The following is a 49,394-nucleotide window of genomic DNA, read 5'->3' as shown; positions in this document are numbered from 1 at the left end:
CCGTCTTGGGCCGGATCCAAACGCCCTCCCCCGCGACGGGGACGCATTGAGTATCGCGGCGGATTCAACGCCGATGACGCAGGGGCCCGTAAAATCGACAAGCTCTTGATTTCTTGGGATTTTAAATCGCGAACGCCGGGGATAGAGCGCGCTCAATCCCCTCTCTCGGTGAGAGAGGGGTTTTGGTGGACGCTCCGCCTAACCCCTACTCCGCCCCTTCGCGCTCCAACAGGGCCTTGGCCGCGGCCTTCTCGGCTTCCTGGCGCGACTTGCCCTTGGCGATGGCGGGGTCGACGCCCTTGACCGTCACCTCGACCGTGAACACCGGCGCGTGGTCCGGACCCGTACGGTCCAGCACGCGGTAGGTCGGCAGCGGACGGCCCTTGCCCTGGGCCCATTCCTGCAGCGCGGTCTTGGGATCGCGCGGACGCCCCTCGCCAGCCCTGTCGAACTCGTCGGCCCACAGGTCGAGGAACACCTTGCGGGCCGCGTCCAGGCCGCCGTCCTGGTAGAGGGCGGCCATCAGGGCTTCGGCGCCGCCGGCCAGGATCGAGTCGGTCTCGCGGCCGCCGATCTTGCTGGACGAGGCCGACAAGCGCAGGGCCGGCCCCAGTTCGGCCTTGCGGGCGACGCGGGCGCAGGTCTCGCGGCTGACAATGGCGTTCAGGCGCGGCGCGAGCTCGCCTTCCTTGGCCCTCGGATAACGATCGGCCAAGGCCTCGGCGGCCAGCAGGCCCAGCACCCGGTCGCCGATGAACTCCAGCACTTCGTTGTCGCGGACCTTCTTGGCCCCATCCCCGACGCTGGCGTGCGTCAGGGCGCGTTCGAGCAGTTCGCGGTCGTTGAACCGATGGCCGATCCGGCGCTCGAGGTCGCCGACGGCGGCGACCCGTCTATCCATGGTTCTGCATCACTTCAGCACGTGGAAGAAGCGGCTGGGACGGGCGTTCAGGAACCACGTCCACGGCTTGAACAGGCTGGCCTCGGCGTTCCACGACAGCAGGATGATCTGCGCGCGGCCGACCAGGTTCTCGGCGGGCACGAAGCCGACGCCGATCTCGTCACCGATATACTGGTCCAGCTCGTAGTCCCACTTGCAGGCGCTCTCCGCGTAAGGCGAGACGCCCGGGTCGAAACGGCTGTCGGCCGAGTTGTCGCGGTTGTCGCCCATGAAGAAGTAGCAGCCGGCCGGCACGGTATAGACGCCGGTGTTGTCGCCGCGGCTGTCGGGACCGAAGTCCTGGGTGTTGTACTGGCGGCCTTCCGGGTTGGTCTCCTGGAAGCGCTGGACCTGCTGGGTGAAGCCGTAGCCGGTGTCGACCAGGGCCGGGGCCTGCTCCTTGCGCGGCAGGGCCTTGCCGTTGATGAACACCTGGCCGCCGCGGATCTGGACCTTGTCGCCCGGCAGGCCGATCAGGCGCTTGATGTAGTCGGTGCGATTGTCGCGCGGCAGCTTGAAGACGATGATGTCGCCGCGCGTCGGCGCGCGCCCCAGGATGCGGCCCTTGATGATCGGCGGGCTGAACGGGATCGAGTGCTTGCTCCAGCCGTAGCTGAACTTCGACACGATGATGTAGTCGCCCTGATAGAGGTTGGGCTCCATCGAGGCCGACGGAATGGTGAACGGCTGGAACAGCAGGACCCGCAGCACCAGGGCGATGCCCAGGGCGTAGGCGACGGTCTTGATGATTTCGATGAACTCGGCGACGACGCCCTTCTCTTCGGGCGGCGTGAGGTCGTCGGCGGCGTCGGTCATGCGGGCGCGGAGCTCTTCGAAGATGATTGGCCGGCGAACCGGTTCGGCTTTGCTAGACGGGCTTGCCCCCATGAGCAAGAGTTGGAGGGGCAAGTGGCCGGGCCGTTAGTCGCACTTCATGGCGACGGTTGGGCCGTCTCGTCAAACGCTCTCGGGCAGGAGGCGAGTGCGTCAGGCCTTGGGGAGGGCCTCGATGATCACGAAGGCCTGGGCGTAGGGATGATCGTCGGTCAGGGAGAGGTGGATCACCGCCTCCATGCCCTCTGGAGTCAGTTCCTTCAGCCTTTCCAGCGCGCCGCCGGTCAGGGCCATGGTCGGCTTGCCCGACGGCAGGTTGACCACGCCCATGCCGGCGAGGTGCACGCCGCGCTTCAGGCCCGTGCCCAGGGCCTTGGAGCAGGCCTCCTTGGCCGCGAACCGCTTGGCGTAGCTGGAGGCCCGGTCAGGCTTACGCTCGGACCGCTTGCGCTCGATCTCGGTGAAGACCTTGTTGGTGAAGCGCTCGCCGAAGCGCTCCAGCGACTTTTCGATGCGGCGGATGTCGCAGAGGTCCGAGCCGATGCCGATGATCACGCGGCCTGCTCCGCTTCCACCGAGCGGGTTTCGCGCTCGGCATCTTCTAGTTGTCGAGCATCCTTACGCAAAACCGGCCTCCACTTTCACGGGATGCTCGACCCGGGCGGCGTCCATCAGCAGGCGCATCCGCTGGATCGCCTGCGGCAGGCCGACGAAGATCGCCTCGCCGATCAGGAAGTGGCCGATGTTCAGCTCGGCGATCTCCGGGATCGCGGCGATCGGCTTGACGGTGGCGTAGTCGATGCCATGGCCGGCGTGGACTTCGAGGCCAAGGCTCGCGGCCAGGGCCGCGCCGGCCTTCAGCCGCTCGAGAATGGCTTCGGCGCGTTCAAGGTGGCCCTCGCGATAGGCGTCGCAATAGGCGCCGGTGTGCAGCTCGATGACCTGGGCGCCGGCGGCGGCCGAGGCGCGGATCTGCTCGGGGTCGGCTTCGATGAACAGCGACACACGCGCCCCGGCCGTGCGCAGGCGGGCGGTGGCGTCGGTAATGCGGTTCTGGCCCTTGATCACGTCCAAGCCGCCCTCGGTGGTGACCTCCTCGCGGCGCTCGGGCACCAGGCAGGCGGCGTGCGGGCGCGCCCCGATGGCGATGCCGACCATCTCGTCGGTCACGGCCATCTCGAAGTTCAGCGGCTTGCCGCGCTTGTGGCAGAGGTCGGTCAGCACGGCGATGTCGGCGTCACTGATGTGGCGGCGATCCTCGCGCAGGTGGGCGGTGATGCCGTCGGCGCCGGCGGCCAGGGCCAGCTCCGCCGCGCGCACGGGCTCGGGATAGGACGAACCGCGCGCGTTCCGGATCGTGGCCACGTGGTCGATATTGACGCCCAGTCGCAAGCTCATCCGCTCTTCCTGCTGAAACCAAGGACTCGGTCCGAGTCTATAAGCCCAGCCGCCCGCCTGTGCAGGTGGGAATTTCGCGGGCGGGCGCCAGGGCTGGCGCATGGACAAAGCCGCGCGGGCGCCTGATCGTATACGCTCTACCTTTGGGAGGGGCGTGATGATTTCGAACAAGACCTGGCTCGCCGCGACGGCGGGCGTTCTGGCTATCGCCATGGCCAGCGGCGCGGGCGCCGCCGACGTCTCGGCCGGCAAGCTCAAGAGCCTGAAGGCCGAAGCCGTGGCCGGCGTCGAGAGCCGCGCCAAGCTGGCCCAGGTGATGAACGACGAGATCTTCTCGTTCGGCGAGCTGGGCTTCCAGGAGGTCGAGACCTCGGCCTACATCACCAAGGTGCTGGAGCAGAACGGCTTCACCATCAAGCGCGGCGTCTCGGGCATCCCGACGGCCTGGACCGCGACCTGGACGAACGGGACCGGCGGCCCGACCATCGCCTTCGGCAGCGACATCGACTGCATCCCCAAGGCCTCGCAGAAGCCGGGCGTGCCCTGGCATGATCCGATCGTTCCGGGCGCGCCGGGCCATGGCGAAGGCCACAATTCCGGCCAGGCCCTGAACGTCGTCGCCGCCCTGGCGGTCAAGGACGTGATGACCAAGCAGAACATCGCCGGCACGCTTGTTCTCTGGCCCGGCGTGGCCGAGGAACTGGTGGCCGGCAAGGCCTATATGGTCCGCGACGGCGTGTTCAACGGCGTCGACGCCACCATCTTCACCCACGTCGGCTCGAACCTGCAGACCGCCTGGGGCCAGCCCTCGGGCACGGGCCTAGTCTCGATCAAGTACAATTTCCACGGCGAGTCCGCTCACTCGGCCGGCGCGCCGTGGCGTGGCCGCAGCGCTCTCGACGCCGTCGAGCTGATGGACATGGGCTGGAACATGCGCCGTGAGCATCTCAAGCCCGAGCAGCGCTCGCACTATGTGATCACCGACGGCGGCGACCAGCCCAACGTCGTGCCGTCAGAGGCCACCGTCTGGTACTATTTCCGCGAACAGACCTTCGACGCGATCAAGAAGAACTGGGACATCGGCAACCGGATCGCCAAGGCGGCGGCCGACATGACCGACACGAAGATGGACTACGCCATCGTCGGCACGGCCGCCCCGCGCCACTTCAACAAGCCGATCGCCGAGGCCGCCCAGAAGAACATCGACGCCGTCGGCCTGCCCAAGTGGACCGACGACGAGCAGGCCTTCGCCAAGGCCGTGCAGAAGAACGTCGGCTCGACCAAGCAGGACGGCCTTGACGTCAAGCTGAAGGGCCTCAAGCCCCCGGAGGAAAAGCCGGAAAGCGGCGGCTCGGACGACATCGGCGACATCTCGTGGATCATGCCCACGATCACCATCAACTATCCGTCGAACATCCCGGACCTGCCGGGCCACCACTGGGCCAACGCCATCTCGATGGCCACGCCGATCGCCCACAAGGGCGTGGTGGCCGGCTCGAAGGTGGTGGCGATGACGGCGCTGGATCTCTTGACCCAGCCCAAGCTGCTGGCCGAAGCCAAGACCTACTTCACCGACGTCCAGACCAAGACGCAGAAGTACGTGCCGATGCTCTCAACCGCGGACAAGCCGCAGACCCAGATCAACGCCAACATCATGGCGACCTTCCGGCCCGAGATGAAGAAGTACTACTACGACCCCGACAAGTACGGGACCTATCTGGAACAGCTGGGCATCGCCTGGCCGGTCAAGCAGCTGACGCCGCCGACCGCGAACTGATCCGCCGAGGCGCGTCCTCGCCCTTCGACAGGCTCAGGGTGAGGACGGATGCCGAAGCCTGAGTAGAAACCTCACCCTGAGCTTGTCGAAGGGCGAGGTTTCCGCGCCTCAGCGCAGCCGGCGGCTGCCCGGATCCTCGATGGGGATCGCGGCCAGCTCCGGCGGCAGGGCGTCGGCCGGATAGGCCGGGACTTCCAGGCTGCACAGGGAGATGAGCGGCACGCCGACATCGACCTTGCCGCCCGAGCGGTCGACGATGCAGGCGGCGGCCACGACGTCGCCGCCGGCGTCCTGGATGGCCTGGATGCATTCGCGCGACGACAGGCCGGTGGTGACGATGTCCTCGACCATCACGACCTTCTGGCCGGGCTCCAGGTGGAAGCCGCGGCGGAACTTGAAGCTGCCGCCCTCGCGCTCGACATAGATCGACGGCACGTTCAGGTGACGGGCGGTCTCGTAGCCGGGAATGATGCCGCCGACGGCCGGCGAGACGGCGACGTCGACCGCGCCGACCGTGGCGAGGATCTTCTCCGCCAGGGCCTTGCAGAGCCGCTCGCAACGCTCGGGGCGCATGAACACCAGGTTCTTCTGCAGGAAGACCGGGCTGTGCAGGCCGCTGGACAGCACGAAGTGGCCTTCGCGCAGGGCCCCTGCGGCGCGGAATTCGTCGAGGACGTCATCGTTGGTCATGAGCGCTGCGTATAGCCCAGCCCGCCGAGTCTTCAAGCGCCGGCTTGCCTCGCGGCGGCGTTTCGGGCTTTACCGCCCTTCATGACCGAAGAAGTTCAACGTCCTCGCGTCGGCTGTGGCGCCGCCATCCTCGACAACCAGGGCCGGCTGCTGCTGGTCAAGCGCGTGAAGAACCCCGAGGCCGATCACTGGGGCGTGCCCGGCGGCAAGCTGGACTGGGGCGAGGCCGCCAAGACCTGCGCCGAACGCGAGATCAACGAGGAACTGGGGATCACCATCAAGGCCGGCCGCGTCCTGGCCGTCACCGACATGGTCGCGCCCGACTATCACTGGGTGGCCATCACCTACGCGGTCGAGAGCTTCGAAGGCGAGCCGGCGATCCAGGAAGCCCACGCGATTCACGAATGGGGCTGGTTCGCCCTCGACGCCCTGCCCTCGCCGATGACGGCGGGCACGCGCGACGCAGTGGCGGCGCTGAAGGCCCGCTAAGCCAGCTCCTTCGCGATCCGCCACGCCCGCAGCGGCAGCACATAGTCCCGGTTGCCGATCGCCTCGGCGTCCATGCCCGCCAGCACCGCGCCGATATCGAAGGTCATGGCGCGGCTGCGCGCATAGTAGCTGTGCTGGATCAGGGCGTCGGCGTCGCCGGCCACGTTGCGGCAGTCGACCAGCACCACCTTCTTGGGCAGCATGTCGATCAGCCGCGGGCCGTCCGAGCCCAACCGATCCGGATTTCCCTTGGTCTTGTCCGAGATCACCAGCGCCCGGTCGGACGGATTGAAATAGACGGTCACCTGCCGGCCGATCTTAGGCAACGGCTTCAGCTTGCTGTCCTGCTCGAAGGTGTCGTCGTCCTCGTCGGGGGCGGCCAGCAGGATCTGGTCGAAGATCCGCACCAGCCCGTCGGCGTTCTTGGCGAGCACCGCCTGCAGGCCCTGGCGCAGGACATAGGCGCCCATGCTGTGGGCCATCAGGTGGATGCTGCGATCGCAACGATCCTGGTTACGGAGCTGCTCCAGAAAGTCCTTCAGCTTCAGATAGGTCCGCGCCAGGGCCGGTCCGGACGCCCGCGCGTCCTCCCGATCGCTGTAGTAGGACATGAACGGCACCGCTTCGCCGTCCGAGGGCCAGCTGAACACCACCACGTTCACCGGCCGACCGTCGTCGGTCGCCCCGGCCCGGATCCGCACATCGCGCGCCAGTCGCGCGCCGGCCTCGATCGCGCCGTTGAACGTTACGTTGAAGCCGTGGATGAAAACGAGCGTGTCCTGGCCGTCCAACATGGCCTTGCGGATGTCGTCCAGGAACCGGCCGCCGCCAGTCTTGGTCACGTCGGTCTCGCCTTTCACATCCGGATAGACGAACACCGACCCGCCCTGCAGCGTTTCGACGCCCTCTGGGAAGTCGACATAGCCGAACCGCAGCGCCGCTACCCCGTCGGGATTGAAGCGCGGTCCGAAGACCAGCTTCTTGTTTTCGGGCTGCTCGTTGCGATTGGTCGCGAAATAGACGCGTACAGCACCCATGGTCGCCTCCCCGGTCTTGACCAGGACGATGCGCCCTTAACGGGAACTCAGCAACCGTTCAGCTTGGAGCTTAGCCGCGCGTCCGGTCCACGGTCTCGACCGAAGGACACGCCCGTAGCGCGGCCTGGATGTTGGTCAGGTGCTTGGCGTCGCGGACCTCGACGTCGATGTCGGTATCGAAGAAGTCGCTCTGCCGGTGGTGCATGCGCAAATTGACGATGTTGCCGCCGGCCTCGCCGATAGTCGTGCAGACCACACCCAGCACACCGGGCGCGTTCTGGATGGTGGCGTGCAGGCGGGTCAGCGAGATGGTCGAGCGCTCGGCCTCGGGCGTCCAGTTCAGGTCGCGCCACAGCTCCTCGCGGTCCTCGTATTCGGCCAGGCGCGGGCAGTCGATGGTGTGGACGTCCAGGCCCCCATCTTCGTTGTTGGCGCCGTCCTCGCGCAGGATGCCGACGATGCGGTCGCCCGGCACCGGGCTGCAGCAGTGGGCGAAGTGCAGCGAGACGCCCGGGGTCAGGCCGCCGCCGCGCACATAGAGCGTCGCGCCCTGGCCGCCTTCGATCTTGCGGCGAGCCGTGGCGGCCTCGCGTTCGGAATCCTTCATGCCCGGATAGGCCGTCTCCAGCACCTGGCTGGGCGAGACACGGCCCCGCCCGACGGCGTCGAACAGCGCCTCGTCGCTCTCCAGGGCGAAGCGCTCCAGGATCGGCCGCAGCGACACGTCCTTCAGCTTCTTGCCAGCGCGCTCGAAGACCTGCTCCAGCGACGCCTTGCCCAGGCGCAGGAACTCTTCCTTCTCGGTCTGGCGGATATGACGGCGGATGGCGGATCTCGCCCGGCCCGTGACCGTCAGCGAGCGCCAGTCCGGCGGTACAACCGGCTTGGAGCCCCGCACCACCTCGACCACGTCGCCATTGACCAGCGGCGTGCGCAGCGGCTTCAGCTCGCCGTTGATCTTCACGCCGATGCAGGTGTCGCCGACGCTGGTGTGGACGGCGTAGGCGAAGTCCAGCGGCATCGCGCCCCGCGGCAGGCTGACCAGCTTGCCCTTCGGCGTGAAGACGAACACCTGGTCGAGGAACATCTCGAGCTTGGCGTGCTCGACCAGTTCTTCGCTGTCCCCGCCGTGCTCCAGCACCTGAACCAGCTGGCGCAGGTTGGCCAGCGGATCGCGACCGCCGGCGGCTTCCATGCCTTCCAGGTCGAGACCGTACGAGGCGTCCTTGTAGCGGAAGTGGGCGGCGACGCCCTCTTCGTTGACGCGGTCCATGGCCTCGGTGCGGATCTGCATTTCGATGCGCATGCCGCGCGGGCCCACGACCGTGGTGTGCAGCGAGCGGTAGTTGTTCCGCTTCGGCGTCGAGATATAGTCCTTGAAACGGTCGGGCACGCTGGACCAGGCCCGGTGCACGACGCCGAGAGCGCGGTAGCAGTCTTCCTCGCTGTCGACGATCACGCGGAACGCATAGATGTCCGACATCTGCGAGAAGCCGATCGATTTGCGCTGCAACTTGCGCCAGATCGAATAGGGCGACTTCTCCCGGCCGAAGACGCGGGCAGGCAGGGTCGACGACTCCAGCCGCGCGGCGATTTCCTGGCTGACCAGGGCCACCGCCCCGCCCTGCTCTTCGCGCAGCGCATCCAGACGGCGGATGATGGCGTCGCGGGCGACCGGATTGGTGTGCTGGAAGGACAGCTCCTCCAGCTCCACGCAGATCCTGTGACAGCCGATGTTGCGGGCCAGGGGCGCGTAGATGTCGCGCGTCTCGCGGGCGATCCGCTCGCGTTTCGCCTGGTTCTTGATGAAGTGCAGCGTCCGCATGTTGTGCAGACGGTCGGCCAGCTTGACCAGCAGGACGCGAACGTCCTTGGAGATGGCCAGGATGAATTTGCGCAGGTTCTCGGCCTGGCGCATGTGCTCGGCCTGCAGCTCGAGCTTGCTGAGCTTGGTGACGCCCTCGACCAGCTCGGCGATCTCGTCGCCGAACAGCTTGGCGATCTCTTCCTTGGTGACCGGGGTGTCCTCGATCACGTCGTGCAGCAGGGCCGTGACGATGGTCGCGGTGTCCAGCCGGTATTCGGTCAGGATGCCCGCCACCTCGATCGGGTGGGCGTAGTAGGGGTCGCCGCTGGCCCGGGTCTGCGAGCCGTGCATCCGCATGGCGTAGACATAGGCGCGATTGAGCAGGGCCTCGTCGGCCGTCGGGTCGTAGGCGTGGACCCGCTCGATCAGCTCATATTGGCGGAGGAATTTTGGGCGGGGCTTCGGAGCCTCGGTCGTCGTCGCCGCGGCGGGAGCCACGGACGAAGACGCGCCCGAATCCCCTCCAGAAGATGGGGCGTCGGGCGCGCGTTCGGAAAGAGCGGTCGAAGTGGCCGCTCGCAGGGTTAGAGGGTCTGCGCCTTCGGGGCTCAGTACCGCTCCTCCTGACCGCCGTCACGGTCGCTCTGCAGCGCGCGGACCAGTTCCAGTTCGCTCATCTGCATGTGGCTCGGATCGGCCAGCAGGGCCAGGGTCTCGGCCTCTTCCTCGGCCTCGGTGTGCTCATCGACGCGTTGCAGCGTGCTGATGAGGTGTTCCTTCAGGCCTTCGTGGTCGATGACATCGTCCGCGATCTCGCGCAGGGCGACGACCGGGTTCTTGTCGTTGTCACGGTCGACCATCAGGGCGGCGCCGGCCGAGATGGCGCGGGCGCGGTGCGCGGAGAGCAGAACCAGCGAGAAGCGGTTCGGAACCTTCTCGACGCAATCTTCGACGGTGACGCGGGCCATGAGTTCCTCGGGCTGCCGATTAGCAATCGCAAAATAGGCTTCCGTGCGGCGACACGCAACGCCGCGCACGATTATCCTGCTTTCGCGAGGGGGCGCTTATGCCCCCTTCGCGAGTCAATGTCTACCCTATCAGGTCTACCAGACCTTCACGCGCTTTTCGGGCGGCAGGTAGAGCGCGTCGCCCGGCTTCACGCCGAACGCCGCGTACCAGTCGTCGATGTTGCGCACCGTGCTGGCGCGGTACTGGTCCGGCGCGTGACCGTCGGTGATCAACTGCTGGCGCAGCGCGGCCGGACGGGTGTAGCCGAGCCAGCTTTGAGCGAAGGCCAGGAAGAAGCGCTGATCGCCGGTCATGCCGTCGATCACCGGCGCGGGCTTGCCGCCCAGCGAGGCGTGGTAGGCGTCCAGCGCCGCGCCCAGGCCGGCGACGTCGGCGATGTTCTCGCTGAGCGTCTGCTTGCCGTTCACCGCCAGGTCCGGGAACGGCTTGTACGTATCGAACTGGTCCGCGAGCGCCGCGCCGGCCTTCTGGAAGTGGTCGAAGTCGGCCGGCGTCCACCAGTTGCGCAGGCGCCCCTGACTGTCGAACTGCGCGCCCTGGTCGTCGAAGCTGTGGCTGATCTCGTGGCCGATCGTGGCCCCGGTCGCGCCGTAGTTGGCGGCGGCGTCATTGGCCAGGTCGAAGTTCGGCGGGGCCAGGATGGCGGCCGGGAAGTTCAGGGCGTTCAGCATCGGCAGGTTCACGGCGTTGACCGTCTGCGGCGTCATCACCCACTCGCCGCGATCGACCGGCTGGCCCAGCTTGGCGAGGTCGGTGGCGTAGTCGAAGGCTTCCGCGCGCTGCAGGTTGCCGTAGGCGTCGCCGCGCACCACCGCATAGGCCGAATAGTCGCGCCAGGCATCCGGATAGCCGACGCCGACCTTCAGCACCGCCACCTTCCTGCGGGCCTCGGCCTTGGTCGCCGGGTCCATCCAGTCCAGGCCGTCGATGCGCTTCTCGAAGGCGACCTTCATATTGTCGACCATGGCCGTCACTTCGGCCTTGGCCTGAGCCGAGAAATACTTGTCGGCATAGAGCTTGCCGACCGCCTCGCCGAGCACGGCGTTGGTCGAGCCGACCGCCCGCTTCCAGCGCGGCGACAGCTGCGGCGTGCCCTGCAGGCCCTGGCCGTAGAAGGCGAAGCGCTCGTCGACGAAGGCCTTGGGCAGGACGTTGCTGTAGTGGTCCATCAGGTGGAAGGTCAGGTAGTCCTTCCAGGTCTCCAGCGAGACGCCGGCGACGGCCTTGCCCAGACCCGTGACCATGGTCGGATGCCAGACGATGAAGCGCGGCTGGTTCGACAGCTTGGCGGCGGCGAAGAAGGCCGTCCAGTCCAGGCCCGGGGCCTTGGCCGCGAAGTCGGCCGGGGCCCAGCTGTTGTTGGCCTTCTGGACGTCGGCGCTGTCGGCGCGCGTGCCCGAGGCCTGGGCCAGCTGGTTTTCCAGCGCCACGATCGCCTTGGCCTTGGCGGCCGCGTTGGCGACGCCGCCCAGGGTCAGGATCTTCTCGACGTGGGCCCGGTACTTGGTCCGCGCCTCGACCATCGAGGCCTTGTCCGAGACGTAGTATTCGCGGTCGGGCATGCCGAGGCCGCCCTGCAGCAGGAACGGCGCGTACTTGCTGGTGTCGTCGAACGACGGCGAGACCCACAGGCCCAGCACGTTGTCGGTGTAGAAGTCGGTGGCGTTCAGGGCGTCGACGTCGGCGCGGATGTTGCCGCCCAGCACTTGGGCCAGCTGCGCCTTGTCCTTGATCGCGGCGATGCGGGCCAGGTCGGCTTTCAGCGGCGTCAGGCCCTTGGCCTCGATTCCGGCCTCGTCCATGTAGCTGGCGTAGTAGTCGCCGACCTTCTTGCCGTCGCCGGCCCCGCCCTTGGCGGCGTCCTGGATCAGGTCGACCGTGCGCTTGTTGGCCTCCTCGACCATCACCGCGGTGATGCCGTAGCTGCTGCGGTCGGCCGGGATCGGGTGAGCCTTGACCCACTTGTCGTTGGCGTAGGTCCAGAAGTCGTCGCCCGGCTTGATGGACTTTTCGATCGAGGTCAGGTCGACGCCGCTTTTGGCCGCCATTTGGGTCTGAGCAAAGGCGGCCGGAGCGGCGGTCAGCAGCGCGCACGCGGCGGCGCAGGCGAGCAGCGAACGAGTCAGGGTCATGTGCGAGGTCCAGATGAGCGTGCGGGACGCTTTGCAGGGAATGGGGCGCGGAAATTTGACCGGACTATGGGCGCCGCTTCATCCGACCGGGAATTAAACTTTGGCAATGGAGCGCGCGTCGCGACCGACGCTGGCGTTGGCCGCCAGCCGGAAGGCCGGCTCGCCGCTGACGGGGTGGACCCAGGCCGAGGCCAGCTCGGCCAGCGGCCCCATCACGAACAGCCGATCGTGGGCGCGCGGATGCGGCACAACGAGATCCCCGTCCAACACCGTCCGGCCGTGGGCGATGAGATCCAGGTCCAGGGTTCGCGGGGCGTTGGCGGCTCCCCTCGCCCTTCCGAATCGTTCCTCGATCCTGTGAAGCGCCGCCAGGGTGTCGGTGGGCGAGAGGTCGGTGGTGACGATGGCCACGCCGTTCAGGTACTCGGGTCCCGCCGGATCGGGCCAGGCCGCCGAGGTCCACCAGGTCGAGCGCGCCACCACCGTCAGCCCGACGTCCGGCAAGGCGGCCAGCGCGGCTTCCAACAGCGCCTCGCGACTCGTATAGGGTCCGGGCAGATTGCTGCCGAGCGCCACGATCACGGCCTCGTCCAAGTCATTTCGAGCGACCTGATTTTTCAAGGGATTACCGTGACCTTCTATCCGACCGACCGCCTGGCGCTGTTCATCGACGGAGCCAATCTCTATTCCGCCGCCAGGGCCCTGGGCTTCGACATCGACTACCGCAAGCTGCTCGACGAGTTCAAAAAGCGCGGCGTCCTGATCCGAGCCTACTACTATACCGCGATCGCCGAGAACGACGATTATTCGCCGATCCGGCCGCTCGTGGACTGGCTGGACTACAACGGCTTCACCCTGGTGACCAAGCCCGCCCGCGAGTTCACCGACAGCCAGGGCCGCAAGCGCTGGCGCGGCGACATGGACATCGAGATCGCGGTCGACATGCTGCAGATCGCCGAAACGGCCGACCACCTGGTCCTGTTCTCCGGCGACGGTGATTTCCGCGCCGTGGTCGAGGCCGTTCAGCGCAAGGGCCGCCGGGTCACCGTGGTCTCGACCATGAAGAGCCAGCCGCCGATGACCAGCGACGACCTGCGCCGTCAGGCCGACAACTTCGTCGACCTCGCCGACCTGGGGAACATCATCGGCCGCCCGCAACGGGTCCAGCCGCGCCCGGTCTCGGACAGCCGCACGCCGGCCGAACGCGAAGCCGACGACGAGTATTGAGATGAGCCAGCGTTCCAACATCGTCGGCGAGGCGGTTCCCAACCCCGCCGAGCCGCCGCGCGACTGCCCGCTGTGTCCGCGCCTGGTGGCCTACCGCCGCGAGAACCAGGACCTCTATCCCGACTGGTTCAACGGCCCCGCCCCCTCGTTCGGCGACAAGGACGCGCGCCTGCTGGTCGCGGGCCTGGCCCCCGGTCGCAAGGGCGCCAACCGCACCGGCCGGCCGTTCACCGGCGACTATGCCGGGACCCTGCTCTACGACACGATGATCAAGTTTGGCTTCGCCACCGGCAAGTTCGAGGCGCGGCCCGATGACTCGCTCCAGCTGGTCGGCGCGGCCGTGACCAACGCCGTCCGCTGCGCCCCGCCCGGCAACAAGCCCGAAACCTCGGAAGAGAACAACTGTCGCCCGTTTCTCACCGCGCGGCTGGAGATGTTCCCCAAGCTGAAGGCCATCATCACCCTGGGCGACGTCTCGCGGCGCAACGTGCTGAAGGCCCTGGGCCTCAAGGCCTCGGCGGGCGTTCCTGGCCACGGCTCGGAGTTCCAGGCCGGCCCCTACCGGATCTTCAACAGCTATCACTGCTCGCGGCTCAACACGAACACCGGCCGCCTGACGACGCCGATGTTCGAGGACCTGTTCGCGCGGGTGAAGGCGTATCTGGACGAGACGGCCTAAACCTTCACCGTCCGCCCCTCGCGCGCCGCGCGGTAGATGGCCTCGATCAGGCGCATGTCCTTGAGGCCCTCCTCGCCCGGCACGATCGGGTCGCGGCCGGTGAGGATACATTCCGACAGATGGTCCAGCTGGGCCGAGAACTGGTTCGTCGCTTGCGGGGCCGGCTCGCGCGGGCCGGTCTGGCCGTTCAGCTGGGCGCGCATCGCCTGGCCCTGGTAGCTGGTGGCTGGTTCGATCTCGACCCAGCCCTTCGGCCCCGAGACGCGGTAGCGATTGACATTGGTCGTGTAGGTCGAATTGCAGTTGGCCACCGCGCCCGACGGGAACAGCAGCTGGAAGCTGATGATGTCCTCCACCTCCTTGAAGCGGATGTTGGAGCGGTCGGTGGACTCCAGCGCGTTGACGGCCACGGGCTCCTCGCCGGCCAGGTAGCGGGCGGCGTTCAGGCTGTAGATGCCAATGTCCATCAGGCTGCCGCCGCCGGACAGGGCCCGCTTCAGCCGCCACTGGGTCGGATCGCCGATCGTGAAGCCGTGGTCGGCGACGATGGTCCGCACCGGCCCGAAGGCCCCGTCCCGCGAAAGCTTGATCGCCTCGATATTGTGAGCCTGGAAGCGACTGCGATAGCCGATCATCAGCTTGCGACCGGCCTTCCTGCAGGCGGCGATCATCGCCTCGGCGTCGGCCGAGGTGGTCGCCATCGGCTTCTCGCACATGACGTGCTTGCCGGCCTTGGCCGCCCGCTCGGTGAAGACCCGGTGCAGGCTGTTGGGCGTGATGACGTAGACGATGTCGACGTCGGGATTGTCGGCGATCCTGTCGAAGGTCTCGTAGTTGTAGCGGTGACTCTCCGGGATCCCGTACTGCTCGCCGAACGTCTTCAGCTTCTCCGGCGTGCCGCTGACCAGGGCCACCAGCTTGGAGTGCTCGCACTCGGCGAAGCGGGGCATGATGATCTTGGTGGCGTAGTAGCCCAAGCCCAGGATCGCGTAGCCCAGCTTGCGCCCGGGCTCGGCGGCCCTGGCCTCAAGAGATGGGGCGGCTAGCGGCAGCGTGGCGGCGAGACCAGCCGCCAGAAACGTTCTTTTGCTGATCTCGTCCATGTCGCTCTCTCCTACCAGGCCAGGCCGGACGTCTTTGTCCGCACGCGCGCCACGATGTGATTGGAGGTCAGGAACAGCGTCTTGCCGTCCTCGCCGAACGCGCAGTTGGCGGCCGGCCCGCCGGTCTCGATGACGCCCAGCAGCTTGGCTTCCGGCGTCAGGATCATGATCCCGCCCGGCCCGCTGGCGAACAGGTTGCCCTTGGCGTCGACCTTCATGCCGTCCGGCAGGCCCGGCCCACCGGCCTTCAGCAACTCGGAAGCGTCGAAGAACACTTTTGACGACTTGGGCAGACCGTCCGCGCCCAGGTCATAGACCATGATCACCGGCCGCTTGGGGTCCGAGATCGAGACGTAGAGCCGCCTGCCGTCCGGCGACAGGCCCACGCCGTTCGGGAATGACAGGGTGTCGTCGACCAGCGCCACCTCGCCATTGGGCCGCAGCAGGTAGACGCCGTTGAACGCCAGCTCCTTGGCCGGCGAGGCGTCCAGGCCCTCCAGGCCGTAGGGCGGATCCGTGAAGTAGAGCGAGCCCTTCAGCGGCCCGTCGCGGACCTCGACCAGGTCGTTGGGGCTGTTGAATTTCTTGCCCTTGTAGGCGCCGGCCAGGACCGTCTTCTTCTTGGTCGCCAGGTCGACCTTGGCCAGGCCGCGATTGCCGCAGTCGGCGATCACCAGGTCGCCGGCCAGGGTGATGATCGCGCCGTTCGAGCCGGCCTCGCGGAAGATCTTGGTCGGCGGGCCGTCATAGCCGGACGGCTGCAGGAACACCGTCTTTCCGGTCTTGGGGGTCCAGCGATACATGACGTTGCCGGGCACGTCCGAGAACAGCAGCGACTTGCTTTCCCAGTGCCAGGCCGGCCCCTCGGCCCAGGTGATCCCGTCGACCAGCTGCTCGATCGGCGCATGGGCGTCGAGGATCGCGTCCAGCGCCGGCGACAGGCGGCGAATCTTGCCGATCTTCGGATAGGCGGGCGAAGCGGCCAGGGCCTGTCCGCCAGCGATCAGGGCGGCTCCGGCGCCCAGTAGGGCGCGACGGGTGGTCATGGCGATCTCCGCTTCTTTTTTGTCAGACGGTTATGAGGCGACGCCGATGTTACCGCAACCAACGTTCGACTAAAGTCGCATCACCCTAAAGCCTCACCCTGGGCACCGCGTCCAGCCAGCGGGCGTAGGCGGCCTCGCGCGCGTGCTCATTGATCGAGGGCGACAGGGTCTCGGCGGCGGGACTGGCCTCGGCGGCTTCCTCCACCGAGGCGTAGAGCCCCGCGCCCACGCCGGCGAACAGGGCCGCGCCCAAGGCCGTGGTCTCCTGGTAGCTGGCGCGGCGCACCGACATTCCGGTCAGGTCGGCCAGTCGCTGCGAGAACCAGACACTCTTGGACATGCCGCCGTCGATGCGCAGTTGCGCGGCTTCCCCGAAAGCCGAGGGCGCGTCGGCGCGCATGGCCTCGATCAGGTCGCGGCTCTGCAAAGCGCAGGCGTCGAAGGTCGCCGCGGCGATCTCCGGCAGGCCGGCGTCGCGGGTCAGGCCGAAGATGCCGCCCCGCGCCTTGGCGTCCCACCAGGGCGCGCCCAGGCCGGTGAAGGCCGGCACCACCACGACGCCGTGGTCGGCCTTGGCCGCGCGCGCCAGGGCCTCGGCCGCGCGCGGGCCACCAGTGACGCCCAGCCCCTCGCCCAGCCACTGGATCGCCGCCCCGGCCACGAAGATCGAACCTTCCAGGGCGTAGGTGGTCCTGCCTCCGACCCGCGCCGCCACGGTGGTCAGCAGGCGCGAGCGCGAGATCGGGCGGTCCTCGCCGGTGTTGATCAGCATGAAGCAGCCGGTGCCGTAGGTGGCCTTCATCTGGCCCGGCGCGACACAGCCCTGCCCCATCAGCGCCGCCTGCTGGTCGCCCGCCACGCCGCGGATCGGAACGGGGCGACCCAGCAGTTCGGCGCTCGTCTCGCCATAGTCGTCCACACAGTCCAGCACCCTGGGCAGCAGCGGCGCGGGGACCTTGAACAGGTCCAGCATCTCGGCCGACCAGTCCTGGGCGCCGATGTCGAACAGCAGGGTGCGCGAGGCGTTGGTGGCGTCGGTGGCGTGCGTCGCCCCGCCCGTCAGCCGCCAGATCACCCAGCAATCCATGGTGCCGCACAGCAAGCCGCCGGCCTCGGCGCGAGCTCGCGCGCCCGGAACTCTGTCGAGAATCCAGGCGATCTTGGTGGCCGAGAAATAGGGATCCAGCAGCAGCCCCGTGACCTCGGTGACGCGCGGCTCGTGGCCCGCCGTCTTCAGCGTGGCGCAGACCTCGGCCGTGCGGCGGTCCTGCCAGACGACGGCCGGATGGATCGGACGGCCGGTGGCGCGGTCCCAGACCACCACCGTCTCGCGCTGGTTGGTGATGCCGATGGCGGCGATGGCGTCCGCCCTGCCCGAGTTTTCGGCCACCTCGCGCAGCACCGCCACGCAGGCGGCGTAGATCTCCTCGGCGTCGTGCTCGACCCAGCCGTCGCGCGGATAGCTCTGGCGCAGCGGACGCGAGGCCTCGCCCAGGGACTGGCCCGCCCGGTCGAACAGGATGGCCCGGGTGCTGGTCGTGCCCTGGTCCAAGGCCAGGATCAGGTCTTGAGTCACATGTCCTCCGCTCACGCTTGCGACATCTCGACACGATATTGGCGCGTCGGTGTTCTTGCCCTGTTTAAGCATGTTTTCATTTGGGGGCCGCAAGGTCATCCTGATCGGGTCTTCCGGATTCGAAGGAGGCGGGCCATCCAAGCCGTCGAGATCGCATCGCTCATGAAGCTGGCTCGCAGTCGCGAGCCTGGCGATCGTGAACGTTTGCTCACCGGGATCATCGATCTCTGCGAGGCCGGTCAGGCCAGCGGCGAGCCCACCGACCCCGACATCCAGGCCCTGCTCAATTCCATCTTCATGACCCTGGTGGTCGAGGCCGAGCGCGACATCCGCCACCGGCTGTCCGAACGCCTGGCCGACGCCGACTGGGCCCCGTCGGCTCTGATCAACATCATGGCGCTGGACGAGATCGACATCGCCCGCCCGATCATCGCCCGCAGTCCGGTGCTGCAGGATCACGACCTGATCCGCCTGCTGGTTCAGGCGACGCTGGAACACCAGATCGAGATCGCCCGCCGTCCGCACCTGCAGGCGCAGGTGGTCGAAGCAATCATCAGCCGCGACGAGCCGGCCGTGCTGACCGCCCTGGCCGCGAACGACACCGCCCAGATCTCACCCGACGCCATGAGCCGGCTGGTGAACCGCTCGCGCGAGGTCGTCGCCCTGCGTTCGCCCCTGGCCCGGCACCCGAAGCTTTCCGCCGATCTGGCCGAGCAACTCTATCTGCTGGTCGGCCGGGCCTTGCGCGAAGCCCTGATGACGCGGTTCCATCTGGATCCGACCAAGATGCAGGCCGCCGTCGACGAGGCCCTGCACGCGGCCCATCGCGGTGATTCCAACAGCGAGGAGGTCGGCCTCGTCGAGGTCGACGAGGATCGCGAGGAGATGGAGCGCTCGCTGATCGAGAAGCTCGATTCCGCCGGCCAGCTACGCCCCGGCTACCTGCTGCGCGTGCTGCGTGAGGGGCGGCTGCAGCTGTTCGTCATGGCCCTGGCCCGCCTGGGCAAATTCGAGTCCGCCCAGATCCGCCGCGCCATCGACAGCGGCCGCCCCGAACTTCTGGCCCTCGCCTGCTCGGCCGTGGGCATCGACCGCAGCGTCTTCCCGACCATCCTGGAGCACGTCCGCCAGCTGAACGGCGGCCGTCCGGGTGGCGGTGACGAGGGCGTGCGCCGCGCCGCCAGCGCCTTTGGCCCTTTCACGCCCGACATCGCCGGCATGGCCTTCCGCCAGGCCGTCGGTCAGGTCTGATCCTGGCGGCCCCATCGGTCGTTTGACAAGCTCGCGGGCTTCCCGCCACTTGGCCGCATGTACCAAGCGCAACCCTTCGTGACTCGCCTGTCCTTCAAGGCCAGCGACCGACCCGAAGCTCAGGAAGCGCGGGAACGGCTGATGGCCCGCTACGGCGATGTCGGCGACCAGAACGCCCAGGTCATCGTGGCGCTGGGCGGCGACGGCTTCATGCTGGAGACCCTGCACGAGGCGATCGCCAGCCAGACGCCGATCTACGGCATGAACCGCGGCTCGGTCGGCTTCCTGATGAACGAGTACAGCGAGGACGACCTGCTGGAGCGGATCAACGCCGCCGAGCGCGCCGTCATCCATCCGCTGGCCATGGTCGCCATCGATTCGCGCCGGACCCAGCACCGGGCCCTGGCGATCAACGAGGTCTCGCTGCTGCGCCAGACCCGCCAGACCGCCAAGCTGCGCATCTCGATCGACGGCAAGGTGCGGATGGGCGAGCTGGTCTGCGACGGGGCCCTGCTGGCCACCCCGGCCGGCTCGACGGCCTATAATCTCTCGGCCCACGGCCCGATCATCCCGATCGACGGCCAGATCCTGGCCCTGACGCCCATTTCCGCCTTCCGCCCCCGCCGCTGGCGCGGCGCCCTGCTGCCGCAGTCGGCGCGGGTGACGTTCGAGATCCTGGAAGCCGACAAACGGCCGGTCAGCGCCGTGGCCGACAACTTCGAGGTCCGCGACGTCCTGGAGGTGCACATCTCCGAAGACCGCGGCACCTCGCTGTCGATGCTTTTCGACGCCGGTCGCAGCCTCGAGGAAAGAGTTCTGGCCGAGCAGTTCTCTGCTTAAGTCTGGGACCTGAGACGTTGGGTCGCAGAAAGTGGTGTCTCATCTAATATTAACGCCTGCTATGTTACTGGATAGCCAACTATCCGCCGCTGGGGGAGGCGCCCGTGACGAATAAGACCGCTGAAGTGATCCAGGTGCCGAACATGCTCAAGCTCAAGGTGGGCGGTCGGGGCGGCATCGACATGGCCGCCATCGCCAAGGCCGAGGCGGCTCTAAAGAGCCTGTCCGGCAATTTCGCCCAATGGCTGAACGACGAAATCGTCAAGCTGGAGGCCGCCCGCCAGGGCGTCCGCGCCGAGGGCCTCAACGCCCAGACGGTCGAAACCCTTTATCTCCGCGCTCACGACCTGAAGGGCTTGGGCGCCACCTACGAATTCCCGCTGATCACCCGCCTGGCCGCGTCGCTCTGCAAGCTGATCGACGATCCGGACACCCGCCTGTCGGCGCCGATGTTCCTGGTCGACGCCCATATCGACGCGATCAAGGCCTGCGTGCGCGACGACATCAAGGTCGACACCCACCCGGTCGGCAAGGCCCTGGTCACCGAGCTGGAAGCCCGCGTCGCCGAATATCTCGGGACCGCCGCGGCCTAATAGCCGAGGCCGAACAGGCCCTTCAGATACGGATTGAGCATCCGGCCGTCCGGATCCAGCTCCCGCCTGACCGCCAGGAAGTCCTTCCAACGTGGATAGATCGCCTCCAGCTGGCCGCCGTTCAGCGTATGCAGCTTGCCCCAGTGCGGCCGGCCGTCGTAGCGGCGGAAGATGGGCTCGATCAATTCGTACAAAAACGTGAAGTCGTCGCGGTAGTAGGCGTGCACCGCCACCGAACCGCGCGGACCGCCCTGGAACGGCGACAGCCAGGCGTCATCCGGCGCGATACGACGCGCCTCGATCGGGAAGAAGACGTCCGGGCGCTCCTTCTCGATGGTCCGCACGACCTCGGCCAGCGCCTTCAGCTGGTGCTCCACGGGAAGATGGAACTCCATCTCGTTGAAGCGCACCGGCCTTTCGGTCGACAGCAGCTTCCAGCCCTCGTCGACGGCGGTCTCGGGCTTGGCGGTCGACAGTAGCGCGTGGGCGGCCGCCTTGCGCAGCGGCGTGGCGAAGCCCAGCAGGTTGCGCAGCCCCCGCAGCGCCTGCAGGAACTCGGTGTCCTGGTCCGGGCCGCGCGGCACGGCCGGATCGTCGGTCTCGTCGTGGCTGATATTGGCCGCCAGCCCCGTGAACGGCACGGCGAAGAACTCGAAGTTGCGGTGCTGGGCCCAGCGTTCCTCGGCCTTGGCGAGCGCCTCCTCGAACGGCTCCAGCCAGACGCGGCGACGCAGGCGCCGGTTGGCGCTGGTCTGGATCCGCACCTGGGTGATGACGCCCAGCGCGCCCAACGAGACGCGGGCGGCCTGGAACACCTCGGGGTTCTTGCTTGCGTCGGCGTCGATAACCTTGCCCGAGGGCGTGACCAGCCGCAGGCCCGTGACGCTGCCGTGCATGGCCTGGATCCTGGCGCCCGTGCCATGGGTGGCGGTGCCCAGCGCCCCGCCCAGCGACTGCTTGTTGATGTCGGGCAGGTTGGACAGCGCCCGGCCCTTCTCGGCCAGCATGGGCCCCAGGGCGCCCAGCCGCGTACCGGTGCGGACGATGGCTTGGTCGCCTTCCCAGCCGATCACGCCCGACAGCGAATCCAGCGAGATCAGCGTGCCGTTGGTCGGGGCCAGGGCGGTGAACGAGTGACCCGCGCCGACGGGCCGGATCGGAGCCTGGGCGACCTTCAGCGCGGCAGCCAGCTCGCCCTCGTCCTTGGGGGCCAGGCGGGCGGCGGGATAGGCGTGCTGCACGCCCGACCAGTTGCGCCACAGCAGCTTGCCTCGGGCGTCGACCGAGGGCGGCGACGGCGGCTCGGGCTTGTCCCCCGTGGCGACCTTGTAGGCGGCGACACCGCCGCCGGCGACCACCGCCGCACCCGTCCCGCCCGCGATCAGGGCTCCGCGCCTGGAGATCATTTTCCCCCCCGTCTTGTTATCTGGCCGAGTCTTCGCGCCCCGCCATGAACCGTATGAGGGCCTGGAAATCGGCCGGTGTGCAAGTCGCGCACTGACCGGTCGCCGGCATGGCGTTGTAGCCCTGGACGGCGTGGTCCAGCAGCGTCGCCTCGCCCTGCTTCCAGCGGACGTCCCAGGCGGCGCGGTCGTGGACCAGCGGCGCGCCCGTGCCGGGGATGGCGTGGCAGGCGTGGCAGGAGGTCTCGTACAGGCCCGACAGGCGCGCGTCGGCCGGGCGCAGGGCCAGGGCCTGCTCCGGCGTGGGCGGCGGCGAGGTTTTGGCCCCGCAGGCCGCCAAGGTCAGGCCCAGCGCGGCCAGCAGCGCCAGGCGGCGCATCAGACGATCCCCGACAGGCGTTTGGCCGCCGTCACGGTGTTGGCCAGCAGGCAGGCGATGGTCATGGGTCCCACGCCCCCGGGAACCGGCGTGATCGCACCGGCGACCTCGCGGACTTCGTCGAAGGCGACATCGCCGACAAGCCGGGTCTTGCCCGCCGCGGCGGCTTCCGGATCGCGGGCCGGATAGCGGGTGATGCCGACGTCGATGACCACCGCGCCCGGCTTGACCCAGTCGGCCTTGACCATCTCGGCCCGGCCGACGGCGGCGACCACGATATCGGCCTGGCGGACGATGCTCGGCAGGTCCTTCGACCGCGAGTGAGCGATGGTCACCGTACAGTCGGCGGCCAGCAGCAGTTGGGCCATCGGCTTGCCCATCAGGTTCGAGCGGCCGATGACCACGGCGTTCTTGCCGGTCAGATCACCAACCACGTCCTTCAGCAGCATCATGCAGCCGGTCGGCGTGCAGGGCGCCAGGGCCGGCAGGCCGCTGGCCAGGCGGCCGGCGTTGGTCACGGTCAGGCCGTCGACGTCCTTGTCCGGCGACAGGGCCGCCACGACGTCCATCTGGCTGATGTGCGGCGGCACTGGGAACTGGACCAGCACGCCGTGGATCTTCGGGTCGGCGTTCAGCTTGGCCACCACGGCCAGCAGATCATCCTGGCTGACCTCGGCGGGCAGGCGCACGGTTTCGGAATGCATGCCCGCCGCCAGGGTCTGCTCGCCCTTGTTGCGGACATAGACCTGACTGGCCGGGTCCTCGCCGACCAGCACCACGGCCAGGCCCGGGGTGATCCCGTGCCGGGCCTTCAGCTCGGCGACCTCCACGGCGATCTTCGCCCGCAGATCGGCCGCGAAGGCCTTGCCGTCAATGAGTTTGCCCTGCGCCATGTGCATCTCCCGCTTTGGCCCGTCCCTAGCGGCTGGAGCAAGGACGCGCAACGCTCGTCAGCCGCGCCCCGGAGCGAGGAATTCTCCCGCGCATTGACCACCTTGCCGTCCGCGCTCGCAAACGGCATAAGCCCTGACCTCGGGCCCCGGGCCCATGCCGGCGTAGCACAGCGGTAGTGCAGCGGTTTTGTAAACCGAAGGTCGGGAGTTCGATCCTCTCCGCCGGCACCAGTTTCCTCAGGTCCTCCTTCTCTTCAGGCCCAGCGCGATGACCGCCATCCTCTTCATCGACGCCGACGCCTGCCCCGTGAAGGACGAGGCCTACAAGGTCGCCGCCCGCCACGGCTTCAAGACCTTCGTGGTGTCCAACAGCTGGATCCGCGTGCCGATGACGCCGGTGATCGAGCAGATCGTGGTCGACGCCGGTCCCGACGTCGCCGACGACTGGATCGCCGAGCGCTGCGGTCCGGGCGACGTGGTGGTGACCAACGATATCCCCTTGGCGGATCGCGTGCTGAAGGCCGGCGGCGCGGCGCTGGCCCCGAACGGCCGGGTGTTCAGCCCCGACATGATCGGCTCGGCCCTGGCCTCGCGCTCGATCGGCGAACACCTGCGCTCGATGGGCGAGGTCACCAAGGGTCCCGCCGCCTTCGCCAACGCCGACCGCTCGCGCTTCCTGCAGGCGCTGGACCAGCTGGTGGTCAAGGCCAAGCGCGCCCCTTTACCGAAAAATGGCCCGCCCCGATGATCGAGATCACGCCCTGGCTGCGGATCGACGAGGACGAGCTGGTCTGGAAGGCCACCCGCGCCTCCGGCCCCGGCGGCCAGCACGTCAACAAGACCAGCACCGCGATCGAGCTGCGGTTCGACGTCAGGAACTCCCCGGCCCTGCCCGAGGACGTCAAGGCGCGGCTGGAGACCCTGGCCGGCAGCCGCCTGACCCAGGATGGGGTGCTGATCCTGTTCTCGCAGGGCTCGCGCTCGCAGGAAATGAATCGCCAGGACGCCCAGGAGCGCCTCGTCGACCTGATCCGCCGAGCGACCGAGAAGCCCAAGCCCCGCAAGGCGACCAAGCCGACCTATTCCAGCAAGCTCAAGCGGCTGGAAGGCAAGACCAAGCGCGGGACGGTGAAGTCCGGGCGCGGGCGGGTGAAATTCGACGACTAAGCCGTCTCCGGCGGGGCCGGGGTGCTGAACGCGATCACGTCCTGCTTCCAGTCCGGCTCGACGATCAGGCCGGACAGCATCTTCTGCAGGTAGCGGGTCATGGCCGCCTGCTCTTCCGTGGTCAGGTTGGCGCAGATGTCGCGGTTGAGCGGACGGATCTCGGCGCGGATCGTCTCCAGCAGGCCGCGACCGGTTTCCGTCAGGCAGATGACCACCACTCGGCGGTCGGCGGACGAAGCCTTGCGCTCCACCAGCCCGTCGGTGATCAGGTTGTCGATCGAGCGCGTCAGGGTCGTGCGGTCGGTGGCCGCCAGCTTGGCCAGGCGGGTCATCGACAGGTCGCCGAACCGCCGCAGCGAGATCATCGCCACCCACTTGGCGAAGGTCAGCCCGTGCCGGGCCAGGAGATCGGCCGCCACCGCCCGGCGATGCTGTTCGGTCTGATAGAGAAGATAGCTCAGATAGCTCGGCAGTGGCAGTGCGTGGTCCTGGACCACATCGGCGCGCTCATCCCCCTCGTACATTGTCGTTTTCCGCCCCCCAAAACGGCGCTCTGTGTCTCACAAGGTTAACGGCCACGCAATCCGCGGGCCCATGGGGCAAACGAAAAACCCCGCGAATGGCTTCGCGGGGTCATCTCTTTCAATTTAGACGGGAATTTCACGCCGCAGTGGCACGATTCCGGTTCAGCCCGCGCGTCAACCAGTCGTCGGGATAGGTCTCGCGCACGGTGATCGACTTGAACTGGGTGACCGGGATGCTGGCGTGGTCGCCGGGGTTGAGATCGCGCGACACCGAGTGGCCGGCGAACTCCTCGATGATGGTGATCACTTGGCTGCTGCCGGCGGCGTTCTCGATGAGGACCATGTTCATGGGGGTTCTGCTCGGTGAGCTCGAGGGGGAAAGGAAAGTCGGCGGAAAGGAAGGACGTGGCCGGCCTTAGATCTGGCTTGGTCGCACGCGTTCCTTGAGGCCCTTCAGGGCCCAGGCCTCGACGGCCCGGCTACTGCCCAGGCGGCGGAAGGCGCCGGCGGCGTGCTGTTCGCAGTATGAGCCGCGGGCGGTCTGCTTCGGACGGCCGCAGAAGCCGAAGTCGTCGCCTTCCGGATTGCCGATCGGCCAGCGGCACGAGTGGGTCCCAAGCTCCAGGATTCCCGAGGTCGGCAGCAGGTCTTCCTCGGTGCGCTCGAAGCGCGGAGCGACGTGGGGCGCGGCCGTGGTCTCGCGGGTCGGGCGGCGGACCACGATCCGCGACGGCGACCGGACGGTCGTCCGCTGACGGACGGGGGTTTCACGGACGGTGATGCCCAGGCGATGCACCTTGCCGATCACCGCGCTGCGGCTGACGCCACCCAATTGGCGGGCCACCTGGCTCGCGCTGAGCCCCTCGAGCCAGAGCTTCCTCAGCGTCGCGGTGCGTTCTTCGCTCCAGTCCATGATCTTGTTCCCAGCCCAGCCCGGAGCCAGCCCGCTCCGTGAGGAAATTGGTAGATTTTATGGTTAACGCACGTCAAACGTTTATGTGCAGACCCACGGTTTGCGATTTCACTTTTTTCGAAAAGAATCACGTAGATACCGGCAATTGTCGCAGGGGCCCGCTCAAGCTGGTCTTAAGGAACATTGTTCCGTGACAGAGCGACGGCCCTGAATTTATAAGGGTTTGGAATGCGTCGCACCGTCGCAGAACCTGCGGCGAAACGTCAGTCGGGGATCATCATGCGTACCGTGAAACTTGCCGCCATCGCGGCGCTCTGCATCGCCGCTTCGGCCTGTTCGAGGGACGGCGGCAGTTCCGCCGAGGCGCCGGCGTCGGCGCCGGCGGATGCTCCCGCCGCCGCGCCGCCCGCCGCCGCCCCGCCGACCGACGCGGCCAAGGCCGCGGCCCTGGCCGCCCTTCCCGCGCCCTACAACACCGGCGACCTGTCGAACGGCCAGAGCAAGTTCGCCTTCTGCCGCTCGTGCCACACCGCCACCGAAGGCGGCCCGGACCTGACCGGCCCCAACCTCTACGGCGTGTTCGGCCGCAAGGCCGGCTCCAAGCCCGGCTACACCTATTCGGACGCGGTCAAGAACGCCGGCTTCGTCTGGGACGCCGAGCACCTGGACAAGTGGCTGACCGACCCGCGTGGCTTCATGCCGGGCACCAAGATGACCTTCGCGGGCCTGCACGATCCCAAGGATCGCATCGACCTGATCGCCTATCTGAAGGTCGAGACGGGCTACAAGCCCGCGCCGTAGCGATGCGCCCGGCCCCTCCAGAGTTAGAGGCGTTGATCCAGCGCCTCTACGACGCCAACGGAAAGCGCGACTTCGAGGCGTTCCGCGCCCTGGTCTCGCCCCAGTTGGAGTGGCCGGATGTAACGCGCGGCGGCTGGCTGACCAGCCCTGAGCAGGTGCGCGACTACTGGGCCTATAACGACGCCGCGCTCCGGGTGGAGATCACCCCGGTCGAGGTCCAAGTCACCGACGACGGCCGCATCATGGTCGACGCCAACCAGGTGATCTGGAATCGCACCGGCCAGCTGTGGTCGGACCTCTGCGTGCGGCATTGTTACACGCTTCGCGACGGCCTGATCCGGCGCATGGATATCGTTCCCAGGGGGGACACGGATCCAGGCCCATGACGCCGGACGAAAATCGCATCGCCAAGCCGCACGCGCTTGAAGCGGTGCTGCACGAGGCCTTCGAGGCCTTCAACGCGCGCGACCTGTCGCGCCTGCGTCCGTTGTTCCACGACGAGATCGTCTGGCCCGACACCCTGGACAACAATGAGAAACCGCTCGTCGGCAAGGAAGCCGTCATCGGCCACTTCGCCCGCATGTTCGCGACCATCCTGGCGAACGTCCAGCTGATCCGGATTCTCGACGAAACCCCGAACAGCCTGGCGGTCGAGGCCCAGTACTCGGTGGAAAGTCCCGATGGGCGCATCTGGACCGACACCCGCGCGGCCCTGACCTATCACTTCAAGGACGGGCTGCTGAGCGGCATGACGATCGTGGGCGGGTTCTAGGTCAGCAGGTCGGCGCAGGCGTCGAGGATGGCCTCGGCGTCCAGGCGATACTTGCCGTAGAGATCCGGCAGGTCGCCCGACTGGCCGAAGGTTTCCAGGCCCAGGGCCCGCACGCGCTGCCCGCGCACCGAGCCCAGCCAGGACAAGGCCAGCGGCGCGCCGTCGGTCAGGGTGACCAGGCCGGCCTCGCGATCCAGCGGGCTCAGCAGGGTCTCGATGGTCGAGGTCCGACGCCCTTCCCCCGTCCAGCGGGCCCGGCCCGAGGCGGTCCAGTCGCGATGCAGCACGTCGGCCGAGGTGACGGCCAGCAGGCCGGCCTCGGGCATGTCCTCGGCCAGCGCCTCGAACGCCGCCAGGGCCTCGGGCGCCAGGGCGCCGCTGTAGACCAGGGCCAAGCGCGCGCCGGGCGCTGGCGCTTTCAGCCAATAGGCTCCGTCGACCACGCCCTGGCGCCAGGCGTCGTCCATCCGCTCGGGCTGGGCGATGGCGCGGGTCGACAGACGCAGATAGGTCGACGCGCCGTCCTTGGCCTGGATGCGCTCGAAGGCGTGGGCCATCAGCACCGCCGTCTCGTCGGCGAAGGCCGGCTCGTAGGTGTCGAGACCCGGCTGGGCCATGCCGATGACCGGGGCGTTGATCGACTGGTGCGCGCCGCCCTCCGGCGCCAGCGTCAGGCCCGACGGCGTGGCGACCAGCAGGAACCGGGCGTCCTGGTAGCAGGCGTAATTCAGGGCATCGAGGCCGCGGGCGATGAAGGGGTCGTAAAGCGTCCCGACCGGGAACAGGCGCTCGCCGAACAGCGGGCCGGTCAGGCCCAGGGCCGCCAGGGCGATGAACAGGTTGTTCTCGGCGATGCCCAGCTCGACGTGCTGGCCGGTCTCGGCCTTGGACCAGACCTGCGCCGAAGGAATGCGGCGACGCTTGAAGACGTCCTCGTGGGCCCGGCGCTGGAACACGCCCCGACGGTTCACGAAGCCGCCGAGATTGGTCGACACCGTCACGTCCGGCGAGGTGGTGACGACGTGTCCGGCGAACTCGTCCTTGCGGGCGGCGATCTCGAACATCACCTTGCCGAAGGCGGTCTGGGTCGACTGCTCGCCATCGATCTTGCCACCAGTCACGGCCGACAGCAGTTCGTCGGCGGTCGGGGTCGGGATGGTCGGGGCGACGTGGTTGCGCTCGACGTCGGCGGCGAAAGGAGCCCGGGCCACCAGGCCCTTCAGCGCCGTGCGCTCGGCGGCTGAAAGGCCCGACAGAGCGTCCCACTCCTCGCCCTCGATGACACCCAGGCGCGCGCGCAGCTCGGCGATCTGGGCCGGGGTCATCAGGCCGGCGTGGTTGTCCTTGTGGCCCTGGAACGGCAGCCGCAGGCCCTTGACGGTGTAGGCGATGAAGAAGCGAGGGCGGTCGTCCTGCCCCGCCTTCTCGAAGGCCTCCAGCAGCGTTTCCAGGCAGTGCCCGCCCAGCTCGGTCATCAACTCGGCGAGATCGACGTCCTTGTAACCGGCGATCAGGGCCAGGGCCTCGGGGCTGCCGGCGAGATCCGCGTTCAGGCGTTCGCGCCAGGCCGCCCCGCCCTGGTAGCTCAGGGCCGCGAACAGGTCGTTGGGCGCGGTCTCGATCCAGTCATGCAGCTTGTCGCCGCCCGGCTTGGCGAAGGCCTCGCGCTGGCGCCTGGACCACTTCAGCGTCTCGACCGTCCAGCCCGCGGCCTCGAAGATCTCGCCGTAGCGCGTGAACATCCGGTCCTGGGTGGTCGCGTCCAGGCTCTGGCGGTTGTAGTCGACGATCCACCAGGTGTTGCGGATGTCGTGCTTGCAGGCCTCGATCAGGGCCTCGTAGATGTTGCCCTCGTCCAGCTCGGCGTCGCCCAGCAGCGAGATCATCCTGCCCATCTTCTCCGGCTTCACCGAGCCGCGCGCGGCCAGATAGTCCTGGGCCAGCGAGGCGAAGGCTGTCATGGCCACGCCCAGGCCCACCGAGCCGGTCGAGAAGTCGACGTCGTCCACGTCCTTGGTGCGCGAGGGATACGACTGGGCCCCGCCCAGCGCCCGGAAGCGCTGCAGGTTCTCAAGGCTCTGGCGGCCGAACAGGTGCTGGATGGCGTGGAAGATCGGGCTGGCGTGCGGCTTGACCGCCACGCGGTCCTGCGGCCGCAGCGCCTTCATGTAGAGGGCGGTCATGATCGTGGCGCACGAGGCGCTGGACGCCTGGTGGCCGCCGACCTTCAGGCCGTCGCGGCTTTCGCGGATGTGGTTGGCGTTGTGGATGGTCCACGCCGCCAACCAGAGAATGCGTTCCTCGAGGCGGCGCAGCAGAGCGATTTCCTGCCGCTTCGCCGTCAGAGAACCGTCAGCCATGCTTCCTCACCCGTCTATGCCGGTGAGGTTTGCCCCTCGCCGCTCTTTTCCCGAGCTTCATACTCTTCGATCTGCCGGGCCGTCCACTCCGGCGACTTCGTGAAGCGCGCCAGGAGGTCGTAGAACACCGGAACGATGAACAGCGTCAGCAGGGTCGCGAAGATCGAGCCGGTGAAGATCACCGAACCGATGGTCTTGCGACTTCCCGCGCCGGCGCCGGCCCACAGCATCAGCGGCAAGGCGCCCATGGCCGCCGAAATCGAGGTCATGATGATCGGACGCAGGCGCAGGGCCGCCGCCTCGATCACCGCCTCGCGCACGGTCAGGCCCTCGTCGCGCAGCTGGTTGGCGAACTCGACGATCAGGATGCCGTTCTTGGTGGCGATGCCGATCAGGATGATCAGACCGATCTGGCTGTAGGTGTTGATGGTCGAGCCCATGACCAGCAGGCCGAACAGGCCGCCCAGCGCCGCCAGCGGCACGGTCAGCATGATCACCGCCGGGTGGATCCAGCTCTCGAACTGCGCCGCCAGCACCAGGAACACCAGCAGCAGGGCCAGGCCGAAGGCGACGGCGATGCCGCCCGAGCCTTCCAGATAGTCCTTGGCCTGGCCGCCCCACTTGATGCTGATCCCGGGCGTCGGGCGTTGGTCGGCCTCGTCCTTGAGGAAGCGCACGGCGTCCTCGACGGTGTAGCCGGGGTTCAGCTGCGTGGTCAGGGTGACGGAGCGCAGGCGATCGACGCGCGGACGGTCAGGCGTGTCGCCGCGCAGCTGCGTGGTCACCACGGTCGACAGCGGCACCAGGGCGCCGGAACTGGTGCGCACCTGCAGCTGGTTCAGGTCCGCGACGCTGCGGCGCTGGTCCAGGTTGGTCTGCAGGATGACGTCGTATTCCTGGCCGTTCTTGATGTAGGTCGTGGCCTTGCGCGAGCCGAACATGGTCTCCAGCGCCCGGCCGATCGACTGGGCCGAGACGCCCAGGGTGGCGGCCTTGTCCTGGTCGATCTGCACCGACAGGCGCGGCGAGGTCGGCTCGTAGTCGAGGCGCGGACGCGCGAAGCCCGGATTGCCCTGAGCGTCGGCCAGGATCGGCTTCAGCCACTCGGCCAGCTGGACGTAGTCGTTGCCCACGGCGATCAGGTCGACATTGGTGCCGCCGCCCCCGCCGCCGCCGCGCTGGAACGGCCCGCGCACGCTGGCGATGGCCCGCACGCTGGTGATCTTGGAGAGGTCCTTGTTCAGCTCGGCCGCCACCTGGTCGGCGGTCTTCTTGCGCTCGCCCCACGGCTTCATCACGACGACGCTGTTGCCGCTGTTGAACGAGGTGCCGCCGAAACGCGGGATGGTCAGCAGGATGCGCTCGGCGACGCCTTCCTGGCGGTAGCGGTCGACGATCTTCTCGACCTGCAAGGCGATGCCCAAGGTGTAGTCGTAGCCGGCGCCTTCCGGCCCGCTGACGGCCACGTCGACCCGGCCGCGGTCCTCGGGCGGCACCAGTTCCTTGGGCAGGCTGACGAACAGCAGGGCCGCGAAGCCCGCCAGGACGACGACCATCACGCCGGCGATCGCCGCCGACCAGCCGCCGAGGATGCTTTCCAACGAGGCGCGGTACGAGTTCTTCAGGGCGTCCATGGCCCGGTCGACGCGCTTGGCCAGCCAGCCCTCGCCATGCGCGGGACGCAGCAGCTTGGACGCCATCATCGGCGAGAGCGTCAGGGCCAGCAGGGCCGAGAAGGCGACGGCGGCGGCGATGGTCACGGCCAGCTCGACGAACAGGCGGCCGATATAGCCGGGCAGGAACATCAGCGGCGCGAACACCGAGATCAGCACGATGGTCGTGGCCACGACGGCGAAGAACACCTGGCGGGTGCCGCGCTCGGCCGCGACCAGGGCGGGTTCGCCCTCGTCCACGCGGCGCTGGATGTTCTCGACCACGACGATGGCGTCATCGACGACCAGACCGACGGCCAGCACCAGGGCCAGCAGGGTCAGCAGGTTCAGCGAGAAGCCCAGCGGGGCCAGGACGATGAAGGTGGACAGGATGCAGATCGGCGCGACGATCGAGGGAATCATCGCCGACCGCCAGCTGCCCAGGAAGATCAGGTTGACCAGCACGACCAGGCTGATCGACAGGCCCATGGTGATCCACACCTCGTGGATGGCCTCGGCGGTGAACACCGAGTTGTCCACGGCCACGACCATCTTGGTGCCGGGCGGCAGGCTCTCGTTGATGGTGGCCACTTCCTTGCGGACGGCCTGGGAGATGGCGACGTCGTTGGCTTGCGACTGGCGGGTCAGGCCGATGCCGACCTGGTCAACGCCGTTGCCCCGGAAGAGGCGTCGGCGCTCGTTCGCGCCTTCCTCGATGCGGGCCACGTCGCCCAGGCGCAGCACGAAGCCGGAGGCGTCGGCCGGGCGCAGGGGCAGGCGGGCGAAGTCCTCGGGCTTGGCGTAGCTGCGGGCCACGCGGATCGTGAAGTCCTTGGACGCGCTTTCCAGCGAGCCGGCGGGCAGTTCCAGGTTCTGGGCGTTCAGGGCGTTCTCGACGTCGTCGACCGACACGCCGCGAGCGGCCATCTGGTTGGCGTCCAGCCAGATCCGCATGGCGTAGATCTTGGCCCCGAACAGGTTGGCCTGGGCCACGCCGTCGATGGTCGACATCCGCTCGACCAGGTAGCGGTCAGCGTAGTCGGCCAGCTGCAGCGGATCCAGCGTGGTCGAGGTCAGGTTCAGGATGATGATCGGCGAGGCGTCGGCGTTGGCCTTGGCGATCTGCGGCGGGTCGGCCTGGTCGGGCAGATTGGCCGTCACCCGGCTGACGGCGTCGCGCACGTCGTTGGCGGCCGCGTCGAGGTCGCGGTCGAGGTTGAACGTGATGGTGATCTGCGAGCGACCGTCGCGGCTGCTCGAGTTCACGCGGTCGATGCCCTGGATGCCAGCCACCTGGCGCTCGATCACCTGGGTGATGCGCTCTTCGATGACCTCGGCCGAGGCGCCGCGATAGGTGGTCGAGACCGACACCACGGGCGGATCGACGCTGGGCAGTTCACGGATCGGCAGCGAGGTATAGGCCGCCAGGCCGATCACGCAGAGGATGATGGCCGCGACGGCGGCGAAGACGGGACGACGGACGGAAAGGTCGGACAGCATCAGCCGGCCTTGCGGTCGGCGCCGCCCTTGCCGCCGGCCTTATCGCCCTGTCCGCCCTTGCCGCCGCCGATCGGGGCGCCGTCCTGGATGCGGTTGAGCCCGTCGGCGACAATCTTGTCGCCGGTCTTCAGGCCGGCGCGGATCTCGACGAAGCCGCCCTCGCTGATGCCGGTGTCGACGTCGGTGCGGCGGGCGACCAGGCCCTTCGGCCCTTTGGCGATGCGGTAGACCGAGGCCTGGGTCCCTTCGAACTGCACGGCCGCTTCCGGCACGGCGACGCCGTCGCGCACGCCCTGGTCGATGGACACCTTGACCAACATGCCCGGCTTCAAGCGGCCGCCGGCGTTCGGAAACTCGGCGCGGGCCTTGATGGCGCGGGTGGCGGGATCGATGCGGGTGTCGATCTGGGCGATCTTGCCCTGGAAGGTCTCGCCCGGCAGGGCGTCGGGACGCGCGGCGATCGGCAGGCCGATGCGGATGGTCTGCAGATAGCGGTCCGGCACCGAGAAATCGACGCGGATGACCGAGGCGTCGTCCAGGCTGACGATCGGCGTTCCGGCGGCGATCAGCATGCCGGGGGCGACGTCCGAGATGCCGACGCGACCCGAGAACGGCGCGCGCAGCACGCGGTCCAGCTTCTGGGCCTGGGCCGTGCCGACCGAAGCCCTGGCGACGTCGAGCGCCGACAGGTACTGCTCGGCCGTGGCGCGGGGGGCGATGCCCTTGTCGGCCAGGGTCTTCCAGCGGGTATAGTCACGCTCGGCCTGGGCCAGACGCGCCCTGGCTTCCGAGATGCCAGCGTCTTCCTGGTCGGCCTTCAGCTCGACCAGCACCTGGCCCTTGCGCACCGTCTCGCCGTCCGAGAAATGCACGGCCGTGATCAACTCAGGCGTGTTCGAGGTGATCGTCACCGACTGCCGGCCCTTGGCCACGCCCAGCACCTCGATACGATCGGTGAACGGACGCTCGCCGACAACCATCTGGGAGACGCTGGTCGCACGACCGCCGGCGCCGCCGGCCTTGCTGGCGTCCTTGGCGCCAAAGGCCAGCTTCAGCCCCCCGACCACAAGCATCAGGACAACGGCGGCCAGAGCCACCACGAGGAAGAAGTGCCTACGGATCAAGAAACGGCTCCAGCACGCCGGGAGGAGTCGGCGGGAATTCGGCGAAGATATGACCGCAGCCTAAAGCGACGTCCAGTGACAGCCGGATGACCGACTGTTGCAATCCTGAAACAAGCTAAAGCTTCCGCCACACGGCAAGCGCGAAGCCGCGATCCCGGGTGGTCTCTCGTCCCAGGGGCGTATCGCGCCAACCGGCCTGCACGCTCCAGTCCCCGAACGCGCGGACGACGGACAGCTCGCTCTTCGCCCAACGCGAGCGGACCGGATTGCGATCGGCCTGACCGGCATAGGTCTGGGCCAGGATCAGCCAGTTTTTCGCGGGCCTGACGCCTAGCGTGGCGTCGATGCGCGTTTCGTCGGCAAGGCCCTGGCGCCGCAGCCGCGCGGCCTCCAGGTCGACGAACACTTCCCTGCCCTTCCACAAGGCCGAGCGGCCGAACAGCAGCCGCGCTTCCAGATCCAGACTCCCCTGCCCCGGCGCGGCGTAGCCGGCGTTGCGGCCCGCCCCCGCCTCCCCCGCGCCCAGATAGACGGCCAGGGACGAGCGGTCGTCGCGATGGGCCGCCCAGCGCAGGCCCAGCTCGATCGGTCCGCGTCCGGAGTAGTCCACCCACCGGTCATGGCCGCGCGTGACGCCGGCCTTGGCCTGCAGGGTCAGCCGTGGCGTCAGGCCGTGCTCGACGAACACCGACAGGCTCTCGTCGCGGCGTGGGTCGATGTCGACGAGAACGGCGTCCGGACCGTAGCCTTGCTTGGCGTCGGACTTCTCGTACTTGGCGATCACCTGGGTGCGGCCGGGCGCCATCGGCCACGCCCCCGCTTGCGCGGCGCCGGTCGTCAGGCACGAAAAAGCCGCCGCGATGGCCAGGACCGCGGCGGCTCTCATCAATACGGAATAGGCGCCTAGTCCGCGTAGCCGGGCAGCTCGCGGTCCAGTTTTCGCAGACAACCCGGCCAGGCCAGGCCGCCGATCATGCCCATGCCCATGCCGGTCTGCTTGCGGACCTCCGCCTGGGCCGCGTCGGGCGCCAAGAGGACGTTGTCGCGACCAATCGACAGAGCCATTACCTGCTGCGCGCACGCCCGCTCCAGGAAGAACATCCCCAACCAGCACTCGGCCGCCGAGCTCCCCACCGACAGCGTGCCGTGGTTGCGCAGCATCATCAGCCTCTTGGTCTCGCCCAGGTCGGCCACCAGCCGTTCCCGCTCGTCCAAGTTGAGAGCAATGCCTTCATAGTCGTGATAGGCGAGTTGAGGCAAGACGATTAGCGCGTGCTGGCTCAGCGGCAGCAGGCCTTCGGCGTGCGCCGACACCGCCACGCCCTGGTCGCTGTGCAGATGCATGACGAAGTGGGCGTCCTCGCGCGCGGCGTGGATGGCCGAGTGGATCGTGAAGCCCGCCGGATTGATGAAGTACGGCGTCTTGTCGACGATGGCGCCCTCCAGATCGACCTTCACGAGGCACGAGGCGGTCATCTCGCCGAAGAACATGCCATACGGATTGATCAGGAAGTGGTGCTCGGGACCCGGTACGCGCGCCGAGATGTGGGTGAAGATCATGTCGTCCCAGCCGTGCAGGGCCACGAGACGGTAGAGGGCCGCCAGATCAACGCGCGCCTGCCATTCGGCTTCGCTGACCTTGCCCTTCAGAGATGAAATCGGCAGAGCACCGTCGGCCATGATGGGCCTCCCATATAGGTTATCATTGTTGAGTTAGAGCGTCGCGCCGGGACGCATGGCCGTCAAGAGCCGCGATTCAAGCCCTCTGCGCTTGCCAACCGCGCTCCGGCGTCGGACCGTCCGCGCGAACACGGGGGAATCGAGACGGATGCTGACGCTGCTGGGCGTGGCGGTGATCGTGCTGGGCTTCGCCCTGCGCTTCAATCCGCTGATGGTCGTCGTCGCCGCCGCCCTGACCTCGGGACTGGCGGCCGGTCTGCCGCCGCTGGAGGTGCTGGCCGCCTTCGGCAAGGCCTTCAACACCAACCGCTATGTCACGGTCGCCTGGCTGGTGCTGCCGGCCATCGGCCTGCTGGAGCGGGCCGGCCTGCAGGAAAAGGCCCGCGCCACCATCCGTTCGATCCGCGCCGCCAGCGCCGGGCGGATCCTGCTGGTCTACCTGATCCTGCGCCAGCTGAGCGCGGCCCTTGGCCTGGTGTCGATCGCCGGTCAGGCTCAGACCGTTCGCCCGCTGGTCGCCCCGATGGCGGAGGCCGCGTCCGAGCCGCTCTCCGATCAGCGGCGCGAGGACGTGAAAGCCATGAGCGCGGCCACCGACAATGTCGGCCTGTTCTTCGGCGAGGACATCTTCCTGGCCATCGGCTCGATCCTGCTGATCGTCGGCTTCCTGGATCAGAGCGGCATCACGGTCGAGCCGCTGCACCTGTCGATGTGGGCCATCCCGTCGGCCATCGCCGCCTTCTTCGTCCACGGCGCGCGGCTTCTGCTGTTCGACCGCGCCTTGTCCAAAGAACGTTCTGGGCCGGAGGCCGGGCAATGATCGGCTTGCCGCTCGTCTATCTGCTGGCCGGCCTGATGTTCGGGGCCTTCGCCGTGTTCAGCGCCCTCGACCGCGAGAACCGCAAGCGCTTCGGCAACGCCGCCTTCTGGGGCCTGTTCGCGCTGAGCTTCCTGTTCGGCGACCACTTTGGCGACCTGGGCAACGGCTTCCTGGCGCTGGCCCTGGCCCTGATCGCCGGGACCGGCCAACTGGGCGTCGGCGCGCCGAAGACCACCTCGCCCGCCGAGCGCGAGACCCTGGCGGCGACCTATGGCGCGCGCCTGTTCATTCCCGCCCTGGTCATCCCCGTGCTGGTGCTGGTCGGGACCCTGGCGTTCAAGCGCCTGACGCTGCACGGCGCGCCGCTGGTCGACCCCAAACAGGCCACGCTGGTCTCGCTGGCCCTGGCCGCCCTGGTCGCGGCGATCCTGGCCCAGGTGATGTTCCGCCAGCCGGCTTCAGCCCCCTTGCAGGAAGGCCGGCGGTTGATGGACCTGGTCGGCTGGGCCGCTCTGCTGCCGCAGATGCTGGCGGCCCTGGGCGCGGTCTTCGCGCTCGCCGGCGTCGGCAAGACCATCGGCGAACTTGCGGTGATGATCACCCCGGTCGACAGTCGCTTCGCCGCCGTCGCCGCCTACTGCCTGGGCATGGCCGTGTTCACGGTGATGATGGGCAACGCCTTCGCCGCCTTCCCCGTGATGACCGGCGGCATCGCCCTGCCCCTGGTCATCGGCCGTTTCGGCGGCGATCCGGCCGTGGTCTGCGCCATCGGTATGCTGTCGGGCTTTTGCGGCACGCTGCTCACCCCGCTGGCCGCCAATTTCAACCTTGTGCCGGCCGCGCTGCTGCAGTTGAAGGACCGCTATGCCGTGATCCGCGCCCAGGCGCCGACCGCGGTCCTGATGCTGGTCGTCAATGTGGTCCTGATGAACGCCCTGGCCTTCCATGCTTAAGAATTGGCACAAATGAGCCTCGCCCGCTCCACCGCCTCGCGCTTCGCCAAGATCGCCCTGGGCCACCTGACCCGCGAGTACCCGAACAAGCTTGACCACGTGATGGCGGACGCGGGCGACGTCCGCTCGCCGCGCGACCTGCACCCGATCTTCTACGGCAGCTTCGACTGGCATTCGTGCGTGCACGGTTACTGGCTGCTGGCGACGTTGCTGCGCCTGCGCCCGGAGGCGCCCGAGGCCGAGACGATCGTCGCCCTGTTCGACGACGCCTTCACGCCCGAGAAGGTCGGCGTCGAGACCGCCTATCTGGCCCGCCCCGAAAGTCGCGGCTTCGAGCGCCCCTATGGCTGGGCCTGGAGCCTGATGCTGCAGGCCGAACTGCTGCGTCACAAGGATCGCCCCTGGGCCGCCACGCACGCGCCATTGGCCGCCGCCTTCCGCCAGCGGTTCGAGAGCTTCCTGCCGATCGCCGACTATCCGGTGCGCACCGGCACGCACTTCAACACCGCCTTCGCGCTCGTTCTGGCGACCGAATACGCGGTGATGACCGATGACCAGGGCTTCTTCGACCTGCTGCAGAACCGCGCGCTGCTCTGGTACGGCCAGGACGCCGCCTGCCAGGGCTGGGAGCCGTCCGGCGACGACTTCCTCTCGCCCGCCCTGATCGAGGCCGAGGCCATGCGCCGCCTGCTGCCGCGCGAGAGCTTCGACACCTGGTTCCCGCGCTTCCTGCCCAACTTAGCCGACAAGCAACCCGCCACCCTGTTCTCGCCGGCCCGGGTCAGTGACCGCAGCGACGGCAAGATCGCCCACCTGGACGGCCTGAACCTGTCGCGCGCCTGGTGCTGGCGTCTGCTCGCCGCGGCCATGCCCGAAGAGGATCCCGCCAAGCCCCTGGCCATCAACGCCGCCCTCAGTCACCTGGCGGCGGCCATCCCGCACATCGCCGGCGACTATATGGGCGAGCACTGGCTGGCGACCTTCGCCCTGCTGGCGCTGGAGAACGGCTAGCGCCGGCGACCGCGACCACACAACCGAGGCGATTATCTCACTTGCACGAATATCCGCATACGGTTTACAATCCTTGACAATGCAAGGAACTGGGTTCGCGGTAAGGATGTTCGCGCACCCTGTTCAGGGGGCGCGATTCTAGTCCGAGGAGCTCGTCGTCATGCCCGACGTCGCGCAGTGCCCGCGTATAGAAATCGCCCATGTCTCGGAAGGTTGGGTCGTTACCGAAGACGGCCGCCTAGCCGGCCACTTCGACAACGTCGAAACCGCCTACAAACAGGCCCTCGCCATATGCGGGGCCCTGTTCGAACGCGGCGTGCGATCACGGGTCTACCAACTACCAGCGGCGGCCTGAGCGCGCTACGCGACTTGCCGGATCGAGTCCGGGCGGAGCGCTGGCTGTCGATCTCGGGTCAGGTACACTGCCCATCGGCGATGACCTGAACGATCGGCCGGTGGTCGAACGGCTCGGGATAGCCCGTAGGCGGTTCGGTCAAATCGCGCGGATACTCAGGCCAGCGAGCTTTATGATCCTGGACAATGTTCCCCCCCGGTTAAGGGCTACCCCTTTTACCGGGGACTGATTTATCGCGCCTTAGGAGGCGCTGCCTGCGGAGCCACCAATGGTCCAGACGACACGCAACCAGCTGCGGACAGAGGTCCGGACCTTCCTGATCATCAGCGTGGGGGCCTTCGCCGTGGGCCTCGCCATCGGCTTCGCCGTGATGGGCCTGCCCTAAATGGCTCTAAATCATATGCTTGGAGCGCACCCGGGCGGGGTACCGCACACACTTAGCCCTGGCGCGATCTAGACGCGATCAGTCGCCCCGGTCGCCCTTCATCAGGCGGGCCTTGTCGCGCGCCCAGTCGCGCGCCGCCTCGGTCTCGCGCTTGTCGTGATTCTTCTTGCCCTTCGCCAGGCCGATCTCGAGCTTGGCCAGGCCCTTGTCGTTCCAATAGAGCTTCAGCGGGATCAACGTCCGGCCGTCGCGCTGCACGGCGCCGATCAGCTTGTCGATCTGCTTGCGGTGCAGCAGCAGCTTCCGGTGCCGGCGCGGCTCATGGTTGAAGCGGTTGGCGTGGCCGTAGGGCGGGATGTCGGCGTTGATCAGCTTGATCTCGCGCCCTTCGACCGAGGCGTAGGACTCGGCGATGTTGGCCCGGCCGACGCGCAGCGACTTGACCTCGGTGCCGGTCAGCATGATGCCGGCCTCGAAGGTCTCTTCGATGAAGTAGTCGTACCGGGCGCGCCGGTTCTCCGCGATCGGCTTGGTCATTACCGCAGACCGGCCTCGCGCATGGCCTCCAGGATCGTCGGACGCACGGCTTCGGCGCAGGCGACGATCGGCAGGCGAACGTCCTCGGCGCAGAGGCCCAGCTGGGCCAGGGCGAACTTGGTCGGAGCCGGCGAGGAATCCAGGAACAGGGCCTTGTGCAGGCGCACCAGGCGGTCCTGCCAGTAGAGGCCGGTTTCCCACTCGCCCTGCATGCAGGCGTTCATGAAGGCGGCGCAGGCTTCGGGCGCGACGTTCGAGGTGACCGAGATCACGCCGTGGCCGCCATGGGCCATGTAGCCCAGGGCCGAGGGGTCGTCGCCGGTCAGCAGCACCCAGTCGGGACCGCACAACAGGCGCTGCATGCTGATGCGGCTCAGGTCGCCGGTGGCGTCCTTGACGCCGATGATGTTGGGCAGCTTGGCCAGGCGCGCCAGGGTCTCGTTGGAGATGTCGACGCCGGTGCGGCCGGGCACGTTGTAGACGAACACCGGCAGCTCGACGGCGTCGTTGATCGCCTTGTAGTGCTGATACATGCCCTCCTGGCTGGGGCGATTGTAGTACGGTGTCACCACCAGGGCCGCGTCGGCGCCGACGGTCTTGGCGTGGCGGGCCAACTCGATGGCCTCGTCGGTCGAGTTGCTGCCCGCGCCGGCGATCACCGGCACGCGGCCGGCGGCGGTCTTCACGCACAGCTCGACGACGCGCTTGTGCTCGTCATGCGACAGGGTCGAGGTCTCGCCCGTCGTACCGACCGGCACCAGGCCGTGCACGCCGCCGGCGATCTGGCGCTCGACCAGCGATACGAACGCTTTTTCGTCCACCTCACCGTCGCGGAACGGCGTGACGAGGGCCGGAATGACGCCCTTGAAGTGAGACTGGACCATGACTTGCAAATTGCCGTGAGGATGGCGCCGCGTGTGTTGCGGCAGGACAATGGGGGCGGACAATATGTCCGTGCCCCGTCGTCCCGCAATGGCGCGCCATGAGGTTCGTGGGGGCAGGTGCGGATTTGAGGGGCGAAGCCTGCGCGGTCAAGCCCTTGGAACCGGACTTTAAACCCTATTGAGGCCTGAATCGTCGCATAGGGGCAGGCGGAGTATTCGAGTACAAGGCTCTTCGGGGCCGGTTGATGGAGAGCGTCTTGGCTTCAGTGGTGCGTCGGATTCTGCTCGGAGGAGCTTGCATCGTGGCCGTGGTCGGGGCGGCGGACGCCCAGACGACGTCGGGCTATGCGACCTCGTACTCCAGCCAGCCCGGCCTGATCACCACCCCGCCGACCGCCGTCCCCGGCGCGCTGTCCGACACCGACAGCGCCAACCTGCAAAGCGCCCTGGCCGCCGCCAAGCGCGGCGACGTCTCGGGCGCGCGCATGGCCATGGACAGCCTGCAGGACCCGATCGCCAAGAAGATCGCCCAGTGGCAGTTGGTCGACAGCAACGCCGAGGCGATGAGCTTCTTCGAGCTGGACGCCGCCCGCCGCGACCTGGCCGGCTGGCCGCGCGGCGCGCGGCGCGACGCCGCCGCCGAGAAGGCCTTGTCGACCTCCGGCCTGGATCCGACCCGCATCATCGCCTGGTTCGGCGGCGCCCAGCCGGCGACGGCCGAGGGCGCCATGGCGCTGGCCTCGGCCTATCAGGCGACCGGCAAGAACCAGGACGCCGCCAACCTGATCCGCCGCACCTTCCGCGACAAGGTGTTCGAGGCCGACGCCCAGCGCAGCATGATCGCCCGCTTCGGCGCCATGTTGACGCCCGACGACTACAATCGCCGCGCCGACATCCTGCTGTACGGCCAGCAGGGTCCGGCCGCCCGCGACCTGGTCGCCATGCTGTCGGACACCGGCCAGTCCACCGCCCGCGTGCGCATGGCCTATCGCTCCAATTCGTCCAACGCCAACACGCTCTATAACGGCCTGACGCCCGACCTGCAGAGCTCGCCCGGCGTGGTGTTCGAACGCGCCGCCTATCTGCGCCGCAACGGCATGGACACCCTGGCCCTGCCGATGGTGGTCAACTTCCCGGCCCCGCCAACCGAGGAAGCCTCGACCGCGATCTGGAAGGAGCGCAAGCAGCTGATCGTCGCGGCCCTGAAGGCCGGCAACAGCGCCGGCGCCTATGCCGCCGCCGACAACACCCGGGCCCTGGCCCCGGCCGACATCGCCGAGAGCGAGTTCTACGCCGGCTGGATCGCCCTGACCCGCCTGAAGAATCCGGACGCCGCCGCCGCCCACTTCGCCCAGATCGCCGCCGTCGGCGCCTCGCCGATCACGCGCGGGCGGGCCCTCTACTGGCAGGGCCGCGCGGCCGAGGCGCAGGGCGACCCGATCGCCGCCCAGGCCTTCTACGCCGAGGGCGCGCGCCACATCACCACCTTCTACGGCCAACTGGCCGCCGAGAAGGCGGGGCTGAAGGAGCTGCGCCTGGAGCGCGACCCGGTCATCACCCAGGCCGACCGCGCCCGCTTCTACGGCCGCGAGCAGATCCGCGCCGCCCGGATACTGGCCGATATCGGCGCGCGCGATCAGTTCCGCAGCCTGGTGCTCTACATCGACGACACCCTGCCCAATGCCGAGGAAAGCGCCCTGCTGGTCGACTTCGCCCGCGGCTATGGCGACCAGGACCTGGCCATGCGCGCCGTGCGCACGGCCGCCCAGCGCGGCTTCATCCTGCCCGAGCGCGGCTATCCGCTGCTGGACCACCATTTCACGCCGGGTCCGGGCGCGGCCGAGACGGCGTTCGTCTATTCGATCTCGCGCCAGGAAAGCAATTTCGACCCGTCGGCCCGCTCCGGCGTCGGCGCGCGCGGCATGATGCAGCTGATGCCGGCCACCGCCTCGATCGTCGCGCGCAAGCTGGGCGAGACCCATTCGATCGAGCGACTGTCGGACGCGCCCTACAACATGCGCCTGGGCTCGGTCTATCTGGGCGACATGGTCCGCAACTTCAGCGGTTCGTACATCATGGCCGCCGCCGCGTATAACGCCGGTCCAGGCCGTCCGGCCCAGTGGGCTGGCCTGTGCGGGGATCCGCGCGGCGCGACCACCGACCCGCTCGACTTCATCGAGTGCATCCCCTTCTCCGAGACCCGCAACTATGTGATGCGAACCCTGGAGACGACCATGGTCTACCGCGCCCGTCTGAACGGCGGCGTCAGCCCCCTGACCCTGTCGTCGGACCTGAAGCGCGGCGGCTATGTCTACTCGCCGTCGGTTGCCTCGGCGGATACCGCGGTCACCCAACCCTAAGCGCGGCGGGCCGCCAGAACTGGCCCCGCTTCGGTCTCGACCAGTTCGCCGTCGAGCCGGAAGACCCGGCCGAGAATGTCGCGCGCCAAGGCCTCGCGCGGCGGCCCTTCGGCGACGATCCGGCCGTGGTCGACCACGACAATGCGGTCGCAGGACCGGGCCGCCAAGCCCAGGTCGTGCAGGGTCACCACCACGCCCGCGCCCTTGGCGGCCTCGGCGCGCAGCAGGTCCAGGGTCAGCAATTGGGCGTCCGGATCCAGGCCCGCCACCGGCTCGTCGGCGATGAGCAGCGGCGCGCGGGTGGCCAGAAGCCGCGCCAGCAGCACCCTCGCCCGTTCACCGCCAGACATGTCCAGCACGCCGCGATCGGCCAGATCGGCCGCGCCGACAAGGGCCAGGCAATCGAGCGCCAAGGCGTCGGCGGCCGAGTCTGCGAGATCCGTCGCGCCCAGAGCCGCGACCATGCGCGCCGGCAGGTTCCAGGCCACGCGGCGGTCCTGCGGCAAGTAGCCGACCAGCTTGGCGCGCGCGTCCGGCTTCAGCTCGGCCAGCGTCCGCCCCGAAAGCCGCGCCTCGCCGGCGCTCAGCGGCAGCAGCCCCAGGCCCGCGCGCAGCAGGCTGGTCTTGCCCGCGCCGTTGGGGCCGACCACGCCGACCACCTCGCCCGCCGTCACGCTCAGGGACGCGGCCTCCAGCACGGTCTTGCGGCCTTGCCGGGCGGTGACGTCGGTCAGGAACCAGAGCGCGCTCACGACCGCCAGCTCCGCGAGGCCCGCCAGGCCAGCAAGGCGAAGGCCGGCGCGCCGAACAGGGCGGTGACGACGCCAAGCTTCAGTTCCTGCTCGGTCGGGATCAGGCGGGCGGCGAGATCGGCGAGGACCAGCAGCAGCGCTCCGGCCAGGGTCGAGGGCCACAGGATGCGCTTGGGGTCGTCCCTGACCAGGGCCCGCACCAGATGCGGCGCGGCCAGGCCGACGAAGCCGATCACCCCCGCCGCCGCCACGCCCGCGCCGGTCAGCAGGGCCGAGCCGGCCACGGCATAGACCCGCAGGCGCGCCATCGGCAGGCCCGACATCCGCGCGGCCTCCTCGCCCAGGGTCAGCATCCGCAGCCCCCGCCCGGCCCGGACGCACAGCGCCGCGCCGATCGCCATCGGGACCAGAGCCCTTAGAGCGTCATGCCAGTCCCGGTTCTCGACCGAGCCCATCAGCCAGGCCAGGATCTCGGCCGTCGCCACCGGCGAGGGCGAGAGGTTGAACACCAAGGCCGTCAGCGCGCCGCCGAACGCCGACAGGGCCACGCCGAACAGGATCAGCGCCTCGGGCTCGCGGAACCGCGCGGCCAGCACCACGACCATGGCGCCGGCCACCAGCGCTCCGACCAGGGCCGAGAGCTCGATCGCGCCCGGCAGCACGGCCAGGCCCGCCGAGATGGCGACGGCCGCGCCCAGGCCCGACACCGCCGACACGCCCAGCACGCCCGGATCGGCCAGCGGATTGCGCAGCAGTCCTTGCATGGTCGCGCCCGACAGACCCAGAGCCGCGCCGATCAGGGCGGCGACGGCCACGCGCGGCGCGCGGATGGTCCACAGCACCTCGCCCGGCGGCGAGGCCGGATGGCTCAACGCCTGGGCGTATTGCGCCAGCGAGAACGGTGTCTCGCCCAGCGACACGGCCAGGACCGCCGCGAGCGCCAGGACCAGCAGCATCAGGAGACAGAGGCGCACCAAGTTCATCGCGCCGCCTCGGCCAGGGCAAGCGATCCGTCGGCCGCGAACCAGCCGGCGCAGCCGACCACCGCCGCCGGCAGCGACGCCACCGTCCGGGTCCTGATCGCGCCCTGTAGCGCCGCATGGCGTCCCGGTCCCCAACGGTCGGAGCCGGCGCGGGCCATGTCGAACAGACCCAGCACCACGGCGGCCGGCGGGGTCATCACCATCCGCTCCAGCGACACCGGCGCGAAGTAGGGAGAGGTCGTGGCGTTCGAATAGCCGGCGGCCTTCAGTATGGCGTCGACCAGGGTGTTGGCCCCCGCCGTATAGCCGCCGGGGGTCAGGTAGAGCGCCGAGCGCCCCTTCCCGGCCCCGGCCGCGCGGGCCAGCTTGGCGTCCATCGTCGCGACCAGCGCCTCGCCCTGCGGCCGGCGGTCCAAGGCGGTCGCGACCTTGCGGATATTGGCCCGCACGCCGGCGAAGTCCGCCGCGTCGTCCAGCGCCACGGTCGTCACGCCCTTGCCCTGCAAAGCCTTGGAGAGTCGAGCGTCGCCGCCCCACAGGCGCACCACCACATCGGGCTTCGCGGCGACCAGGCTCTCGAACGTCGCCCGCCGCAGCGGCAGACCTTTAGCTGAAGCGCGCATGTAGCTGTCGGGTGAGACGGCGCGATGCGACAGGCCGACGATGGTCTCGCGCGGCGCCAAGGCCAGCACATACTGATCGGCGCAGGAGTCCAGCGACATCACGCGCGGACCCGCGCTCGCCGCCTCTGGGACAAGCGCCATCGCCGCCAGAAGCGCGCACAGGGCCTTGGCGGCGTTCATGAACTCAGTCCGTGACCAAGCCGTACAGCAGACCGTCCAGCATGATCTTCATCAGCTGATCAGCATCCGACCAGTTACGCGAAGGCTTGGTGATCAGCAGCGACACCAGGCCATGGCAGCCGCTCCACAGCACTTCGGCGGCCTGCACCGCCGAGCCCGCGCGCAGGCGGCCCTGGGCGGCGATCTGGTGCACCGGCTCGCTGAACTTCTCGAAGCAGCGGTCGCCCAGCGCCAGGACGTCGGCGGTCTTGTCCGGCGAGACGTGCTCGCCGGCGCTGCAGAACACCAGCTGATAGGTGTTGGGATTGTCGAGGGCGAACTTCATGTACGCCTCCATCATCACCCGCACACGCGAGACCGGGTCGATCGGTTGGGCCGCGATTTCCGTGTTGAGTTCCAGCAGACGCTCGATGGCGTCATTGCTGATCTCCAACAGAATCTGGTCCTTGTCGCGGAAGTGCATATAGAGCGCGGTGGACGACACCCCCACGGCGTCGGCGATCTTGCGGATCGTCGCGCCCGAATACCCTTCGGCGATGAAGATCGTCTCGGCCGCCGCCAGGATCTCGCCCCGACGCAAGTGCCCGTCGCCCTTGGGCTTTCGGGCGGACTTGTGAGGCTTCTTCAGAACGACCGTCACGGACTTGGCTTTCCCTGCGTTTCCTCCGACCGACACTAAACGGGAATCACCCAGTCGTCGCAAGAACGTGCGTGGAAGGAGAAACCGGCCTCGCGCGCGCGAGACAATATCTCAAAACGAGCATTTTTAGCATTTGACACTTTAAGGTTGAGATTCGTTTATCTGCGCCGTTGGGGCGACCGGCGTATCCAGGGGCATCCATGGCGCGCGAAGACAGACGGCTTGAACCGGCGCTCGCGCCGGCGTGCGGACCTGTGTCCGTCGAATGGATCGAACCGGCGAACACCGCGCCGATCGGGCGCGATGGCGCGCACCAGACGCTTTCCCGGGGCCAGGCGGCCTGCGTCGGCCTGGCCGGGTTACTGGCGGCGACCGGCGTGGCGCTGAACCCCACCGGCGCGATGACGATCGCGCACCACCTGTTCTTCGCGGTCTTCCTGCTGGGCGCCCTGACCCGTCTGGCGGCGGCCTGCACGCCGTTGCCGCCGACGCTCGCGCCGCCGCTGGCCGACGCGGACCTGCCGACCTACACGATCATCTGCCCGCTTTATCGCGAGGCCGAGGTGGTCGTCGAACTGGTCCAGAGTCTTCAGGCGCTGGACTATCCGCGCGAGCGCCTGCAGGCCCTGATCGTGCTGGAAGCCGACGACGACCTGACCCTGGCGGCGGTCCGGGCCCTGCCGCTCCCCGCGTTCATCCAGGTGCTGGTCGTCCCACGCGGAACGCCCCAGACCAAGCCGCGCGCCTGCAACCACGCGCTGGACCGAGCGCGGGGCGAACTGGTGGTGATCTACGACGCCGAGGACATGCCCGACGCCGGCCAACTTCGGGAAGCAGCAACCCGCTTCGCCGCCTCGGATCCGAATCTGGCCTGCCTGCAGGCCCCGCTGCGGATCGAGGACCCTGGCTTTTCGCTGTTCCTGCCCTCGCAGTTCCGGCTGGAATACGCCGCCCACTTCGAGGTGCTGTTGCCGGCCCTGGCCCGATGGGGCCTGCCCTTTCCGCTGGGCGGCACCAGCAATCACTTCAGGACCGCCATCCTGCGCGAACAGGGCGGATGGGACCCGTACAATGTAACCGAGGATGCGGACATCGGCTTTCGCCTGGCCGCCGCCGGTTACCAGCTCGGCGTGATCGACCGGCCGACCTGGGAGACGGCGCCGACCACCTGGGGACAATGGCTCCCGCAACGCGCGCGGTGGATCAAGGGACACATGCAGACCATCGCCGTCTGCCTGCGCGGTCCCGTTCCCGGCCAGCCGCGCAACGCCGTGGCCCTGGCGCTGACCCTGGCCCAGTCGGTGGCGTCCTCGCATCTGCACGGACCGATCATGGCCGCGATGGTCGTGCTGGCCGCGATCGACTTCTGGCCGGACGCGCGCTGCACGATCGCATCGGCGGACCTGACGCTCTACGCCCTGGGCTGGGGCGCATCCGCCATCGCCGGCGCGCGCGGGGTCATGCGGACGCGGGCGCGGCCCAAGTCGCTGCATCTGTTCGGCATGGTGCTCTACTGGCCATTGCAGAGCCTGGCGGGAATGAAGGCGCTCTACCAGTTCGTCACCGCGCCGCACCGCTGGGACAAGACCCTGCACGCCCCGCGTTCCGGCGGCCATTCTGGCCCCCACCACACTGGACCTTTGGGGCCGTAAGGCGGTATGGGCGGGCGATGGCTCCGAAGATCGCTCCCGCCCCCATCGTCATGCGCACCACCGGCTGGGCCGACTACGCCCTGCTGGACAGCGGTCACGGCAAGAAGCTGGAGCGCTATGGCCGCTACACGGTCGTGCGTCCCGAACCGCAGTGTTTCTGGGAGCCGCGCCTGCCGGCCAAGGTCTGGGAGAACGCCGACGCCGTCTTCGACCCCACCGACGAGGACGAAGCCGGCCGCTGGCGCTTCAAGGGCAAGCCGATCGAGAAGTTCGACCTGGCCTGGGGCGAGGCGAAGTTCCATGGCCAGTTCACGCCCTTCCGGCACCTGGCTTTCTTTCCCGAACAGGCCGCCAACTGGGCCTGGCAGGACGAACGCGTCCGTGCGCTCGCGAAGGGCTCGGGACCTCAGCCCAAGGTGCTGAACCTGTTCGGCTATACCGGCGTGGCCTCGCTGGTCTGCGCCGCCGCCGGCGCGGCCGTCACCCATGTGGACGCCTCCAAGAAGTCGGTCGGCTTCGCGCGCGAGAACGCCGCCTTCGCCGGCCTCGCCGACAAGCCGATCCGCTGGATCGTCGAGGACGCCCGCAAGTTCGTGGCGCGCGAGGTTCGGCGCGGCAACAAATATGACGGGATCATCCTGGACCCGCCCAAGTTCGGGCGCGGCGCCGACGGTGAGGTCTGGCGCCTGTTCGAGGACCTTGCCGCCCTGACCAAGGACTGCGCACAGCTGCTCAGCGACGACGCCTCATTCCTGCTGATGAACGCCTATGCCGCTCGCGTCTCGGGCGCGGCGATGTCGGGTCTGCTGGCCCAGGAGCTGCAAGGCCGCGGCGGCGTCATCGACTGGGGCGAGCTTTCCTTGGTCGAGGAGAAGGGCGACCGCCAGATCGGCCTGTCGTTCTTCGCCCGCTGGTCGTCGGAAGGTTGATCATGAGCGTCAAGACCGTCACCTCCCTGACCAACGCCACCGTCAAGGCCGTTCGCGCCCTGCACATGCGCAAGGAGCGCGAAGAGAGCGGCCTGTTCCTGGCCGAGGGCCTGAAGATCGTCATCGAGGCGATCGACTGCGGCCACGCGCCCAAGATCGTCATGTACGGCCCCGACGCCGCCGATCATCCCATGCTGAAGAAGGCCGTCGCCGCGTGCCTGAAGGCTGGCGGCGAAGTCATTGAGGTCAATCGGGAAATCCTCGAGAAGGTCTCGCGCCGCGACAACCCCCAGGCCGTGGTCGCGGTCTTCAAACAGGTCTTCACGCCCCTGTCGGCCATCGTGCCGGAGAGCGCGCCGTGCTGGGTGGCCATGCAGGCCGTCCGCGATCCGGGCAACCTGGGCACCGTGATCCGGACGGCCGACGCGGCCGGCTGCGGCGGGGTGATCCTGGTCGGCGACTGCGTCGATCCCTATTCGGTCGAGGGCGTGCGCGCGACCATGGGTTCGATCTTCGCCGTGAAGATCGCCAAGGCCACCATCCCCGAGTTCCTGGCCTGGCGCGAGACCTGGCCCGGCAGCGTGGTCGGCACCCTGCTGACCGCCACGGTCGACCACAAGAGCGCCGACTACGTGAAACCGTCGCTGATCCTGATGGGCAACGAGCAGCAGGGCCTGCCGCCCGAACTGGCCGCCGCCTGCGACGTCAACGTCA

51 protein-coding genes and 1 tRNA gene (1 of these 52 cut by a window edge) are annotated in these 49,394 nt (G+C 68.3%); 22 read left to right on the top strand and 30 right to left on the bottom strand.

Annotated features, from left to right (window positions below):
• Nucleotides 1–205: 205 nt before the first annotated feature.
• The 4 genes from rnc to AC07R7_RS23650 form a co-directional block, all read right to left on the bottom strand.
• A complete protein-coding gene (gene rnc / locus AC07R7_RS23665; protein WP_492839663.1) occupies nt 206–901 on the bottom strand; it encodes a ribonuclease III in 696 nt (231 codons plus the stop codon).
• Nucleotides 902–910: 9 nt separating this feature from the next.
• Nucleotides 911–1,756: a signal peptidase I gene (lepB, locus tag AC07R7_RS23660; RefSeq protein ID WP_395444007.1), complete on the bottom strand. Its 846-nt coding sequence runs from the start codon at nt 1,754–1,756 to the stop codon at nt 911–913.
• 171 nt (nt 1,757–1,927) lie between these two features.
• Nucleotides 1,928–2,329 carry a holo-ACP synthase gene (gene acpS / locus AC07R7_RS23655; RefSeq protein ID WP_395444008.1) on the bottom strand — a complete coding sequence of 134 codons (402 nt, stop codon included), beginning with the start codon at nt 2,327–2,329 and terminating at the stop codon, nt 1,928–1,930.
• Nucleotides 2,330–2,392: 63 nt separating this feature from the next.
• Nucleotides 2,393–3,172, bottom strand: coding sequence for a pyridoxine 5'-phosphate synthase (locus AC07R7_RS23650; protein ID WP_494636792.1), 780 nt, complete (start codon nt 3,170–3,172; stop codon nt 2,393–2,395).
• A gap of 160 nt (nt 3,173–3,332) precedes the next feature.
• Here AC07R7_RS23650 and AC07R7_RS23645 point away from each other — a divergent pair, with 160 nt between their 5' ends.
• Nucleotides 3,333–4,949, top strand: a complete 1,617-nt coding sequence (locus tag AC07R7_RS23645) for a M20 family metallopeptidase (protein ID WP_494636799.1) — start codon at nt 3,333–3,335, stop codon at nt 4,947–4,949.
• 108 nt (nt 4,950–5,057) lie between these two features.
• On the opposite strand, the gene pyrE is transcribed toward AC07R7_RS23645, so the two are convergent.
• On the bottom strand, nt 5,058–5,639 hold the full coding sequence (pyrE, locus tag AC07R7_RS23640; protein ID WP_494636791.1) for an orotate phosphoribosyltransferase: 582 nt from the start codon (nt 5,637–5,639) through the stop codon (nt 5,058–5,060).
• An 81-nt stretch (nt 5,640–5,720) separates the two neighbouring features.
• On the opposite strand from pyrE, the gene AC07R7_RS23635 reads away from it, so the two are divergent.
• Nucleotides 5,721–6,128, top strand: coding sequence for an NUDIX domain-containing protein (locus tag AC07R7_RS23635; protein WP_494636790.1), 408 nt, complete (start codon nt 5,721–5,723; stop codon nt 6,126–6,128).
• On the opposite strand, the gene AC07R7_RS23630 is transcribed toward AC07R7_RS23635, so the two are convergent.
• The 5 genes from AC07R7_RS23630 to folK form a co-directional block, all read right to left on the bottom strand.
• Nucleotides 6,125–7,165, bottom strand: coding sequence for an alpha/beta hydrolase (locus AC07R7_RS23630; protein ID WP_494636789.1), 1,041 nt, complete (start codon nt 7,163–7,165; stop codon nt 6,125–6,127). The two genes, AC07R7_RS23635 and AC07R7_RS23630, sit on opposite strands and share 4 nt — an antisense overlap.
• 70 nt (nt 7,166–7,235) lie before the next feature.
• The gene (locus tag AC07R7_RS23625) at nt 7,236–9,470 is read right to left on the bottom strand and encodes a RelA/SpoT family protein (RefSeq protein ID WP_494636788.1); all 2,235 of its coding nucleotides are present in this window, start codon (nt 9,468–9,470) and stop codon (nt 7,236–7,238) included.
• Between the two features lie 110 nt (nt 9,471–9,580).
• Nucleotides 9,581–9,940, bottom strand: coding sequence for a DNA-directed RNA polymerase subunit omega (gene rpoZ, locus AC07R7_RS23620; protein WP_099577049.1), 360 nt, complete (start codon nt 9,938–9,940; stop codon nt 9,581–9,583).
• Between the two features lie 135 nt (nt 9,941–10,075).
• A complete protein-coding gene (locus AC07R7_RS23615) occupies nt 10,076–12,133 on the bottom strand; it encodes a M13 family metallopeptidase (protein WP_494636787.1) in 2,058 nt (685 codons plus the stop codon).
• Between the two features lie 93 nt (nt 12,134–12,226).
• Nucleotides 12,227–12,715: a 2-amino-4-hydroxy-6-hydroxymethyldihydropteridine diphosphokinase gene (folK, locus tag AC07R7_RS23610; protein ID WP_494636798.1), complete on the bottom strand. Its 489-nt coding sequence runs from the start codon at nt 12,713–12,715 to the stop codon at nt 12,227–12,229.
• Between the two features lie 48 nt (nt 12,716–12,763).
• Here folK and AC07R7_RS23605 point away from each other — a divergent pair, with 48 nt between their 5' ends.
• Both AC07R7_RS23605 and AC07R7_RS23600 read left to right on the top strand, forming a co-directional pair.
• Nucleotides 12,764–13,360, top strand: coding sequence for a LabA-like NYN domain-containing protein (locus AC07R7_RS23605; RefSeq protein ID WP_492839654.1), 597 nt, complete (start codon nt 12,764–12,766; stop codon nt 13,358–13,360).
• 1 nt (nt 13,361) lies between these two features.
• Nucleotides 13,362–14,039 (top strand): uracil-DNA glycosylase, encoded by a 678-nt coding sequence (locus tag AC07R7_RS23600; RefSeq protein WP_492884554.1) that lies wholly within the window; start codon nt 13,362–13,364, stop codon nt 14,037–14,039.
• Here AC07R7_RS23600 and AC07R7_RS23595 read toward each other — a convergent pair.
• From AC07R7_RS23595 to glpK, 3 genes are all read right to left on the bottom strand, one after another.
• The gene (locus tag AC07R7_RS23595; protein ID WP_494636797.1) at nt 14,036–15,247 is read right to left on the bottom strand and encodes a Gfo/Idh/MocA family protein; all 1,212 of its coding nucleotides are present in this window, start codon (nt 15,245–15,247) and stop codon (nt 14,036–14,038) included. The genes AC07R7_RS23600 and AC07R7_RS23595 overlap by 4 nt on opposite strands.
• Nucleotides 15,154–16,188, bottom strand: coding sequence for an SMP-30/gluconolactonase/LRE family protein (locus AC07R7_RS23590; protein WP_494636786.1), 1,035 nt, complete (start codon nt 16,186–16,188; stop codon nt 15,154–15,156). Before AC07R7_RS23590 ends, AC07R7_RS23595 begins: the two co-directional genes overlap by 94 nt.
• An 85-nt stretch (nt 16,189–16,273) precedes the next feature.
• Nucleotides 16,274–17,764, bottom strand: a complete 1,491-nt coding sequence (gene glpK / locus AC07R7_RS23585) for a glycerol kinase GlpK (protein ID WP_494636785.1) — start codon at nt 17,762–17,764, stop codon at nt 16,274–16,276.
• A 162-nt stretch (nt 17,765–17,926) separates the two neighbouring features.
• Between glpK and AC07R7_RS23580 the strand changes: the two genes are divergently transcribed.
• The 3 genes from AC07R7_RS23580 (at nt 17,927) to AC07R7_RS23570 (ending at nt 20,448) form a co-directional block, all read left to right on the top strand.
• Entirely contained in the window at nt 17,927–19,015 is a 1,089-nt protein-coding gene (locus AC07R7_RS23580; protein ID WP_492839650.1) for a DUF2336 domain-containing protein, read from the top strand.
• A 57-nt stretch (nt 19,016–19,072) separates the two neighbouring features.
• Entirely contained in the window at nt 19,073–19,855 is a 783-nt protein-coding gene (locus AC07R7_RS23575) for an NAD kinase (RefSeq protein ID WP_492884546.1), read from the top strand.
• Between the two features lie 104 nt (nt 19,856–19,959).
• Nucleotides 19,960–20,448, top strand: coding sequence for an Hpt domain-containing protein (locus AC07R7_RS23570; RefSeq protein WP_492839648.1), 489 nt, complete (start codon nt 19,960–19,962; stop codon nt 20,446–20,448).
• Here the strand turns inward: AC07R7_RS23570 and AC07R7_RS23565 are convergent.
• From AC07R7_RS23565 to folD, 3 genes are read right to left on the bottom strand one after another with little or no spacing between them, the layout of a single operon-like run.
• The gene (locus tag AC07R7_RS23565; RefSeq protein WP_494636784.1) at nt 20,445–21,854 is read right to left on the bottom strand and encodes a D-arabinono-1,4-lactone oxidase; all 1,410 of its coding nucleotides are present in this window, start codon (nt 21,852–21,854) and stop codon (nt 20,445–20,447) included. The two genes, AC07R7_RS23570 and AC07R7_RS23565, sit on opposite strands and share 4 nt — an antisense overlap.
• A 16-nt stretch (nt 21,855–21,870) precedes the next feature.
• Nucleotides 21,871–22,230, bottom strand: a complete 360-nt coding sequence (locus AC07R7_RS23560) for a c-type cytochrome (RefSeq protein ID WP_494636783.1) — start codon at nt 22,228–22,230, stop codon at nt 21,871–21,873.
• The gene (gene folD / locus AC07R7_RS23555; RefSeq protein WP_494636782.1) at nt 22,230–23,123 is read right to left on the bottom strand and encodes a bifunctional methylenetetrahydrofolate dehydrogenase/methenyltetrahydrofolate cyclohydrolase FolD; all 894 of its coding nucleotides are present in this window, start codon (nt 23,121–23,123) and stop codon (nt 22,230–22,232) included. The genes AC07R7_RS23560 and folD overlap by 1 nt, the downstream gene beginning before the upstream one ends.
• Before the next feature lie 156 nt (nt 23,124–23,279).
• Here folD and AC07R7_RS23550 point away from each other — a divergent pair.
• From AC07R7_RS23550 to arfB, 3 genes are all read left to right on the top strand, one after another.
• Nucleotides 23,280–23,354 (top strand) — tRNA-Thr (locus AC07R7_RS23550).
• Between the two features lie 37 nt (nt 23,355–23,391).
• Nucleotides 23,392–23,871, top strand: coding sequence for a YaiI/YqxD family protein (locus tag AC07R7_RS23545; RefSeq protein WP_492839644.1), 480 nt, complete (start codon nt 23,392–23,394; stop codon nt 23,869–23,871).
• Nucleotides 23,868–24,290, top strand: coding sequence for an alternative ribosome rescue aminoacyl-tRNA hydrolase ArfB (arfB, locus tag AC07R7_RS23540; RefSeq protein ID WP_492839643.1), 423 nt, complete (start codon nt 23,868–23,870; stop codon nt 24,288–24,290). The genes AC07R7_RS23545 and arfB overlap by 4 nt, the downstream gene beginning before the upstream one ends.
• Here the strand turns inward: arfB and AC07R7_RS23535 are convergent.
• From AC07R7_RS23535 to AC07R7_RS23525, 3 genes are all read right to left on the bottom strand, one after another.
• Nucleotides 24,287–24,814, bottom strand: a complete 528-nt coding sequence (locus tag AC07R7_RS23535; protein ID WP_492839642.1) for a MarR family winged helix-turn-helix transcriptional regulator — start codon at nt 24,812–24,814, stop codon at nt 24,287–24,289. The genes arfB and AC07R7_RS23535 overlap by 4 nt on opposite strands.
• A 136-nt stretch (nt 24,815–24,950) precedes the next feature.
• Nucleotides 24,951–25,163: a hypothetical protein gene (locus AC07R7_RS23530; RefSeq protein ID WP_492839641.1), complete on the bottom strand. Its 213-nt coding sequence runs from the start codon at nt 25,161–25,163 to the stop codon at nt 24,951–24,953.
• Nucleotides 25,164–25,229: 66 nt separating this feature from the next.
• On the bottom strand, nt 25,230–25,727 hold the full coding sequence (locus AC07R7_RS23525; protein WP_494636781.1) for a GcrA family cell cycle regulator: 498 nt from the start codon (nt 25,725–25,727) through the stop codon (nt 25,230–25,232).
• A 279-nt stretch (nt 25,728–26,006) separates the two neighbouring features.
• On the opposite strand from AC07R7_RS23525, the gene AC07R7_RS23520 reads away from it, so the two are divergent.
• The 3 genes from AC07R7_RS23520 to AC07R7_RS23510 are packed head-to-tail and all read left to right on the top strand — an operon-like array spanning nt 26,007 to nt 27,300.
• On the top strand, nt 26,007–26,528 hold the full coding sequence (locus AC07R7_RS23520; RefSeq protein ID WP_492839639.1) for a c-type cytochrome: 522 nt from the start codon (nt 26,007–26,009) through the stop codon (nt 26,526–26,528).
• Between the two features lie 32 nt (nt 26,529–26,560).
• The gene (locus tag AC07R7_RS23515) at nt 26,561–26,914 is read left to right on the top strand and encodes a nuclear transport factor 2 family protein (protein ID WP_492839638.1); all 354 of its coding nucleotides are present in this window, start codon (nt 26,561–26,563) and stop codon (nt 26,912–26,914) included.
• Nucleotides 26,911–27,300, top strand: a complete 390-nt coding sequence (locus tag AC07R7_RS23510; RefSeq protein ID WP_494636780.1) for a nuclear transport factor 2 family protein — start codon at nt 26,911–26,913, stop codon at nt 27,298–27,300. Before AC07R7_RS23515 ends, AC07R7_RS23510 begins: the two co-directional genes overlap by 4 nt.
• Here AC07R7_RS23510 and AC07R7_RS23505 read toward each other — a convergent pair.
• From AC07R7_RS23505 to AC07R7_RS23485, 5 genes are all read right to left on the bottom strand, one after another.
• Entirely contained in the window at nt 27,297–29,660 is a 2,364-nt protein-coding gene (locus AC07R7_RS23505) for a thiamine pyrophosphate-binding protein (protein ID WP_494636779.1), read from the bottom strand. The genes AC07R7_RS23510 and AC07R7_RS23505 overlap by 4 nt on opposite strands.
• A 14-nt stretch (nt 29,661–29,674) precedes the next feature.
• Entirely contained in the window at nt 29,675–32,812 is a 3,138-nt protein-coding gene (locus AC07R7_RS23500) for an efflux RND transporter permease subunit (RefSeq protein WP_494636778.1), read from the bottom strand.
• Nucleotides 32,812–33,936, bottom strand: a complete 1,125-nt coding sequence (locus AC07R7_RS23495) for an efflux RND transporter periplasmic adaptor subunit (protein ID WP_494636777.1) — start codon at nt 33,934–33,936, stop codon at nt 32,812–32,814. The genes AC07R7_RS23500 and AC07R7_RS23495 overlap by 1 nt, the downstream gene beginning before the upstream one ends.
• Before the next feature lie 115 nt (nt 33,937–34,051).
• Complete coding sequence (locus AC07R7_RS23490) at nt 34,052–34,741, bottom strand: hypothetical protein (RefSeq protein WP_494636796.1); 690 nt, start codon at nt 34,739–34,741, stop codon at nt 34,052–34,054.
• Between the two features lie 98 nt (nt 34,742–34,839).
• Entirely contained in the window at nt 34,840–35,616 is a 777-nt protein-coding gene (locus AC07R7_RS23485; protein ID WP_494636776.1) for a class II aldolase/adducin family protein, read from the bottom strand.
• Nucleotides 35,617–35,764: 148 nt separating this feature from the next.
• On the opposite strand from AC07R7_RS23485, the gene AC07R7_RS23480 reads away from it, so the two are divergent.
• The 5 genes from AC07R7_RS23480 to AC07R7_RS23460 all read left to right on the top strand — a co-directional run bounded on the left by AC07R7_RS23480 (nt 35,765) and on the right by AC07R7_RS23460 (nt 39,140).
• A complete protein-coding gene (locus AC07R7_RS23480; protein WP_494636775.1) occupies nt 35,765–36,436 on the top strand; it encodes a DUF969 domain-containing protein in 672 nt (223 codons plus the stop codon).
• A complete protein-coding gene (locus AC07R7_RS23475; protein WP_492884521.1) occupies nt 36,433–37,389 on the top strand; it encodes a DUF979 domain-containing protein in 957 nt (318 codons plus the stop codon). Before AC07R7_RS23480 ends, AC07R7_RS23475 begins: the two co-directional genes overlap by 4 nt.
• A 12-nt stretch (nt 37,390–37,401) precedes the next feature.
• Nucleotides 37,402–38,400, top strand: coding sequence for a DUF2891 domain-containing protein (locus AC07R7_RS23470; protein WP_492884519.1), 999 nt, complete (start codon nt 37,402–37,404; stop codon nt 38,398–38,400).
• 160 nt (nt 38,401–38,560) lie between these two features.
• Nucleotides 38,561–38,755 carry a hypothetical protein gene (locus AC07R7_RS23465; RefSeq protein ID WP_492884518.1) on the top strand — a complete coding sequence of 65 codons (195 nt, stop codon included), beginning with the start codon at nt 38,561–38,563 and terminating at the stop codon, nt 38,753–38,755.
• A 268-nt stretch (nt 38,756–39,023) separates the two neighbouring features.
• Entirely contained in the window at nt 39,024–39,140 is a 117-nt protein-coding gene (locus tag AC07R7_RS23460) for a hypothetical protein (protein WP_492839628.1), read from the top strand.
• A 78-nt stretch (nt 39,141–39,218) separates the two neighbouring features.
• Here AC07R7_RS23460 and smpB read toward each other — a convergent pair whose 3' ends face one another.
• Together smpB and dapA are read right to left on the bottom strand one after the other, a co-directional pair.
• The gene (gene smpB / locus AC07R7_RS23455) at nt 39,219–39,677 is read right to left on the bottom strand and encodes an SsrA-binding protein SmpB (RefSeq protein ID WP_492839627.1); all 459 of its coding nucleotides are present in this window, start codon (nt 39,675–39,677) and stop codon (nt 39,219–39,221) included.
• The gene (dapA, locus tag AC07R7_RS23450; RefSeq protein WP_494636774.1) at nt 39,677–40,561 is read right to left on the bottom strand and encodes a 4-hydroxy-tetrahydrodipicolinate synthase; all 885 of its coding nucleotides are present in this window, start codon (nt 40,559–40,561) and stop codon (nt 39,677–39,679) included. Before dapA ends, smpB begins: the two co-directional genes overlap by 1 nt.
• Before the next feature lie 257 nt (nt 40,562–40,818).
• On the opposite strand from dapA, the gene AC07R7_RS23445 reads away from it, so the two are divergent.
• Nucleotides 40,819–42,921 carry a lytic transglycosylase domain-containing protein gene (locus AC07R7_RS23445; protein ID WP_494636773.1) on the top strand — a complete coding sequence of 701 codons (2,103 nt, stop codon included), beginning with the start codon at nt 40,819–40,821 and terminating at the stop codon, nt 42,919–42,921.
• Here the strand turns inward: AC07R7_RS23445 and AC07R7_RS23440 are convergent.
• The 4 genes from AC07R7_RS23440 to AC07R7_RS23425 are packed head-to-tail and all read right to left on the bottom strand — an operon-like array spanning nt 42,918 to nt 46,099.
• Nucleotides 42,918–43,673: an ABC transporter ATP-binding protein gene (locus AC07R7_RS23440; protein WP_494636772.1), complete on the bottom strand. Its 756-nt coding sequence runs from the start codon at nt 43,671–43,673 to the stop codon at nt 42,918–42,920. The genes AC07R7_RS23445 and AC07R7_RS23440 overlap by 4 nt on opposite strands.
• Nucleotides 43,670–44,710, bottom strand: coding sequence for a FecCD family ABC transporter permease (locus tag AC07R7_RS23435; RefSeq protein ID WP_494636795.1), 1,041 nt, complete (start codon nt 44,708–44,710; stop codon nt 43,670–43,672). The genes AC07R7_RS23440 and AC07R7_RS23435 overlap by 4 nt, the downstream gene beginning before the upstream one ends.
• A complete protein-coding gene (locus tag AC07R7_RS23430; RefSeq protein ID WP_494636771.1) occupies nt 44,653–45,459 on the bottom strand; it encodes an ABC transporter substrate-binding protein in 807 nt (268 codons plus the stop codon). Before AC07R7_RS23430 ends, AC07R7_RS23435 begins: the two co-directional genes overlap by 58 nt.
• A 4-nt stretch (nt 45,460–45,463) precedes the next feature.
• Nucleotides 45,464–46,099 carry a TetR/AcrR family transcriptional regulator gene (locus tag AC07R7_RS23425; protein WP_492884507.1) on the bottom strand — a complete coding sequence of 212 codons (636 nt, stop codon included), beginning with the start codon at nt 46,097–46,099 and terminating at the stop codon, nt 45,464–45,466.
• Between the two features lie 200 nt (nt 46,100–46,299).
• On the opposite strand from AC07R7_RS23425, the gene AC07R7_RS23420 reads away from it, so the two are divergent.
• The 3 genes in view from AC07R7_RS23420 to AC07R7_RS23410 are tightly spaced (at most 17 nt apart) and all read left to right on the top strand, a layout consistent with a single transcriptional unit that may run on beyond the window.
• The gene (locus tag AC07R7_RS23420) at nt 46,300–47,751 is read left to right on the top strand and encodes a glycosyltransferase (protein ID WP_494636770.1); all 1,452 of its coding nucleotides are present in this window, start codon (nt 46,300–46,302) and stop codon (nt 47,749–47,751) included.
• A 17-nt stretch (nt 47,752–47,768) separates the two neighbouring features.
• A complete protein-coding gene (locus tag AC07R7_RS23415) occupies nt 47,769–48,680 on the top strand; it encodes an RsmD family RNA methyltransferase (RefSeq protein WP_494636769.1) in 912 nt (303 codons plus the stop codon).
• Nucleotides 48,681–48,682: 2 nt separating this feature from the next.
• On the top strand, nt 48,683–49,394 hold the 5' portion of the coding sequence (locus tag AC07R7_RS23410) for a TrmH family RNA methyltransferase (protein WP_494636768.1). The gene runs 80 nt beyond the window's last position; 712 of the gene's 792 nt are visible here — the first part of the coding sequence; the start codon lies at nt 48,683–48,685; its stop codon lies beyond the right edge, outside the window.

Source organism: Caulobacter sp. GW821-FHT05F04, assembly GCF_059419665.1.
The sequence above is the reverse complement of the archived record's forward strand: the minus strand, read 5'-3'. Positions and strand labels throughout refer to the sequence as shown.

What these genes read in the sequence shown, in the direction of transcription:
- AC07R7_RS23560 (WP_494636783.1), bottom strand. Translation starts at nt 22,230, where the DNA reads ATGCGCCGCCTGGCGCTGCTGGCCGCGCTGGGCCTGACCTTGGCGGCC.
- AC07R7_RS23420 (WP_494636770.1), top strand. Translation starts at nt 46,300, where the DNA reads ATGGCGCGCGAAGACAGACGGCTTGAACCGGCGCTCGCGCCGGCGTGC.
- AC07R7_RS23600 (WP_492884554.1), top strand. Translation starts at nt 13,362, where the DNA reads ATGAGCCAGCGTTCCAACATCGTCGGCGAGGCGGTTCCCAACCCCGCC.
- AC07R7_RS23475 (WP_492884521.1), top strand. Translation starts at nt 36,433, where the DNA reads ATGATCGGCTTGCCGCTCGTCTATCTGCTGGCCGGCCTGATGTTCGGG.
- AC07R7_RS23485 (WP_494636776.1), bottom strand. Translation starts at nt 35,616, where the DNA reads ATGGCCGACGGTGCTCTGCCGATTTCATCTCTGAAGGGCAAGGTCAGC.
- AC07R7_RS23580 (WP_492839650.1), top strand. Translation starts at nt 17,927, where the DNA reads ATGAAGCTGGCTCGCAGTCGCGAGCCTGGCGATCGTGAACGTTTGCTC.
- AC07R7_RS23465 (WP_492884518.1), top strand. Translation starts at nt 38,561, where the DNA reads ATGCCCGACGTCGCGCAGTGCCCGCGTATAGAAATCGCCCATGTCTCG.
- rpoZ (WP_099577049.1), bottom strand. Translation starts at nt 9,940, where the DNA reads ATGGCCCGCGTCACCGTCGAAGATTGCGTCGAGAAGGTTCCGAACCGC.
- AC07R7_RS23415 (WP_494636769.1), top strand. Translation starts at nt 47,769, where the DNA reads ATGGCTCCGAAGATCGCTCCCGCCCCCATCGTCATGCGCACCACCGGC.
- arfB (WP_492839643.1), top strand. Translation starts at nt 23,868, where the DNA reads ATGATCGAGATCACGCCCTGGCTGCGGATCGACGAGGACGAGCTGGTC.
- AC07R7_RS23460 (WP_492839628.1), top strand. Translation starts at nt 39,024, where the DNA reads ATGGTCCAGACGACACGCAACCAGCTGCGGACAGAGGTCCGGACCTTC.
- lepB (WP_395444007.1), bottom strand. Translation starts at nt 1,756, where the DNA reads ATGACCGACGCCGCCGACGACCTCACGCCGCCCGAAGAGAAGGGCGTC.
- AC07R7_RS23470 (WP_492884519.1), top strand. Translation starts at nt 37,402, where the DNA reads ATGAGCCTCGCCCGCTCCACCGCCTCGCGCTTCGCCAAGATCGCCCTG.
- AC07R7_RS23630 (WP_494636789.1), bottom strand. Translation starts at nt 7,165, where the DNA reads ATGGGTGCTGTACGCGTCTATTTCGCGACCAATCGCAACGAGCAGCCC.
- AC07R7_RS23545 (WP_492839644.1), top strand. Translation starts at nt 23,392, where the DNA reads ATGACCGCCATCCTCTTCATCGACGCCGACGCCTGCCCCGTGAAGGAC.
- rnc (WP_492839663.1), bottom strand. Translation starts at nt 901, where the DNA reads ATGGATAGACGGGTCGCCGCCGTCGGCGACCTCGAGCGCCGGATCGGC.
- AC07R7_RS23505 (WP_494636779.1), bottom strand. Translation starts at nt 29,660, where the DNA reads ATGGCTGACGGTTCTCTGACGGCGAAGCGGCAGGAAATCGCTCTGCTG.
- AC07R7_RS23500 (WP_494636778.1), bottom strand. Translation starts at nt 32,812, where the DNA reads ATGCTGTCCGACCTTTCCGTCCGTCGTCCCGTCTTCGCCGCCGTCGCG.
- AC07R7_RS23565 (WP_494636784.1), bottom strand. Translation starts at nt 21,854, where the DNA reads ATGATCTCCAGGCGCGGAGCCCTGATCGCGGGCGGGACGGGTGCGGCG.
- AC07R7_RS23530 (WP_492839641.1), bottom strand. Translation starts at nt 25,163, where the DNA reads ATGAACATGGTCCTCATCGAGAACGCCGCCGGCAGCAGCCAAGTGATC.
- AC07R7_RS23430 (WP_494636771.1), bottom strand. Translation starts at nt 45,459, where the DNA reads ATGAACGCCGCCAAGGCCCTGTGCGCGCTTCTGGCGGCGATGGCGCTT.
- AC07R7_RS23535 (WP_492839642.1), bottom strand. Translation starts at nt 24,814, where the DNA reads ATGTACGAGGGGGATGAGCGCGCCGATGTGGTCCAGGACCACGCACTG.
- AC07R7_RS23480 (WP_494636775.1), top strand. Translation starts at nt 35,765, where the DNA reads ATGCTGACGCTGCTGGGCGTGGCGGTGATCGTGCTGGGCTTCGCCCTG.
- AC07R7_RS23520 (WP_492839639.1), top strand. Translation starts at nt 26,007, where the DNA reads ATGCGTACCGTGAAACTTGCCGCCATCGCGGCGCTCTGCATCGCCGCT.
- pyrE (WP_494636791.1), bottom strand. Translation starts at nt 5,639, where the DNA reads ATGACCAACGATGACGTCCTCGACGAATTCCGCGCCGCAGGGGCCCTG.
- AC07R7_RS23575 (WP_492884546.1), top strand. Translation starts at nt 19,073, where the DNA reads ATGTACCAAGCGCAACCCTTCGTGACTCGCCTGTCCTTCAAGGCCAGC.
- AC07R7_RS23615 (WP_494636787.1), bottom strand. Translation starts at nt 12,133, where the DNA reads ATGACCCTGACTCGTTCGCTGCTCGCCTGCGCCGCCGCGTGCGCGCTG.
- AC07R7_RS23510 (WP_494636780.1), top strand. Translation starts at nt 26,911, where the DNA reads ATGACGCCGGACGAAAATCGCATCGCCAAGCCGCACGCGCTTGAAGCG.
- AC07R7_RS23525 (WP_494636781.1), bottom strand. Translation starts at nt 25,727, where the DNA reads ATGGACTGGAGCGAAGAACGCACCGCGACGCTGAGGAAGCTCTGGCTC.
- folD (WP_494636782.1), bottom strand. Translation starts at nt 23,123, where the DNA reads ATGGCGCAGGGCAAACTCATTGACGGCAAGGCCTTCGCGGCCGATCTG.
- AC07R7_RS23635 (WP_494636790.1), top strand. Translation starts at nt 5,721, where the DNA reads ATGACCGAAGAAGTTCAACGTCCTCGCGTCGGCTGTGGCGCCGCCATC.
- AC07R7_RS23490 (WP_494636796.1), bottom strand. Translation starts at nt 34,741, where the DNA reads ATGGCGCCCGGCCGCACCCAGGTGATCGCCAAGTACGAGAAGTCCGAC.
- AC07R7_RS23590 (WP_494636786.1), bottom strand. Translation starts at nt 16,188, where the DNA reads ATGACCACCCGTCGCGCCCTACTGGGCGCCGGAGCCGCCCTGATCGCT.
- dapA (WP_494636774.1), bottom strand. Translation starts at nt 40,561, where the DNA reads ATGGTCCAGTCTCACTTCAAGGGCGTCATTCCGGCCCTCGTCACGCCG.
- AC07R7_RS23650 (WP_494636792.1), bottom strand. Translation starts at nt 3,172, where the DNA reads ATGAGCTTGCGACTGGGCGTCAATATCGACCACGTGGCCACGATCCGG.
- smpB (WP_492839627.1), bottom strand. Translation starts at nt 39,677, where the DNA reads ATGACCAAGCCGATCGCGGAGAACCGGCGCGCCCGGTACGACTACTTC.